The organism is Enterococcus sp. AMC2644 (genome assembly GCF_058216475.1).
In genome coordinates, this window is record NZ_CM177095.1 from 2,221,592 (window position 1) to 2,278,044 (window position 56,453).

The following is a 56,453-nucleotide window of genomic DNA, read 5'->3' on the forward strand; positions in this document are numbered from 1 at the left end:
ATTGTTTTTAATTGTGCTGATTATGCGAATAATCCAGAATTGTTGATGAGTCATTTATTTGGTTATATTAAAGGAGCTTTTACTGGAGCTGATACGGAAAAATTAGGAGTAATTGATCAGGCGGATGGCAGTATGCTCTTTTTAGATGAGATCCATCGGTTACCACCTGAGGGTCAAGAAATGATTTTTTATTTTATGGATCATGGTTCGTATAGTCGTTTAGGTGAAACGGGGAAAAATCATTTTGCTGATGTACGCATTGTAGGTGCAACTACGGAAGACCCCAATTCAGTGTTGTTGGATACGTTTATTCGAAGAATTCCAATTAATATTCAAATGCCTTCTTTTGAAAAACGACCAGCTAATGAAAAACTTGATTTGGTTAAAATTATGGTATCTCATGAAGCAAGTCGAATTCAACGTACGATTTCCTTAACCGAAGATGTGGTGAAAGCATTAATTGGTAGTGTCAGTTTTGGGAATATTGGACAGCTTAAATCAAATGTTCAATTAGTTTGTGCGCGAGGCTTTTTAAATCATATGCATCAATCACAAATTGATATCACATTGGACGATGTTCCAGAAGGGATTCGATCTGGATTGATTATGTTAGCGAATAAACGTGAAGTTTTAATGGAGCTGTCACATAATTTAGAGCCAAAAATTGTCATTCAACCTAATGAAGATATTTTAAATATTCAATCGGATTCCTATGAATTACCTTATAATTTATATGATATTATCGGGGATAAAGCAGCGTTGTTAAAAGCTGACGGTGTTGATCAAGAAGCGATTAATCATTTTATTTCGACTGATATTAATGTGCATTTAAAATCGTTTTATAAAGATCATGGTTTTTCTTTTCATGCAGACAATAAATTGAGTGAATTTGTTGACCAAAAAATTATTGAACTAACCAACCGCATTTATACAATGGTTCGCAATCGTTTGAACTACGAATTTCAACAAAATTTTGTATATGCGATGAGTTTACATATCAGTTCGTTTTTGAAAAAAATTCAATTAGGTGAAAAGCGCCATACGAACGATAACATTCGTGAAATGGTAGCAGATTACCCGGAAGAATTTAAAGTTGCACAGGAAATTCGTCAGTTTATAGGTGAAGCGTTTAATGTCGTGATTCCAGAAAGTGAAGAATATTATTTAGCAGTATTGTTGGTTTCTTTGAAAAATAGTTCTGCTGAAGGAAAAATAGGCGTAGTTGTGGCCGCTCATGGCAACAGTACTGCAACAAGTATGGTTGATGTCGTGCAACAATTGTTGGGGGTTGAACAGGTAGCTTCTGTTGATATGCCATTAGACATGCCTCCAAAAATTGCGTTGGAAAAAATGAAACAAGCAGTATTGTCAGTAAATGAAGGCAGTGGTGTTTTATTGTTAGTGGACATGGGCTCTTTAGTAACCTTTAACGCTGAAATTCAACGAGAAACGGGTGTTTTTGTACGAACAATTGATATGGTTACCACACCGATTGTATTAGAAGCAGTTCGTAAGGCTTCGGTGTTAGGGACGAGCTTAGAAGAATTATACGAGTCATTAGAAAATTTTCGTGGATACAGTCGCTTGGAAGAGTTACCACATTCAGGTGTACAGCCACATTTACCACGAGGGATTTTAGCGATTTGCGCTTCTGGCGAAGGAACTGCCGAGCAAATAAAAACAATCATTCAAAATACGTTAAGCAAAAAACATATCACTGATATTGAAATTTTAACTTTGTCTGTTCTTGATTTAAAAGAAAATGTTCCAGAAATTCAAAAAAAATATGATTTAATTGCAGCAACTGGTGTAATCGATCCTAGACTACCAGTACCATTTATTTCATTAGAAAACTTTTTGACACAAGATACCGATGAATTAATTGATCGATTATTGACAGGAAATCAATTATTGTCTGAGTCTGTAACGTTAAATCAAGAGCAAACGAAACAAGTGTGTATCGAATTTCTTGAAAATAATTATTCGTTCTTAAATCCGAAAAAGATGATTGAACCCCTCTGGAATTTTACAGCAGATGTCATGAATAGTTCTGGTATTGCAAGTGAAGAAAAGGGTTTTCGGATTAATTTCTTGTTGCATGCAGCAGGTTTGCTGGAACGTGTTTTATTAAATCAACCTTTAACTACAAATGATGAAGAAATAAATTGGTTACAAGCAAATGAAGACTACGAACAATTGCACGTTCATGTACTTTCGCTAGGTAGAACATTAAATTTAACGATTCCGCTAGCAGAAGAATACTATTTATTAACAATGATTCAGCGACAAATGAAAGAAAAGAACTGATTTAATACACTAAAATAATACACAAATCGGAGTGTATTGTTTTAGTGTATTATATTTTTTTGATAAAAACTATTATAGCAATAGTGTATTGTTTAGTGTTTTGGCACGCTTCTTGCTTCTATTAGAATGGGTGAGGAGGTGGAAAACAATTAACAGCCACAGACAGGAGGCGAGACAATGGAGATTCGATTAGCAAGAATCGATGATCGATTGATTCATGGGCAAGTAGCTACAGCTTGGACAAAACAAATTAGTATTAATCGGATTATTGTTGTTAGTGATGAAGTAGCAAATGACTCACTACGGAAGTTTCTGTTGCAAGAAGCAGCTCCACCAGGTATTAAATCCAATGTCGTAACTGTTGCGCGTATGTTAGACGTTTACGATAATCAATTATTTCAAGAACAAAAAGTCATGTTATTATTTACTAATCCGCAAGACGTTGAACGTTTAATTCGCGGAGGAATGAGATTGAATTCATTAAATATTGGTGGTATGCGCTTTACAACAGGAAAACGAATGATTACAAATTTTGTTTCAATCGATGAACAAGATGCGAACGCTTTTCGTTACTTGGATGAACAAGGAATTGAGCTAGAAGTTCGTAAGGTCCCAACTGATCGTAAAGTCAATCTAATGGAACTGTTAGATAAAATGTAAAAAAATGTAGAAATTGAGAAAATAGGAGGTAAGAAGATGGTAGGAATTATCCTAGCAAGTCATGGAGATTTCGCTAAAGGAATTTTGCAATCAGGAGCAATGATTTTCGGCGAACAAGAAAACGTAGCTGCTTGTGTATTAGCACCAAGTGAAGGTCCAGATGACATCAAAGCAAAAATGCAAGAAGCAATCAATTCATTTGATGATCAAGAAGAAGTTCTTTTCTTAGTCGATCTTTGGGGAGGAACACCTTTTAACCAAGCTAATAACTTATTAGAAGGTCACAAAGACAAGTGGGCTATTGTTTCAGGAATGAATTTACCAATGGTCATCGAAGCATATGCTTCTCGTTTTTCAATGAATTCGGCACAAGATATTGCCGCAGCAATTTTAAATACTGCTCGTGATGGTGTCAAAATCAAACCAGAAGAATTAGAACCAGAAGTTGTTGCACCGGCGCAAGCAGCAGATGCTGCTACACCAAAAGGGGCACTACCTCCAGGTACTGTTGTGGGCGATGGCAAAATCAAATATGTTTTAGCACGTATTGATTCTCGGCTATTACACGGTCAAGTGGCCACAGCTTGGACAAAGGCAACGCAACCAACACGAATTATTGTTGTTAGCGATGCTGTAGCAAAAGATGATTTGAGAAAACGTCTGATTGAACAAGCAGCCCCACCAGGAGTAAAAGCGAACGTTGTTCCGATTGATAAAATGATTGAAGTAGCAAAAGATCCACGTTTTGGTTCTACTAAAGCGTTGCTATTGTTTGAAAATCCGCAAGATGTTGTTCGTGCAGTTGAAGGTGGCGTAGCACTTGAAGAAGTCAACGTTGGTTCGATGGCACATTCAACCGGTAAAGTTGTAGTAAACAACGTATTATCTATGGGCAAAGACGACGTTCAAGCCTATGAAAAATTAAAAGAATTAGGATTGAAATTTGATGTCCGCAAAGTACCGAATGACTCGAAAGCTAATTTAGATGAATTACTAAATAAAGCAAAATCAGAGTTGAAATAAAAAATAAATTGAACTAGGAGGTTTATCATGTCAGATTTAAATTTTATCCAAGTGATATTGGTTGTCGCTGTTGCCTTTTTAGCTGGTATGGAAGGAATCTTGGATGAATTTCAATTCCATCAACCATTGGTAGCATGTACATTGATCGGATTAGTAACAGGGAATTTAGAAGCAGGGATTATGTTAGGTGGTTCATTACAAATGATTGCTCTTGGATGGGCAAACATTGGAGCAGCCGTAGCACCCGATGCAGCATTAGCTTCAGTTGCAGCAGCAATTATTTTAGTTTTAGGTGGTCAAGGAGCAGCTGGGATTCCATCTGCAATTGCGATTGCTATTCCTTTAGCTGTAGCTGGTTTGTTCCTAACAATGGTTGTTCGTACATTAGCCGTACCAATAGCTCATATGATGGATGCAGCAGCTGAAGAAGGAAATTATAGAAAAATTGAAGTATTACAAATCCTAGCTATTTGTATGCAAGGTGTGCGTATTGCCATTCCAGCAGCTGCGTTGCTATTTATCCCAGCGTCAGTTGTACAATCTGCTTTAGAATCAATGCCTGCATGGTTAACAGAAGGTATGGCTATCGGTGGTGGTATGGTTGTAGCCGTTGGTTATGCACTAGTTATTAACATGATGGCAAATAAAGAAGTTTGGCCTTTCTTCATTCTTGGATTTGTTGTAGCTGCCATTACTGATTTGACACTTATCGGAATTGGGGCAATCGGTGTTGCTTTAGCGCTTATCTACTTGAATCTATCTAAAATGGGTGGTTCATCAACAGGTGGAGGCGGAGGAAACGCAAGTGATCCTCTAGGTGACATTCTAAACGATTATTAATCTTTCAAAGGAGGAATAGGAAAAATGGCAGAAGAAAAAATTCAATTAACGAAAAGAGATCGTTTAGCTGTAGCATGGCGTTCAACATTTATCCAAGGCTCTTGGAACTATGAACGTATGCAAAATGGCGGATTCGCCTTTTCAATGATTCCAGCAATTAAAAAATTATATAAAACAAAAGAAGATCGTGCGGCAGCTTTAAAGCGCCACTTAGAATTCTTTAATACACATCCATATATTGCATCACCGATTTTAGGTGTGACTTTAGCTTTAGAAGAAGAACGTGCCAACGGAGCACCCGTTGACGATGTGGCTATTCAAGGGGTAAAAGTTGGGATGATGGGTCCTTTAGCTGGTATTGGTGATCCAGTATTCTGGTTTACTGTACGTCCGATGTTAGGTGCGTTAGGCGCTTCATTGGCAATGGGAGGGAACATCTTAGGTCCAATTATTTTCTTCCTAGCTTGGAACGTTATTCGTTGGGCATTCATGTGGTATACACAAGAGTTTGGTTATAAAGCTGGTTCAGCTATTACCGACGACTTGTCAGGTGGTCTATTACAAGACGTGACAAAAGGTGCTTCGATTCTAGGGATGTTTGTTTTAGCTTCTTTAGTACAGCGGTGGGTAAATATTAGTTTTGTCCCAACTGTTTCAGAAGTGGAACTTTCACCAGGTGCTTATATCGAGTGGGATAAAGTACAAATGACTGGCGAAGGATTAAAGTCGGTCTTTGGTGATATTGCTGCTGGTAAAGCGTTGTCTAACATCAAAGTCACAAGCTTACAAGATAACTTAGATCAATTAATTCCTGGTTTAGCAGGTCTATTATTGACATTCTTATGTATGTGGTTATTGAAGAAAAAAGTTTCACCAATTGTGATTATTCTTGGTTTATTCATTGTTGGGATTCTTGGTCACGTTGTCGGAATACTATAATTGTTTCAAAAAAACCAGACAAGAAACTTTTCTTCGTCTGGTTTTCTTTACATAATTTTATTTTACAAGTGAGAATGAAAAACGCTATACTAATAGAAAAATACGAGGTGGAAAATATGGTTCAGTCGTTAAATACAAAAGTTGATTTAGTTATCAATGCGACAGCTTTTACAGGCTTAACAGATTATGGAAAAATTATGATTGGCGATAAAGGTTTTGAATTTTACAACGATCGTGATGCGAGAAAGTTCATTCAAATTCCCTGGGAAGAAGTCGATTATGTTGTTGCTTCTGTACTGTTTAAAGGGAAATGGATTCCTCGGTATGCAATTCAAACAAAACGTAATGGTACCTATACTTTTGCTTCAAAGCAGCCAAAAATAGTGTTACGAGCAGTAAGAGAGTATGTCGATCCTAGTCGAATGGTCCACTCGTTGAGTTTTTTTGATGTGGTCAAACGTGGAGTGCTCTCTATCGGTAAGAAAAAATAACTTAAATAGCTATCATTTTTTGCAACGAATCGTGTATGTTAAAATAGTATCATCTTATATGAGGAGGTGCTTTATATGCATTGGTTATGGGTATTGATTGTTGGTGCATTCATCGGTGCAATTGCAGGTTCCATTACTGGAGAAAAACGGGGTTGTTTATTTAACATTATTGCAGGTATTATTGGTTCTTCAATTGGGGAAAGTTTATTCAACAGCTGGGGACCTAGAGTAGCAGGAATGGCAATTATTCCATCTATTTTAGGTGCAGTTATTTTTGTAGCAGTTGTTTCATTTTTCTTTGGAAAAAAGAAATAAAGACGAATCGATGGTGATTAGTTGCCGTCAAGTAGACATGGAAAGATAATAAAATTTTTAGAGAACTGTTTGCTATTTTTGCAAACAGTTCTTTCTTTTTCACTGATTAACTACGACTATGCTTGGTTGATATAGCACTTTGATGAACGAAACCAAAAACGTTTCATCTATCAAACTTCTATAAATATTACGTAGCCAGTCGAAGTTTTTTTGTACATCAATTGGTGTCATAGCTTGCAACCAATTGTCTCAGAGCCACCATTCAAGCTGTCTTCACTAGTTAAATAGCTCTCTAGTAACATGGCTCTCGTTTGTCTGGTGTCAACGACAGCTTCATTTTTGATAGACAAAGCATCCCCTAGATAGAGGAGCAGATTCTTCACGATGGTAGTTGGTCTTTTGTTTTTTCAAGTCTACTCTTTTCTCTTTAAGAAGAAGTTTGTTATAATGAACAATGAACTTAAAGGGAAAGAGGGAATAACATGTTACGAGTACAAAAACTACGTGAAGAAATGAAAAAAGAAGAGATAGATGGATTTTTAGTGACTAGCCCTTACAATCTTCGTTATTTAACAAATTTCACTGGTACAACAGGATTAGCGGTTATTACATTAGATAAAGCTTTTTTTGTCACTGATTTTCGTTATACAGAACAAGCTGCAAAGCAAGCACAAGGCTATACAATTGTTAAAAATTCAGGTCCAATTTTTGAAGAAGTTGCTCGTATTTGCCAAGAAGAAGAAATTAACGTCTTAGCTTTTGAAGAGACACAAGTGAGTTTTGCAGAATACACTGTTTTAGAAGACATCATTGAAGAATCTGCATTAGAACCTATTTCTGGTATGTTAGAAAGTTTGCGTGAAGTAAAAGATGAGACAGAAATTGCTACAATTCAACAAGCTTGTCATATTGCAGATCAAGGTTTTTCACATATCTTAAAAATGATTCGTCCAGGTATGACAGAAATTGAAGTGGCGAACCAACTAGATTTCTTCATGCGTTCTTTAGGCGCAACTGGTGTCTCGTTTGAAACAATTGTAGCGAGTGGTGTTCGTTCTGCGATGCCGCATGGAGTGGCAAGCGACAAAGTCATTGAACAAGGAGATTTAATCACACTTGACTTTGGCTGTTATTACAATGGATATGTTTCAGATATGACTCGTACGTTTGCCATTGGTGATCCGGGTGAACAATTAAAAGAAATTTATCAAATTGTTTTAGAAGCGCAATTGAAAGTTTTAGAGGCTGCTAAACCTGGCATGACAGGGATTGAGTTGGATGCTGTTGCTCGTGAACACATTGCTTCATTTGGCTATGGGGAAGCGTTTGGTCACTCAACAGGTCATGGGATTGGTTTAGAGATTCATGAAGGGCCTAATGTTTCTTTCCGTGCCGAAAAAGCTTTTGTGCCAGGAAATATTATCACAGATGAACCAGGAATCTACCTACCAGGAATTGGTGGCGTTCGTATTGAAGATGACTTGTTGATTACAGAGACTGGAAATAAAGTTTTAACGCATTCGCCAAAAGAATTAATCATCTTGTAATTTCGACTAAATAAAAAGACTTTTTATAGCTTATCTTGTGATTAAATGATAAACTATAATCGAAGTTCAGGCTCATTCTCCACTAGAAAAAACAGTGGTAGGGATTGTTTGATGACTGTCAACATAGGATTTGAACTGTAAGATTTTTTCAGTGGTGTCCGTTTACCTAAAATACCACAGAAGGTTAAATCGTATTCAGAGATGGAGGAATTTAGAATGGTCGATGAAAAAAATTTCGTATTAGATGCTAATCAAGAATTAGGAGAAATTGTCATTGCTCCTGAAGTGATTGAAGTAATTATTGGCATTGCTGCTTCAAAAGTAGATGGTGTATACCGCATGCAAGGGTCGTTTGCAAACAACGTAACAGAACTATTAGGCCGTTCTGCATATGGCAAAGGTGTTCGTTTGGAAATGGACGATACAGGAATTAAAGTAGACATTTACACTTATATGAAATATGGTGTTTCGGTACCAAAAGTAGCAATGGAAATTCAAAAACGTGTGAAAGAACAAGTTTTATTTATGACAGACGTTAAATTATCAGAAGTGAATATTCATGTGATGGCAGTAGTCCCAGAAAAACTAGAACAATTGGATTTAGAAGAACTATTTGGAAATGACGAGGAAGAAAATGAGTAAAGAATTATCAAGACATGAAATCAGACAAATGGCTGTTCAAGCGCTATTCCCGTTAGATTTCAATAAAGATTTAGAAAAAAAAGATGCCATCTTTCATGCAATTGAATTAGAACATGAAGATATGATTGATGAAGAACATGAAAATTTTGTGCCAACGTATCTAGATTTATTAGTAACTGGCGTTTGTGAAAATAAAGAACCGTTGGATAAAATGATTCAAGAACATTTACGTCGTGGTTGGAGTCTGCAACGTCTCTCTAAAATGGATGTAACTATTTTGCGTATAGCATTATTTGAAATGTTGTATGTCGATAATGTTCCCAATAAAGTTGCTTTAAATGAAGCGATTGAATTAGCAAAAACATTTAGTGATGATCAATCACGTAAATTTATCAATGGTGTATTATCAACTATCAATAATAAATTGGAAGCTAGCGAATAAGCTAGCTTCTTTTCTACAGTTAATTGACGAAAATTAAAAATTTAAAGATTCGCTTTTTTCGTTTTTTATAACGAATACACGAACAAAAATGAATGTTTTTTTTGAAATGATAATAAAAATATTTTTTGAAAAATTAATATGTGTTAAAATGTTAAAAAATGCAAGGGGGCTATTTAACAAAATGGGTGTATTAATCAATGGCAAAGAATTAGCAGAAAAAATGCAAGAAGAAATTCGTTTAGAGGTCCAACAATTAGTTAAAAAAAATCTTCAACCGGGGTTAGTGGTTTTATTAGTTGGTGAAAATTCAGCAAGTCAAACCTATGTGAAAAACAAAGAGTTAGCAGCAACACGTATTGGGATTCATTCTAAAGTAGAACGCTATCCAGATACAATTACTGAAGATGAGTTGTTGGAAGAAATTGAAAAATACAACCAAGATCCAGCTTTCCATGGTATTTTAGTTCAACTACCATTACCAAAGCATATTGATGAAGAGAAAATTTTATTAGCAATCGATCCCAAAAAAGATGTTGATGGTTTTCATCCAATGAATCTAGGGCGTCTATTCGCAGGTGCGCCTGAAATGATTCCTTGTACACCATATGGTATTATGAAGATGTTTGAAGCATATAATATTGATTTAGAAGGAAAAAATGCCGTGGTTATCGGACGTAGCAATATCGTTGGTAAACCAATGGGACAATTGTTATTAGCTAAAAATGCGACGGTTACAATGACACATTCACGTACGAAAAATTTACCAGAAGTTGCCAAACAAGCCGATATTTTAGTTGTTGCTATTGGTCGTGGCCATTTTGTAACAAAAGATTTCGTTAAAGAAGGCGCTGTTGTCATTGATGTTGGAATGAATCGTAGCCCAGAAGGTAAATTAATTGGCGACGTGAAATTCGATGAAGTAGAACCAATTGCAAGCTATATCACGCCTGTACCAAAAGGTGTCGGCCCAATGACAATTACCATGTTAATGATGCAAACCGTTGAAGCGGCAAAACGTCAGGAGATAGAAGAATAAAATGACACAGAAGTATTTGTCTGTGACTGCGCTGACGAAATACTTAAAGCGAAAATTTGATGCTGATCCGTATTTAGAACGCGTGTTTTTAACCGGAGAAATTTCAAATTTTCGTCTGCGTCCAAATCATCAGTATTTCAGCTTAAAAGATGATGGTGCTAAAATTTCAGCAGTAATGTTCAAAGGAGCGTTTGACAAACTCACTTTCAAGCCAGAAGAAGGCATGAAAGTGATGGCTGTTGGACGTATTTCTTTGTATGAAGCAAGTGGAAATTATCAAATCTATGTTGAGCATATGGAACCTGATGGAATAGGCGCATTGTATCAAGCGTATGAACAGTTAAAAGCAAAATTAGACAAAGAAGGGTTATTTCAAGCCCCCAAAAAAAGATTACCTAGATATCCGAAACGGATTGCAGTACTTACTAGTCCAAGTGGTGCTGTTATTCGTGATATTATAACAACGACACGTCGAAGATATCCAATCGCTCAAATCGTATTGTTTCCGACTATTGTTCAAGGCGATAAAGCAGCTAATGATGTGGTGAAAAATATTAGTCGCGTTGAAGCTCTAGGAAATTTTGATACAATGATTATTGGTCGCGGTGGTGGATCAATTGAAGATTTATGGCCATTTAACGAAGAAAACGTAGCTCGTGCTATTTTTCAGGCAAGCACACCCGTTATCTCTTCAGTTGGGCACGAGACAGATACGACGATTGCCGATTTGGTTGCAGATGTTCGTGCCGCAACACCGACTGCTGCAGCTGAATTAGCTGTTCCAGTTTTGACAGAAGAGTTGTTGCGGATTGAAGAACGTCAAGCGCGTTTGCTTCAAGCGTACGCCAATCAAATGCAACGTAAAGATGAACGTTTCCAACGGATTCAAAATTCCTATATCTTTCGACAACCTGAACGCTTGTATGAAGCACAGTCATTGAAATTAGATCAGCTACAACAACGATTATCGCAACAAATGCAAACGTTAATTTATGAAAAAGAACGAACAGCCAATCAAACAATTCATCGTTTGGCCCAAGTTGTTCCAACTGCGCGCGTTCGTGAATCAAAACAACAAGTCAATTATCTTTCTGAACGTTTAGATAAAGAAATTCAATTGATTTTTGAGCAAAAACAACGACAATTTCAACAAGCACTTCAATCATTGGATTTATTAAGCCCATTAAAAATTATGGGACGTGGATACAGTTATACTACAAAAGAAGCTGTTGTAAAATCAGTGCAAGAATTAGCTGTCGGAGATGTTCTAGATGTACATTATCAAGATGGCCAAGCGAAAGTTGAAGTTCTTGAAATCAAGGAGGAAAAGTATGTCAAATCCAACATTTGAAGAATCATTACAAGAATTAGAACAAATTGTCACGCGACTAGAGCAAGGAGATGTGCCTCTAGAAGAAGCTTTAACTGCTTTTCAACAGGGCATGATTTTGAGTAAACAATGTAAAGATACTCTATCAAAAGCAGAACAAACGTTAACAAAAATGATGACAGAAGCTGATGAAGAGGTTCCTTTTGAAGAGGCTGAAAAATGAATAAATTAAAAGCATTTCAGGCAAAAGAAATTCAACAAACCGAAACAGAAATGGTTCGGTTTGTTCGTGAGCATACAAATGATCAAACTCTTTGTGAAAGTATGCTATACTCAATTGATGCTGGTGGAAAACGGATTCGACCACTACTATTATTAGCGACAATTGCATCCTTTAAAAAAGAAATTCCTTTGGGTGGTTATCAAGTAGCGGCAGCTTTAGAAATGATTCATACGTATTCGTTAATTCATGACGATTTACCAGCAATGGACAATGATGATTTACGTCGTGGGAAATCTACCAATCATAAAGTCTTTGGTGATGCGATAGCTATTTTAGCTGGAGACGGATTATTAACGTTGGCATTTGAATTGTTAAGCACGGCAGAAATTGAACCAGCTGAAAAAGTATTGCTTTTACAATTATTAGCTAAAGCATCCGGAACACATGGAATGGTTGCAGGGCAAGCAGCAGACATGCAGGCCGAAGGAAGCCAACTTTCATTAGAAGAATTAATGGCTATTCATCAACGAAAAACGGGTGCATTAATCCGCTTTGCAGTTGTTGCTGGAGGTGTTTTGGCTAATCAACCAGCAGATACGCTTGAAAAATTAGATCAATTAGCTAAACACTTAGGTCTAGCTTTTCAAATTAGAGACGACTTATTAGATGTTGTCAGCACAACAGAAGAGCTAGGGAAAGCAACAAAACGAGATGAACTACTTGAAAAAAGTACGTATCCAAGTTTGTTAGGTATAGAAGGTGCTAAAAGGGCGTTACTTGATGAACTAACTGCTGCAGAAATAATTTTAAATGAACTAGCATTACTACCACTATTTGATGCAGAATTGTTAAAAGAAGTCTGCGGTTTATTTTATTTATAAAAGAAAGAGGAACTACATGAAAAAAGAACGAGTCGATGTGTTGGCATTTCAACAAGGGCTTTTTGAAACACGCGAACAAGCTAAACGTGGTGTTATGGCTGGTCTAGTATATATGGAAAAAAACAATGAACGCTTAGACAAACCTGGTGAAAAAATTCCCATTGATACACTGCTGCAAATTAAAGGGCAGAAATTGCCTTATGTTTCTCGTGGTGGATTAAAATTAGAAAAAGCTTTAAAAATTTTTGATTTTACCGTGCAAGATAAAACGGTATTAGACATTGGCGCTTCAACAGGTGGCTTTACCGATGTTGCTTTGCAAAATGGTGCGAAGCAAAGTTATGCATTAGATGTAGGATACAATCAATTAGCATGGAAAATTCGCCAAGATCCACGTGTTACGGTGATGGAAAGAACTAATTTTCGCTATTGTCAGCCAACCGATTTTACAAATGGTTTGCCAGAAGTTGCAACGATTGATGTCTCATTTATTTCTTTACGATTAATGTTACCGCCACTTCATGCAATTTTAGCTGACCAAGGGGACGTTATGGCTTTAATCAAACCACAATTTGAAGCAGGGAGAGCCGCTGTTGGAAAAAATGGAATTGTTCGTGAACCATCAACACATCAAGCAGTGTTAGAAGATATTTTACACTTTGCAAGTAATGAAAGATATGATGTGAAAAATTTAAGTTATTCACCAATTACAGGTGGTGAGGGCAACATTGAATTCATTGTTCATCTGCAAAAAGCCAATACAACAGGTGCGATTGCCGAAACAGTGAACATTGAAGAAATAGTGAACGAAGCTCATCAACAACTAGACAAATAAAAAAAGATTCTTTAGAAAGTAATAGTTTTCTAAAGAGTCTTTTTTTCTCGTGATGGTTCTTTCTTTCTATCATAAAATGAGCTATGATAAATAAGAATTTAACTAGGGGGACAGTTTTATGAGAAAAAAAGAGCGCCATCGTTTGATTACGCGACTTTTAACAGAGTATGACATTCAAAAACAAGAAGAGTTTGTTGAGTATTTAAAACAAAAAGACGTTTACGTAACGCAAGCGACAATTTCTAGAGATATTAAAGAATTGAAATTAATCAAAGTGCCAGCAGCTTCAGGAGGCTATCGTTACAGTTTACCATTGGAGTCAACCGAAGATGTCATGGAAAAATTGGATAAATTGCTAAAGAATGCTTTTGTTTCTGTCGATGAGATGGATAAGTTCGTTATTTTGCGTACTTTACCAGGAAACGCTTCAGCAATTGCTAATTTAATCGATAGACGCTTTAAAGAGGAATTATTTGGTACACTTAATGATGATGATAATATCTTAATGATTGCAAGGACACAAGAAGCACGTAGTCTTCTGTTTAACGAATTAAAAAAATATAACCGCTAGGAGTGAATGGTATGCTACTAGAACTAACGATTGAAAATTTTGCTATTATTTCCAAATTGCATTTAACTTTCCATCGAGGGATGACAGCGTTAACTGGAGAAACGGGCGCTGGAAAATCAATCATTATTGATGCGATGGGTCTGTTAGCTGGCAGTCGTGGTTCCAGTGATTATATCCGCCAAGGGGCAGATAAATGTTTGTTGGAAGGGCTATTTGAATTGCCAAAACAAAAAGGCTTCCGCCAAGTAATGGACGATTTGGGCATTGACTATTCCGATGAACTATTGATTGTCCAGCGAGATATGTCTCTTTCTGGGAAAAACATTTGTCGAGTGAACGGACGGACAGTGACTTTAGCAAATCTGCGTCGGATTGGGGGATATTTAGTAGATATTCAAGGTCAAAACGAGCATCAGGAGTTGCTTCAATCGGATAAACATTTATCTTTAATGGATAGTTTTGGTTCTCAAACGTTTCAACAAGCATTAGCAGATTATCACACACATTATCATGAGTTCCGTCAATTAGAAAAACGAGTTCGTAAAATTCAATCTAATGAGCAATCTCATGTTCAACGGATAGATATGCTACGTTTTCAACAAGAAGAGATTGAGCAAGCTGAGCTACAGCTAAATGAAGAAGAATTATTAGTGGAAGAACGTGACAAATTAAGCAATTTCCAAAAAATCGTTGATGCTTTAGCCAAAGCATATGGCATGCTTTCTTCAGAAACAGGAGATAGTCTGGATGGTATTAGCGTTGCTCTTAATGAAATTCAGGGGATTGCGCATTTAGATACAGAATATGAAGAAATTAGCGAAAATATTCAAAATGCGTATTATTTATTACAAGATGCAGCAAGTGATATTTCACGTCAAATGGATCATTTAGAGCTAGATGAAGAACGTCTGGAAGAAATAGTTCTTCGTCTAGAAATAATTCGTCAGTTAAAACGAAAATATGGTGATTCAGTATCAGCTATTTTAGCTTATTACGAAAAAATTTCTGATGAATTGTCCGCAGTAACCACGACAGAAGGTCAATTAGAAGAGTTAGAAAAACAATTAGAAGTCAAAGAACAATATGTTTGGCAATTAGCAGAAGAATTGCATCAGCAGCGAGAACAAATTGCTCAGCAATTAGAACGTGAAATATTACAAGAGTTGTCTGAGCTTTATATGGAAAATACCCAATTCGATGTGCAGTTTGAGAAAACTAAAGTTTTGCGTGAAACGGGTTTTGATCAAGTTGAATTTTATTTAAGTACAAATCCGGGTGAGCCTTTAAAACCTTTAGTGAAAGTTGCCTCGGGTGGTGAATTATCACGAATTTTATTAGCTTTAAAAACTATCTTCTCGAAGACGCAAGAAATGACAAGTATTGTGTTTGATGAAGTGGATACAGGCGTGAGTGGGCGTGTTGCACAAGCCATTGCTGAAAAAATCGCAAAAGTTGCAATAAATTCCCAAGTCCTGTGTATTACGCATTTGCCACAAGTAGCTGCAGTTGCGGATTATCAATACTTTATTTCCAAAGCTGTAAAGGAAGGTCGAACGCAAACCGATGTCGTTAAACTAACCGATGAAGAGCGTGTGGCAGAGGTTGCGCGTATGCTTGCAGGCGCAGAAATTACCGAATTAACTTTGGAACATGCACGTGAATTATTGCGAATTGCCGGAAAATCTGTGCAAAGATAATGCAAAAAAGAGGTCTGGGTAATTACACTCAGACCTCTTATTTAGAAGTATTTTCTTATGAAAATGCTGATAATGCACCTAAAATAGCAGTGCCAATGGTAATAATTAACATTAACCAAATAACAATTTTTGTGATTTTAGAAAATGTACTGGTTGGTTTTTTATTGTTCATCTTGAGTCATCCTTTTTTTATTGATAGTGACAGTGTACAACCAATAGCCAAATAACTCAAGATTTCTAATCATAAAAATAAAAAGTTTTCAGAAAAAGATAAGAGACAGGTTTCTCTTTTTTGCCGTTTCGATTTTTGGTATAATAATTTGTTTTCAAAGGCTATCTATAAAATAAATCTAAAATAATTGTAAACAGAAAGGATATAAACTAATGACGACATTCTCACCAATTTTATTATTCTGGTATATTTTTCCTTTAATTGTACTTTTGATGGCACAATTAGTTGTAAAATTATTATCTTTAACAAAATTATTTCAAATGAAAGCACCAGATTTGGCGGTCCCTTTTTTAATCTATGGGATTCATAAACTATCTGTAGCAACTTTTACAACTTCTATCTTTCCATATTATTTAATATCAATTCTTTCTTTAGGGATTGGGTTGGCTTTTCTTCATGCGTATTTTTATGCAGAAATTAAATATAGTCGCTTCTTCAAAATGTATTGGCGTTCAGTGTACCTACTGTCCTTATTGTTGCATGCTGTTTTAGTAATAGTGAACATCGTTTCTTTGGTATAGTCCTATTTTCTTAAAGTTTTTTTAAAATCTTTTAAAAGCTTGTCGTTTCTGGAACTTCTTTTTTTGGTGAAGATAAATCAAACAACTTTCCCTCCATTTTTGTATAAATTGTGGTAGAAAGTGGGGGATTGTGGTAGACTGTGTTTATTAGGTAACGACGGGAGGAAACATCGATGTTTATGGGAGAATTTCAGCATTCTATCGATGCAAAAGGCCGGCTTATTGTCCCCTCCAAATTACGAGATAAACTCGGTGAAAAATTTGTGGTGACTCGAGGGCTAGACGGCTGTCTTTTTGGCTACCCTTTACCTGAATGGGAGAAATTAGAAGAGAAATTAAATGAAATGCCTCTTGCAAAAAAAGATGCAAGAACATTTGTACGATTCTTCTACTCCGCAGCAACTGAATGTGAAATTGACAAGCAAGGTCGAATTAATATTCCTGTGACATTACGAAAACATGCAAACTTGGTAAAGAGTTGCGTGATTATCGGTGTCTCTAATCGTATTGAGATTTGGGATGAAGAGCGTTGGGAAGCATTTTCGACAGAAGCTGAAGAAAACTTTGATGAGATTGCCGAAACCATGATTGATTTTGGCTTATAGAAAGAGGCAAATAAATGGTAGAGTTTCAACATTATACCGTCATGAAAAAAGAAACGGTTGATGGTTTGAATATAAAACCCGCTGGAATATATGTTGACTGTACCCTCGGTGGTGCTGGTCATAGTGAATATATTTTAAAGCAATTAAATGAACAAGGGCATTTATATGCATTTGACCAAGACCAAAAAGCGATTGACTTTGCAAATGAACGTTTAGCATCATATGTAGAAAAAGGACAAGTAACATTTATAAAACGTAATTTTCGTTATTTAAAAGAAGAATTAAATCAATTAGGTATTACCAAGGTAGACGGTGTTCTTTATGACCTAGGTGTTTCTTCTCCTCAATTGGATGAAGCTGAGCGTGGTTTTAGTTACCACCAAGATGCACCTTTAGACATGCGAATGGATCAGACTGCACAGTTGTCCGCATACGAGGTAGTAAATAACTATGAATATCATGAATTAGTAAAAATATTTTTCCGTTACGGAGAAGAAAAATTTTCAAAACAAGTGGCACGGGCGATTGAACGTTCACGTGAAGTTTCACCAATTGCAACAACGGGTGAACTAGTTGAAATTATTAAATCAGCGATTCCAGCGCCGGCAAGACGTAAGGGCGGACATCCTGCTAAACGAATTTTCCAAGCAATTCGGATTGCAGTAAATGATGAATTAGGTGTTGTTGAAGATTCTTTGGAACAAGCAATTGAATTATTGAATAAGAATGGACGTATCAGCGTAATCACCTTCCACTCGTTAGAAGATCGTATTGTAAAAAGCATCTTCAAAGAATATAGTACAATGAAAGATTTACCTCCAGGTTTACCGGTCATTCCCGATGAATTCCAACCAGAATTGAAAGTAATTACCCGTAAGCCTCTACTACCATCAGAAGAAGAGCTGGAAGAAAATAATCGCTCCCGTAGTGCCAAACTGCGAATTGCTGAAAAACTAAAGGAAAAGGAGTAGCAGGTATGGCTGAATTAAATGCACATCATGAAGTGCCCTATGAAGAGCATCCAAATCATGAGCCATCGCATACTCCTGAACGTCCTGAAGTGGTTGTTGTCCCTTTATCTCCAGCACGTAAGCTAAGTCGCATCTCTACTATGGAAAAAGTAATTAGCTCAATTTTGTTAGTGACGTTTATTTCATTGGGGTTACTAATGATTAGTTTACGCACAACTATTAGTCAAGTTGAGCACAGCATTTCTATTCTTCAAGATGATGTAACGACTAATGAAGCAGAAATTCTTCAATTAGAGCAAGAAAAAAACGAATTGTCTAAAAGTGAACGAATTCAAAAAATTGCTGAAGAAGAAGGATTATCCATTAATAGTGATAATTTAAGGAAAGTGAAGAAGTAAATGCGAATTATAGAGAAAATCAAGCAGTACTTTAAAAAGAAAAATTTGTCTACAATGAACAATCGCAAAAAAGTAGGAATTATTCTCTTTACTACGAGTATTGGATTGTTCTTTTTATTTGTCACACGATTAAGCTATATTGTTATTGTTGGACAAGTAGCCGGGACTTCTTTAGAGGAAAAAACGCAAAATTTATATAAAGGAAGTCAAGTCATTAAAGCGAAACGTGGCACCATTTACGATCGTAATGGTGTAGCTATCGCAGAAGATGCAACCTCATACTCTTTATATGCTGTTTTAAGTAAAGATTATCGTAGTGGCGATGAAAATTTATATGCTGAAGAAAAACATTTTGAAGATTTAGCAACCATTGTATCGAATGTTTTAAAAGGTCGTGTACGTAAAAGCACTGTTGAAAAAGTCTTAAAAAGTGGTTTAGAAAATAATAAATACCAAGTAACAATTCCTAATGGAAAAAACATTACTTTACAAGAAAAGCAAGCTATTGAAGAAGCAATGGAAAAGCAAGGTATTCAAGGTCTATATTTTGAGGAACATCCTTCTCGTATCTATCCCAATGGTGTTTTCTCTTCGCACTTTATAGGCTATGCAGATATTCAAGTTAATGATAAAACCAATAAAGAAGACTTAGTTGGACGAATGGGATTGGAAGAAGTCTATAATGATGTTCTTGCTGGTAAAGATGGAGAAATGACTTTCCAAAAAGATAATTTCCAAAATCCGTTACCAGGAACAACCGCTGAAATAGAACCTGCCCAAGATGGCCAAGATGTCTATACAACATTGGATGTTCGCTTGCAAAGTTATTTAGAAACATTAATGGATCAAGCTGTAAAAAATATTCAAGCGGAAGATATAACAGCTGTATTAATGGAGGCGAAAACGGGTGAAGTTGTAGCAATGTCACAACGTCCGACCTTTAATCCAGAAACAAAAGCTGAATTTACCGACGAAGACTTTGTCTGGCAAAATCTTTTTGCTCAAGATAACTATGAGCCTGGTTCTACCATTAAAGTCTTGACTGTGGCAGGAGCAATTGATCAAGGAATTTTCAATGCAAATGAAACGTATAGCACAGATGAAATTAAGATCGGTGATACAACGATTCGGGACTGGGATTTAGGAGAAAAAGGGTCGCTTACAATGCGGCAGGCGCTATCTTGGTCAAGTAATATTGGAATGGTCAAGCTTGAACAACGGATGACTGAACGTTGGCAACGTTATTTGAAAGAATTTGGTTTTGGAAGAAGTACGTATTCTGGAATTGCTGAAGAACATACAGGGAATTTACCAGAAGATAATATTGTCAGCCAAGCAATGTCTTCTTTTGGCCAAGCTATTGGTGTCACCCAATTACAAATGCTTCAAGCGTTTACAGCAATTTCCAATGATGGGCAAATGTTAAAACCTCAATTTATTAAAAAAATTGTTAATCCAAAGACTGAAGAAGAGATGGTTACACAAAAAGAAGTTGTGGGACATCCAATCTCAGCTTCAGCAGCACAATCAGTCCGTGAATATATGCGCGATACTGCAGAAGATCCGGATTATGGAACAGCATACGGCCGTTATGATATTCCTGGGTATAATGTATCTGTTAAAACAGGGACGGCACAGATTGCTCGTGATGGGAGTTATTTAACAGGTGAAAGTGATTATTTATATTCCTCAGTAGCTATGATTCCTTCTGAAGATCCAAAATATGTGATGTATGTAACGATGAAACGTCCCGAACAACAAGACGGTTCAATCATCCCAAGCATTGCTACACCATTATTAAAACGTGCGATGGATTTATATGATGTTGATTTAGTTGAAGATCCAAATGAAACAAGCACAGAAATGGTTAGTGTTGAAGATTATCGTAATTTAGACACAACGACAGCAGCAGAAGACGCCCAAAGACGTGGCTTATCAGTTGTCGTCATTGGTAACGGGGATGAAGTTAAAGAACAATCCATCGAGAATGGTAAAAAAGTTATGCCCTCTGAAAAATTATTATTGCTTACAAACGGTAATCAGCGCTACATGCCAGATACTATTGGTTGGTCAAAAGCAGATTTAATTAAGCTGGGTGAACTATTAGATGTGGAAGTAACGTTTGAAGGTGAAGGTTATTGCGTTGAACAAAGTATTGCTCCATTTGAGGCATTAACAGATACTGGACTAACGTTTACATTGAAAGAAAATTAACTTAGGAGAGAAAAAGCATGGAATGGACAAAAATGATTCTGCCACTTGCAAGTAGTTTTGGGATTACAGTGGCAACAATGCCATTATTTATTGGGTATTTTCAAGCCAAAAAATATGGACAAGAGATTCGCGATGAAGGACCAAAATGGCACAACATCAAAGCAGGAACACCAACGATGGGTGGCTTGGTATTCTTAGTCGCTTCGGTGATTACAGCACTTTGGGTAGGGTTATGGCAGCAACAATTAACCCCCTCACTATTCATTCTATTGTTTGTCTTAGTACTGTATGGTTTGTTAGGATTCTTAGATGACTTTATTAAGATCTTCAAAAAACGAAATATGGGATTAAATTCCTTACAAAAATTAATTGGTCAAATCATAGGTGCCGTGGTTTTCTACTTAGTATTTTTATACGAAGGGAATGCCAATGTACTAAACTTATTTGGATTCTCAGTTCCTTTATCTTATTTATATGGAATATTTGTCATTTTCTGGTTAGTTGGTTTTTCAAATGCAGTAAACTTAACAGATGGAATCGATGGCTTAGTATCTGGACTAGGTACTATTTCTTTTGGAACATACGCTATTATCGCGTGGCACCAACAACAAATCGATGTGTTGATTCTATGCCTAAGTGTTATTGGCGGATTAATCGGGTTCTTTTTCTATAATCATAAACCAGCAAAAATTTTCATGGGAGACGTAGGTTCTCTAGCATTGGGTGGGCTCTTAGCAGCAATCTCTATCTTACTACATCAAGAATGGACGCTTCTTTTAATCGGTCTTGTTTATGTGATTGAAACAGCGAGTGTCATGTTACAAGTTGCTTCTTTCAAGTTAACAGGAAAACGTATTTTTAAAATGTCACCAATTCATCATCATTTCGAAATGAGTGGTTGGACAGAATGGAAAATTGATAGTGTATTTTGGCTAGTAGCTTTAGGATGTTCAGCTTTGACACTATTCATTTATTTTCTATAATTAGTTAATAAACGTTTGAAAGACACATTTGTAGGAGATGAGTAAAATGAAAAAAATTACTGAATATAAAAATAAAAAAGTCCTAGTATTAGGACTAGCAAAAAGTGGATTTAGTGCGGCCAAATTGTTACACGATTTGGGCGCACTTGTTACCGTTAATGACGGAAAACCTTTTGAAGATAATCCAGCAGCGCAAGATTTATTAGCATTAGGAATTAAAGTAGTAACTGGAAGTCATCCAATTGAATTACTAGATGAGGAATTTTCATTAATGGTTAAAAATCCTGGGATTCCTTATACACAACCACTAGTTCAAAAAGCATTAGAAAAAAACATTCCAATTTTAACGGAAGTCGAATTAGCATACCAAATTTCAGAAGCACCAATTATTGGTATTACTGGAACAAATGGAAAAACAACAACTACTACAATGATTGAACAGGTATTAAATACAGGCTTAACCAAAGGCACAGCTCGTCTTTCTGGAAACATTGGTTTTCCTGCAAGCTCTGTCGCTCAAGAAGCAACAAGTGATGATTGTCTAGTTATGGAATTATCTAGTTTTCAATTAATGGGGACAAAAACATTTCATCCAAAAATAGCAGTAATAACAAATCTTTATGAAGCACATCTAGATTATCATGGTAGTCGTGAAGAGTATGTGGCTGCGAAATGGAATATTCAAAACAATATGACCAAAGAAGATCATATTGTTTTAAATTGGAATCAAACTGAGATCCAGGAATTAGCCAAAACCACTCAGGCAACAGTTGTTCCTTTTTCTACACAAGAGAAAGTCAACGGAGCTTATTTATTAGAGGGTCAATTATACTTCAAAGATGAAGCGATTTTACCAGTTGCTCAATTAGGTGTTCCTGGAAAACATAATGTAGAAAATGCTTTAGCAGCAATTGCTGTAGGGAAGCTGTGGGGAATTGAAAACCAAGCAATCGCTGATGCACTAAAAGTCTTCTCAGGTGTTCCTCATCGTACACAATATGTGGACAAAATTGAAGATGTAGTTTTCTTTAATGATTCAAAAGCGACTAATATTTTAGCTACTGAAATGGCTTTAGGTGGATTTGAGCATGAACGTTTAATTTTGCTGGCAGGTGGTTTAGATCGCGGAAATGATTTTGATGAATTAATTCCCTCGTTAAAAGGAATTAAAGCGATTATCTTATTTGGCGAAACAAAATATAAGCTAGAAGATGCTGCGAAAAAAGCAGGCATTTCAACAATTAAATTAACTGAAAATGTAGAGACGGCTGTGCCGATTGCTTTTGAATTGAGCAAAAAAGGGGATTCGATTTTATTCTCACCAGCTAACGCTAGTTGGGATCAATATCCGAACTTTGAAGTTCGTGGTGACCGTTACATGGCTGCAGTTGCTGCATTGAAAAAATAATATAGAGTGAGGAAGATACAATGAGAGTACTAGTCACTGGTGGTGGAACTGGAGGACACATTTATCCAGCCTTAGCCTTTGTGAAATATGTAAAAGAGCAAGATCCAACATCGAATTTCCTTTATGTCGGAGCAACAAGAGGATTGGAAAATAAAATTTTACCTCAGACAGATATTCCCTTTAAAACCTTAGAAATCCAAGGGTTTAAACGCAGTTTGTCTTTTGATAATGTTAAAACGATTCAACTATTTTTAAAAAGTATTCGGGAAGCAAAGAAAATTCTGCGTGAATTTAAACCAGATGTGGTTATTGGGACAGGTGGATATGTTTCGGGAGCAGTTGTTTATGCTGCTGCTAAAATGAAAATTCCAACAATTGTTCATGAGCAAAACAGTGTACCGGGTGTGACCAATAAATTCTTAGCTCGTTATGTCGATAAAATTGGAATTGCGTTTGAAGATGCAGCGCAGTATTTCCCTAAACAGAAAACTGTACTAGTCGGGAATCCTCGTGCGCAAGAAGTCGAGGGAGTCGCAAAATCTGATATTTTAAATAATTATGACTTAGATCCTGCAAAGAAAACAGTTTTAATTTTTGGAGGGAGTCAAGGTGCATTAAAAATTAATGAAGCGGTTGTTGCGGCGATTCCTCAATTTTCCAACAAAAATTATCAAGTTTTATATGCATCTGGAGAACGTTATTATCAAGAGATTGAAGAATCAATTGGTATGTCAAAAGACGCATTCGCCAATATCAGCATTCAACCATACATTAATCAAATGATGGAAGTGATGGTTAATTGCGACCTATTGATTGGGAGAGCCGGTGCCACTTCAATTGCTGAGTTTACTGGTCTAGGTTTACCAGCTATTTTAATTCCTAGTCCTTATGTTACAAATGATCATCAAACTAAAAATGCGATGAGTTTAGTGCATGCAGGAGCAGTGAAGATGATTCAAGATAGTGAATTGACAGCAGATAATTTAGTTGTTACAGTAGACAAAATTATGAATGATGAAGCATTGCGCAAACAAATGGCGGAAGCTTCAAAAGAACAAGGAATCACCGACGCTTCTGAACGTTTGTATCAATTAGTCCAATCCTTGATCTAGAAAATGTAAAGGAGGCGATTGTTATTAGTACGAGTGAGGAAGAACCAAAAAAAGTTAAGACAGACAAAGAAGAGAATTTGACTCCTTGGCAGAAAGAGCATTTGCTGTATCTTGAGAAGACTGGTCAAGTTGATCCAACGATGCAACTTGAAGAGGAAGAGTTAGAAGAACTTGAGGAAGAAGAACCATTAGAAGAAACAGAAGAAGAATCTGATGAGCGTGTCTCTTTTGCAGATCGTCTCCCTAAGATTAAAGAATATCGTAGTAAGAAGCTTTATCAACGGTTATTTTTACTCATTCTCTTGTTTTTACTACCGTTATTAGGGACGCTTTATTATATTTCTCCTTTGAGTAAAGTCTCAGATATTACAGTTGTTGGAAATCAAAAAGTACCAACGGAATCAATAGTGAAAGAATCAAATTTAAAAGTTGACGAAAGCTTGTGGTCACAATTTTTTAATCGTAAACAAACAGTAAAAGAAATTAAAGAAAAAGCGCCACGTGTAGAAACAGCCAACATTCAAATTATTCATTGGAATCAATTACAAATCAACGTGACTGAATACCAAGAGGTTGCATGGTTGGTAGAAGGAAAAGAATATTTACCAATCTTAGCAAGTGGCTATGTAATCCAAGAACCCCAAAAAGAAGCCGGCCAAGACAAAGTGATTTTCGAAGGATTTAAAGAGAAAAAAGTCATTTTACAAACGTTACAAGCTTACGATAAATTACCTAAAGAAATTCAAAAAGGAATTTCACAAGTGAAATACGCACCAAGCAAAAGCAATGACCAATTATTGAACCTTTACATGAATGATGGAAACCAAGTAATTGTCGATATTTCGAATATGTCCAATCAAATGAAATACTACCCACAAGTTGCCAAAGAAATGGAAGAAAAAGGTGTGATTGATATGGAAGTTGGTATTTTTGCTTATCCATATCAAGTTTCTGAATCAACAACCGAAACAACAGCAACAGAAAAAGAATAAAATAGTAAAAAACAGAATTTTAACATAATTGTCATATAATTTTTTATTAACTTCTTTCTAAAATGGGCTAAACTATGGTAAAATTGGTAGCAGTGAATAAATGATTCAATATAGCTAAGTACGAACAAACAGGTTCGAGATATATGGAAATTAGTAGGTAGGAGGGAACCCCATCCATGGCAAAAACGGGAATGCATGTTGGTCTAGATATAGGTACAACTTCTGTAAAAGTTGTTGTAGCAGAATATATTGATGGTCAAATGAACATTATTGGTGTAGGAAATGCAAAATCAGAAGGAATTAATCGTGGGATTATTGTTGATATTGATAAAACTGTAAAAGCTATTCAACGCGCAGTGCGCCAAGCGGAAGAAAAAGCAGGAATTCAAATCCACAATGTAAGTGTAGGTGTGCCAGCAAATCTTTTAGAAGTAGAAAATTGTCAAGGGATGATCGCTGTAAGTAGCCAATCTAGAGAGATTTCAAACGAAGACGTACGTAATGTAGCTTCAGCAGCTATGGTACGCTCAATTCCTCCCGAAAGACAAATTATTACAATTATTCCACAAGAGTTTACAGTGGACGGTTTTGAAGGAATTAAAGATCCCCGAGGTATGATTGGTGTCCGCTTAGAAATGCTTGGTATTGTCTTCACTGGACCAAAAACAGTTGTGCATAATATCCGTAAATGTGTCGAAAAAGCGGGATTGATTTTAAGTGAAATGGTTATTACGCCATTGGCATTGACTGAAACAGTTCTTTCTGACGGCGAGAAAGATTTCGGTACGACAGTTATCGATATTGGTGGTGGACAAACTACTGTTGCAGTAATGCATGATAAACAATTGAAATTTACAAGCGTGAACCAAGAAGGTGGAGAGTTTGTAACGAAAGATATTTCAACTGTTTTGAATACATCGTTTAATAATGCAGAAGCATTGAAAATTAACTACGGGGATGCTTATCCAGAACGTACATCTGCAAGTGAAGAATTTCCAGTGGATGTAATTGGTAAGTCAGAACCAGTAAAAATTGATGAGCGATATCTTTCTGAAATTATCGAAGCACGTATGGAACAAATTTTTACCAAAGCAAAAGATGTTTTAGATGAGATTGAAGCTTTAGAACTACCTGGTGGTATCGTATTAACTGGTGGTGCAGCAAGCTTACCTGGTATTGTAGAGTTAGCACAAGAAGTATTTGGAGTAACCGTAAAATTATACGTACCAAATCACATGGGTTTACGCAATCCAGTCTTTACAAACGTTATTAGTATTGTTGATTATTCAGCAAATCTAAGTGAAGTGTACCAAATGGCGAAAAGTGCTGTAACTGGTGAAAAAGTTGTCTTGGATCGTCCAGCAGCGGTTACACAAGAAACAGTTTACGAACAACCACAGTATGAAGAAGAAGTAAGCTATCAAGAGCCAGTCGCAACTGAAAAAGTAGCGAATGAAGGTTTTACAAGTAAAGTGAAGAACTTCTTTTCTAACATTTTCGATTAATAACTCAGGAGGAAATTAAATTATGGAATTCTCAATTGATAATACAATCAATGACGGCGCAGTAATCAAAGTTATTGGTGTCGGCGGCGGTGGCGGAAACGCTGTAAATCGTATGATTGAAGAAAACGTAAAAGGTGTTGAATTTATTACAGTTAACACTGATGTACAAGCTTTAAAAAATTCAAAAGCAGAAACAGTTATTCAATTAGGCCCTAAATATACACGCGGTTTAGGAGCAGGTTCTCAACCAGAAGTTGGCCAAAAAGCAGCAGAAGAGAGCGAAGAATTCATTCGTGAGTCTTTAGAAGGTGCTGATATGGTCTTTATCACTGCTGGAATGGGTGGTGGAACTGGTACAGGTGCTGCACCAATCGTGGCAAGTATTGCCAAAGAATTAGGTGCATTAACTGTAGGTGTTGTAACACGTCCGTTCTCTTTTGAAGGACCAAAACGTGGTCGTTTTGCAGCAGAAGGTATTGCTAAATTAAAAGAAAATGTAGATACATTGCTAATTATTTCTAATAACCGTTTATTAGAAGTAGTGGATAAGAAAACACCAATGCTAGAAGCTTTCCGTGAGGCTGATAATGTATTACGCCAAGGTGTACAAGGTATTTCAGACTTAATTACTGCTCCAGGATACGTAAACTTAGACTTCGCTGATGTGAAGACAGTTATGGAAAACCAAGGAACTGCTTTAATGGGAATCGGTGTTGCTAGCGGTGAAAATCGCGTCATCGAAGCAACAAAAGAAGCGATTTCTTCTCCATTGTTAGAAACGTCAATTGAAGGTGCCGAACAAGTCTTATTAAATATCACTGGTGGTTTAGATATGACATTATTTGAAGCACAAGATGCTTCTGATATTGTTGCAGGTGCATCAGCAGGTGATGTGAATATTATCTTAGGTACTTCAATTAATGAAGAATTGGGTGATGAAATTCGTGTAACTGTTATTGCTACAGGAATTGATCCGTCTAAACGTGAAAATAAACCAACTCGTGCAAGACAAAGTCAAGTACAAGCAACTCCTCAAAAACCTGTTTTTGAAATGGAACAAGCGAAACCAACTGAACAAGAGGAAACTGCAGCAACATTTGGTGATTGGGATATTCGCAAAGAACAAAATGTTCGCCCAAAAATTGATGAAACACAATTTGAATCTATTGAAAAGAAAGATTTTGATACCTTCAACCGTGAAGAAACAAAATCAAATGACGATGAGTTAAATACACCACCATTTTTCCGTCGTAAAAGATAAGAGGAGGCAGAGCACATGATTTCTGACAACTTGCGGGAGGTAGAGCAAGAGCTGCGGGATTCTTGTGCTCTTGTTTCTCGTCAACGAAATGAAGTGACACTTGTTGCGGTGACGAAAACCGTCGATGTTGAAAAAACAATTGAATTAGTAAATTTGGGCGTTCATCATTTAGCGGAGAATCGTGTTGACAAATTCTTAGAAAAAAAAGAACAAATGACTGATTTTTCTAGTGTTTCATGGCATTTCATTGGTAATTTACAGCGTAGAAAGGTAAAATCAGTTATAAATGAAATTGACTTTTTTCATGCTTTAGACAGCTTAAAATTAGCAAATGAAATTCAAAAACGAGCAGAAAAAATCATTCGTTGTTTTATTGAAGTAAATGTTTCTGGTGAAGAAAGTAAGCATGGCATTTCACCTGAAGAAGTTGAACAGTTTATTGATTCAATTGCTACATGTGATCGGATTCAGGTCGTGGGACTTATGACCATGGCACCATTTGATTCGACTGTAGAAGAACAGCATCAATTTTTTAAAGTATTAAAAAACTTACAAGAAAAAATAGAAGCAAAGAAATTACCGTATGCTCCTTGTACTGAAACAAGTATGGGGATGTCAAATGATTTTTCTATTGCTATTCAAGAGGGTGCAACGTTTGTCCGAGTGGGTACTGCACTATTCAAAGAGTAAAGGGGGGATTATTACATGTCATTCTTAGCAAGAGTATCGACTTTTTTTGGACTAGAGGATGAAGAGTACATGGAAGAAGCACAAGTACCTCAACAAAAGCCAGTAGTTCAGCAGGTGGCTTCTAGTTCTGCTAGACAGAAAAATACATTCAACCCTAGAACGCAAACTACAAATACTAAGCCTAAACCAAAGTCAAAACAAAAATTAAAGCCTAAAACAGGCTACTCATCAGAAACGGCTTCTTCACGACAAGCACTCACAAAAACAGCAGAGGCGACGTACAAAGAACCCGTTTATACGCAAAATACGCAACCTGAACCAGAAAAAAAGGTTGTGTCTATGCGCCAATCATCGCCAAAACGACAAGTGAAAACAGAAGTTGCCTCGATTGACGGTTCAAGTAAAATTATGATTATCTCTCCACGTGTATATTCAGAAGCAATGATTATTGCAAAGCATGTGATGAGTGGAGAATCTGTACTTGTTAATTTTCAGTTAATTGAAGAGCATCAAGCACGTAGAATTGTTGATTTCTTAACGGGAACAGTGTACGCTGAAGATGGTGATATTAAACGAGTAGCAGATGAAATCTTTTTATGTACACCAAAAGGTACGGAGATTGATGGGACGGCTCAATCACTAGTTGAAAGTAACTTATTTGAAATGTAACTAGAGGAGGAAAAGCTTATATTTATTTATAGTTTAATCAGTCTTTTGGGGAAAGCAGTATATATCTATACTGTATTACTTGTAATCTATGCACTTTTGTCCTGGTTTCCTGGAGGCTATCAATCATCTTTTGGTCGATTTTTATCAAAAATTTGTGAACCATATTTAAGCTTATTTGATCATTTGAATCTGTCTTTTGGACCAGTAAATTTTAATATTGCATTTGCTATCATTATCCTACAACTAGCATCAGAAGCACTATTTCGAATTATTCTAGCTATTTTATAACGAAAGGGGTGAGAATCGATGAACGCAAATGTCTATCAACATTTTCGAGCCGATGAACACCCTTTTATTGATACTGTAGAACAATGGATTGAGCAAGTAACGATGCAGTATGCACCTGTGTTAACTGAGTTTTTAGATCCAAGGCAAGCCTATATTTTAGAATCACTTGTTCGTCAAACATCAGATTTGAAGTTCCAATTTTTTGGAGGATATGAAGCTGCTGAAAGAACACGCTGTTTAATATTTCCAGACTATTATGAACCTACACAAGAAGAATTTGATATTGTTTTATATGAAATTAGCTACCCAAAAAAATTTACAACATTAAGTCATGGGAAAATTTTAGGTACGCTTATAGGTACAGGTGTTAAGCGTGAATTTTTTGGAGATATTATTTCTGATGGGGATGCTTGGCAAGTTTTTGTTGCTAAAGAGGTCCACTCTTTTGTAGAATTACAAGTTACTAAGATGGGTAACGTTAGTGTAAGGCTAGAAAACCGAGATTATACGCAAATTTTAATACCGAAAGACGGTTGGTCAGAAGAACGAACCACTGTTAGTTCTTTACGACTAGATACGGTTATTTCCAGTGTATTTAATATTTCTCGTCAACGATCAAAGCAATTAATTGAGTCAGGAAAAATAAAAGTCAATTGGACGGAAACCGTGCGACCTGATTTTATACTTGATTTGTTGGATATTGTTTCAATTCGTGGATTTGGTCGATTACAAATTCAAGGATTAGAGGGAGCCACAAAGAAAGAAAAAATTCGTTTATTGCTCGGTGTATTACGTAAATAACTATAAAGAGGTGTATAAATATGGCATTAACTCCATTAGATATTCAAAATAAAAGTTTCGCAGTAAAAATGCGTGGATATGAAAAAAATGAAGTCGACGATTTTTTAGAGATTGTAGTTAAAGATTATGAAGATGTCACACAAAGAAATCGTGAACTAGAAAAATCATTACGTCATGCAGAAGAAAAACTAGAGTACTTTAATGAATTAAAAGATGCTTTAAATCAATCAATCATTGTGGCACAAGATACGGCTGATAAAGTTAAAACAAGTGCAAGTAAAGAATCTGAAGTAATCGTTACATCTGCACAAAATAAAGCAGACGAATTAGTAACGACAGCAGAAAAACGTGCAGCAGCATTAACTGCGGCAGCTGAATTGAAAGCAAAAGATATTTTGACTGATGCGACTGCTCGTGCACGTCAATTAGCAACAGAAACAAATGATTTGAAATCTAAAACTAGAGTCTTCCACAATAACTTATTGGTTATGTTGCAAGCTCAATTAGAACAAGTTAAAAGTCCAGAATGGGACGAAATTTTGGCACCATTTTCAAGTTATGTTCAAGAAGAGCATGAAGTTATTCGTGAAGTCTTATCTAAAGAACTTGACATTGAAAATACTTCTGAAGTAAACTCAGAAGAAGCAGAAAATCATTCAGATGAGGACATTTCGATTGTGGAAGCAAGTGGAAAAGTTGTCAAAGTTTCTGAAGAAAATAAATAAGCGATAGTAAGTAGAACAGAAAAGCCAATTACATTTTTTAAGCGAAACGGAGATAGTGGAAGCCCGTCAAAACCCTGTAATTTGCTAGATCATCTACATATCTTGATTTTGAATTTATAGTAAAAATCAACGGTTAATCTCGTTAACGATTACTAGAGAAAAACAAATTTTGTTTTTAAACTTTGGGTGGTACCACGATACGTTCGTCCCTATGCGATTAGGGATGAACGTTTTTTTGTTGGCATTTATCCAAATTTAATATAAGAAAAGGAGCAACCAATAATGAAAATGAAAGAAACGCTTCATCTTGGAAAAACAGGTTTTCCAATGCGTGGAAATTTGCCAAACCGTGAAGGAGAATGGCAAAAAGACTGGGAAGAAAAAGATATTTATGGGCAACGTCAAAAGTTAAATGAAGGAAAACCAACCTTTGTCTTACATGATGGCCCTCCTTATGCTAATGGAAATATTCATATCGGACATTCATTAAATAAAATTAGTAAAGATATTATTGTTCGCTCAAAATCTATGTCTGGTTTCCGAGCACCTTATGTACCTGGATGGGATACGCATGGTTTACCTATTGAGCAAGTGTTAGCTAAAAAAGGTGTTAAACGTAAAGAAATGGACATGGCAGAATATCGTCAAAAATGTTATGACTATGCGTTAACGCAAGTTGATACACAAAGAAGTGATTTCAAACGTTTAGGTGTAGCAGGTGATTGGGATAATCCATATATCACATTAACCCCTGATTACGAAGCAGCAGAAATTCGTGTGTTTGGTAAAATGGCTGAAAATGGCTATATCTATAAGGGATTAAAACCAATCTATTGGTCACCATCAAGTGAATCTTCATTAGCAGAAGCTGAAATTGAATACCAAGATGTAAAATCGCCTTCAATCTATGTTGCCTTCAAAGTTGCTGATGGTAAAGAGCTATTAGATGAAGATACATCATTTATTATTTGGACAACTACACCATGGACTTTACCAGCAAACTTAGGGATTTCTGTTAATCCAGAGTATATGTATGTTCAAATTAAAGCAGATGGTCGTAAATTTGTTGTAGCAAAAGATTTATTAAAAACGGTTCAAGAAGCAATTGGCTGGGAAACAGTAGAAGTCTTACAAGAAATTTCAGGTGAAAAATTAGAAAATATGACGGGTCAACACCCATTCTACGATCGTACATCATTAGTGATGCTTGGTGATCACGTAACATTAGATGCAGGTTCTGGCTTGGTTCATACAGCTCCTGGACACGGGGAAGATGACTATATTGTAAGTAAAAAATATGGTTTGCCAGTTATTTCACCTGTTGATAACCGCGGTTGTTTTACAGATGAAGCACCAGGTTTTGAAGGGGTTTTTTATGATAAAGCAAATCCAATGATTACCGATTTATTAAAAGAAAAAAATGCCTTATTAAAACTAGATTTCTTCACGCATAGTTATCCTCATGACTGGCGTACGAAAAAACCAGTAATTTATCGTGCAACACCACAATGGTTTGCATCGATTGATAAATTCCGTCAAAATATCTTGGATGAAATTGAAAAAGTAGACTGGATCATTCCTTGGGGGAAAACACGTCTATACAATATGATTCGTGATCGCGGCGATTGGGTAATTTCTCGTCAACGTGCTTGGGGAGTACCGTTACCAATTTTTTATGCTGAAAACGGTGAAGAAATTATCACACCAGAAACAATTGAACATGTAGCAAACCTATTTGAAGAACATGGCTCAAATATTTGGTTCGAACGTGAAGCGAAAGATTTATTACCAGAAGGATTTACACATCCTGGTTCGCCAAATGGTGAATTTACAAAAGAAACAGATATTATGGACGTATGGTTTGACTCAGGTTCTTCCCATGAAGCTGTTTTACGTCAAAGAGAAGACTTAACTTTCCCTGCGGATATGTATCTTGAAGGTTCTGACCAATATCGTGGATGGTTCAATTCAAGTATTACAACTAGTGTAGCGATTAATGGAGTTGCCCCTTACAAATCTGTGTTATCTCAAGGTTTTACTTTAGATGGTGAAGGTCGTAAAATGAGTAAGTCTCTAGGAAACACGATCGCTCCTGAAAAGGTTATTAATCAGATGGGTGCCGATATCTTACGTTTATGGGTAAGTAGTGTAGATTATGAAGCAGATGTTCGAGTATCTATGGATATCTTAAATCAAGTGTCAGAAGTATATCGTAAAATCCGTAATACTATGCGTTTCTTATTAGCCAATACATCTGATTTTGATCCAAAAGACAGTGTGGCTTTTGAAGATTTACGTTCTGTTGATAAATATATGACGGTTCGTTTAAACCAAGTCATTAAAGAAATTCGTCAAAAAGGTTATGAGAAGTATAACTTCTTACACATTTATCGTACAGTAATGAACTTTCTAACAGTTGAATTGTCTTCATTCTATTTAGATTTTGCAAAAGATGTGGTCTATATCGAAGCGGAAGATGATTATCAACGTCGTTGCATGCAAACAGTATTCTATCAAACTGCTGTTGCATTAACAAAATTATTAACACCAATTATTCCACATACAGCGGAAGAAATTTGGTCACACTTAAAAGAAGAAGAAGACTATGTCCAATTAGCAGAATTCCCAGAATATCAAGAATTTCCAAATCAAGAAGAATTATTAGATACTTGGACTGCTTTCATGGACTTCCGTGATGATGTCTTAAAAGCTTTAGAAGTAGCTCGTAATGAAAAACTAATCGGTAAATCATTAGAAGCGAAAGTAACAATCTATCCATCAGAAACAGTCCAAACACTTCTAACAGCAGTGGATACGAATCTAGCACAACTGTTAATCGTTTCTCCTGATTTCTTTGAAGTGAAAGCAGCAGGTTCAGAAGTTCCTGAGCAAGCGCAACACTTTGAAAATGTTGCGATTTTAGTGGAAAAAGCAGAGGGTGAAGTTTGCGAACGTTGTCGTCAAGTAAAAAATAGCATTGGTTCTCATGAAGAGTTACCAACATTATGTTCACATTGTGCAGAAGTTGTGGCAAAAGAATTTCCAGAAGCTGTAACAGAAGGATTTGAAACAAAATAATTATAAATGTAACGGTGTAACATAGATAAAAATATCCAGTTACTGATGTTTAAGTTAATCGGATAGAAAGTTAAAAAAAGACATGATGATTATTTACCATCATGTCTTTTTTGCTTAGTCTAATAAGTTACGTTCACGATACCATTCATCAGGTGTCCAAATCCATTCGAAACCATCTTTTTCTAATAAATCATAAGCTTCTTTAGGACCCATGGTACGTGCTGAGTATTGAGGTAGGACAGAATGATCTTGGTCCCACGTTTGACGAATCACGTCTACTACACGCCATGATTGTGCGACTTCATCCCAATGAGTAAAGTTTGTTCCATCACCATTCAGTGCATCAAGCATTAATTTTTCGTAAGCTTCAGGAGTATTTGACATTACTTCTGAACTGTTTCGATGTTCTAAATGAATTGGCAACATATTGAAACCAGGTCCAACTTCTTTACCATTTAAAGATAAAGAGAAACCTTCTGTTGGTTGGATGTAGATAGTTAATACATTAGGTGCTAGTTCTTGTTCACTTTTTGTTCCAATTGCTGACTTGAAGACATTGACTGGTACTTGTTTGAAGACGATATTGATACGTGTGCCTTTTTCTGTTAGGCGTTTTCCTGTACGTACATAGAATGGAACTCCCGACCAACGGAAGTTATCAATCACGAATTTACCAGCAACAAAAGTCTCTGTTTCAGAATTTGGATCAACATTTAATTCATTTTTATAACCAACAAATTCCTCGTCTTTGAACCTACCGGCACTGTATTGAGCACGAACAAAGTTTTTTGTAACTTCTTCAGGTGTATACACTCGAACTGCTTCTAATGCTTTAATTTTTTCTGAACGAATATCTTTCTCAGAAAAGGCTACAGGTGGTTCCATCGCTAAAAGTGCTAACACTTGTAAAATATGATTTTGTACCATGTCTTTTAAAGCACCACTTTTTTCATAATAGCCACCACGTTCTTCGACACCTAAATCTTCGGCAATGTTAATTTGGATATTATCAATAAAACGATTATTCCACATTGACTCGAAAAAGTTATTTGCAAAACGAATAGCTGAAATGTTTTGTACCATTTCTTTTCCTAAGTAATGATCAATACGATAAATATCTTCTTCATTAAATACGGTTGCAATTTCTTCATTTAATTGTCGTGCTGTTTCATAGTCTGTTCCAAATGGTTTTTCGATAATGACACGATGATAGCCAGCTACATCCAGCATGCCTTGTGATTTTAAATGGGCAACAATCGTACCAAAAAAGTTAGGTGACATCGCTAAGTAAAATAAACGATTACCATTTAATTGATATTTTTCGTCTAATTCATCGGATAATTTTTTTAAAGTATCATAATGTTCAGTATCTTGTACATCATGTGACTGATAATAAAAATGAGAAGAGAATGCTTCGGATTCCTCTGGTGTTGGATTTAAACCAGCAATTGTTTCTTTTACGATATCACGGTAAACTTCATTACTCCAAGGGCGACGCGCGGTACCAATAACTGCAAATGATTCAACCAAATCACCTTTGCGGTACAAGCGGAATAAAGAAGGGTATAGCTTTCTTTGGGCTAAGTCACCTGTCGCACCAAAAATTGTAAACAAAACCTTTTTTTCGTTCATTTAGATCACTCCTTATAGTTTATCAACGAATATTGTGCTAGCTGCCTTGTAGCTGACGGCTAAAGTCTTTTCTTCATTTTGAATCGTAATTGGCCCTTCATAAGCAGCAACATCAATGATCTCATATTCTTCGTGTAACTTCAAATCAATAGAAACAAGATAATCCAGTAACTCACGTTCATCAAGAACACGGGCTATTTTTACACGAGTGCCTTTTGAGTAGGTGCTAAGTGTTTCTCTTTTTTTCTCATGGATTGTTTGTGTTTCTTTCGGGATCATGCCACCATGGGGACAATATTCTGGATGGTTCAAGTAAGTTTCAAGGCGATGAGCAAGTGTGTCTGAAGTGACATGTTCAAGAACCTCGGCATCATCATGAACTTCATTCCAAGAATAATTGAGGTGTTCCACGAGAAATACTTCCCATAATCGGTGTCTGCGAATTAGCGAGCTCGCTTTTTCTAAACCAGCAGTGGTTAATTGTACACCTTGATAAGGAGTATGTTTGACTAACCCTTCTTTAACAAGTTTAGAAATCATCTCACTGACAGAAGCAGCAGAAATGGCTAAGCCAGATACAATTTTTTTATTGCTGATTTGTTGTTGGTCGCCACCAAGTTCTAAAATCAGTTTTAGATAATCTTCACGATTAGGTGTCATTATGAATCATCCCTTCTATATGAAGTAAATTCTATCAAAATTTCTCCCTTTTTACTATGCAAAATGATTGAGAACATAAAGAAAATATTCAAAAAAAAATAAAAGCAAAAATGAAGCAATCATTTTTGCTTTTATTTTTTGGTTTTTATGCCCAATCCCCATTTCTGAAAATTGGCATTGTACTTCCATCTTTACGAATACCATCAATGTTCATTTCTGCTGAACCAACCATAAAATCAACGTGTGTCTGACTACGATTTAACCCAGCTTCAATCAATTGCTCTTCGGTCATTTCTGTACCACCCTGTAAATTGAATGCATATGCTGAACCAAATGCTAAATGATTTGAGGCATTTTCATCAAATAATGTGTTGAAGAAAATAATCCCTGATTGAGAAATAGGGGAGGGATCTGGAACTAAAGCAACTTCACCTAAGCGTCGTGCGCCTTCATCAGTATCTAGTAATTTAGCTAAGACCTCTTCGCCATGTTCGGCAGAAAAATCAACAACTTTCCCATCTTTGAATGTAAATTTCATTCCTGAAATAATTGTACCAGCATAACTTAATGGTTTTGTACTTGATACAACTCCGTCTACACGATGACTATCAGGAGCAGTAAAGACTTCTTCTGTAGGCATATTTGCCATGAATTTTTCGTTACGTGCATTGAAACTACCAGCACCTTCCCACAGGTGATTTTTTGGTAAACCAATCTTTAAATCAGTTCCTGGAGCTGTATAATGTAATGAATCAAATTGTTCTGCATTTAATTCATTGGCTTTTTCTTGTAGTGTTTCGTCATGTTTTTTCCATGCAGCAACAGGATCTTCTGTATAAATACGTGTTGTTTTGAAAATTTGATCCCATAAAGCATCTTGTGCTTCTTCAGCTGATAAATCAGGGAAAACTTTTTTTGCCCATTCGCTACCAGCTGCTGCAACGACTGTCCAACTTACTTTATTTGATTGAGTAGCTATGCGCAATTTGTGCATTGCTTTGCCAGCAGCTAATTGATAAGTAGCAACGCGTTCAGAATCAACGCCTGCTAATGATCCAGGATCAGAAGAAACGACACTAATTCGACTGGCGCCTTTTTCAATCCAATCTTCTGTTTGATCAATTTTATGTTGTGGAATGGTAGAGAGACGATCTTCTGCCGCATGAGTTAAAAATTCTTTTTGAATCGTATCGTCTGACCATTGAACAATAACTTCTGCTGCACCTAATTCGTAAGCATTTTTAGTAATTAAACGAGCTAAAGGGGCTTGTTCAACACTAATTTGTAAAACCACTGTATGCGATTCTTGTACATTGACACCCACTTCAGCAATTAATCGGGCATATTTTTCAAGATTTTCATTAAAATTTACTAGAACCATTGTTTTTCCTCCTAAAAGTTATCTGTTTTAATAATAACACTAACTAAAAATCAACACAATTTAGAAAGTGATGAGACTAAAAAAAATAGAAGTTATTAAAAAAGAATAAAATTTGTTTTTTTATTGTAAAGAAAATAGACTGAATTTTGAATTATTTAGAAAACATGTTAAAATGAACAAAACATAATTGTGAAAGCGGTATATATTAATGTAAGGAGACCGGAGACTATGGCAAGAAAAAAAACTATCACAAGAGATCAAATACTGAATGCTGCTTATGAAGTTGTTGCAAAAGAAGGTTTTTCCCGTTTTACTGCTCGAAATATTGCAGCTAAAATGAAATGTTCAACTCAACCTATTTATTTAGAATTTAAAAATATGGATGAATTGAAAAAAGTATTAGTCAAAGAAATCATTACAAAACTTTCGACGAAATTATTGAATAAAGAGGTAACCGGGAATAAATTAGTTGATTTGGGAATTAACTACATTGAATTTGCGAGTGAAGAGAAACAATTATATAAAGCTCTTTATTTAGAAGGTGAAACAGAAATTGCTGAATTAGAGGAATATTCGTACGATTATTTTTATAATACCGTTATTAAGGGAACTGAATATGAAGAACTGACCAAGGAAAAATTATTTTCACTTTATACAGGTTTTTGGATTGTTGTTTCTGGTGTAGCAGCGTTGACTTCTTCAAATATTATTACACCATCCAAAGAAGAAATTATTGAATTGTTGGAAGACTCATTTGATATGATGCGAACTCAAAACCGCCCATTAGATCTTTCATTCAAAACGTTACGTCCATAAAAAAAGAACGTCGTAAGTGAAGCGACCTTCAAAAGTTAGATTTTTTTGGTCTAACTTTTGGGGTCATTACAGCACACGACGTTCTTTTTTAAATTTTTTCAACTAAAGATTTAGCAAATGCTTCAAGATTTTGAATATCTTCTTCTTCAGCAGCTAAATCAACTTTAACATTCTCAGCACCTTTGACAGCACCTGTTTTTATGAAAGCTTCTTCAAAGTCGTCTACTGCTTTACAGAAGAAATCATAAAAGGTATCACCAGATCCACAAACACCAAAGATTTTTCCTGATAAATCTATTTCTAATAAATCATCATAAAAATCCATGATTTCATCAGGTAAGTGTCCATCATCATATGTGTATGTAGCAACAACACAGATATCAGCAGCTTCAAAATCAGACGCATCAACTTGTGTACATTCATCTATTTCAACTTCAATGCCCATATCTTCCATTGTTTCAGCAACGATATCAGCAATTTCTTCGGTGTTTCCAGTCATGCTTGCATAAATAATTTTTGCTAAGGTCATAATATCCTCCATTATATTTTAAAACTTATCTGTTAGGTTGATTATAGCAAAATAAATGCCTTATGGAAACTATCGGTTAAACTGGATAGAAGGAATTTGGAAAAAAGTTCCTTCCTATGGTAAAATAGATAAGATTTCAACAAAGGGGATAAGAAGAATGATTACATTAAAATCACAAAGAGAAATAGATCGTATGGCAGAATCAGGTGCTTTATTAGCAGATGTTCATAAACAATTGCGCACATTTATTAAACCAGGAATTACAAGCTGGGACATTGAAGTTTTTGTTCGTGACTATATTGAAAGTCATGGTGGTATTGCCGCTCAAATTGGCTTTGAAGGTTACAAATATGCTACATGTTGTAGTATCAATAATGAAATTTGTCATGGTTTTCCAAGAAAAAAAGTCTTGAAACAAGGCGATTTGATTAAAGTAGATATGTGTATTGACCTAAAGGGTGCTATTTCGGACTCTTGTTGGTCTTATGCAGTCGGGGAACCAACACCAGAAGTAAAAAAACTAATGGAAGTAACTAAAAAAGCTTTATACTTAGGGATTGAACAAGCACAAGTTGGTAATCGAATTGGGGATATCGGACATGCGATTCAAACGTATGCAGAAGGTGAAGGTTATGGTGTAGTCCGTGATTTTATCGGACATGGAATTGGTCCTACTATTCATGAAAGTCCAGCAGTTCCTCATTATGGTGAAGCTGGAAAAGGCTTACGCTTAAAAGAAGGTATGGTTATCACAATCGAACCAATGATTAATACAGGAACATGGAAAATGAAAATGGATCCAAACGGTTGGACAGCCTATACTTTAGATGGTGGTTTAAGTTGTCAGTATGAACATAGTTTGGCAATTACTAAAGAAGGTCCACGTATTTTGACTTCTCAAGGTGAAGAAAATACCTACTAAAAAGGAGCAGGCGATGAATGGACTAAAAAAATTCCGAACGAATAAAGAGGTGACACGCTTTATTCAAACCGTACAAACAAGAGTGACTGATTCAGAATTAAGTACCAGCTCGATTGTTGTTGCGTATTATTTATTGCTTTCATTGTTTCCATTGCTGATTGCTGTGGGGAACTTGTTGCCATTTTTACAAATTAATCCCAATACAGTATTGCCTTATATTCAAGAGGTGATTCCAGAGCCAGTCTATGATTTTTTAGGTCCTGCAATTAAAGATCTTTTAACACAAGCTTCAGGTAGCCTGTTGTCTATTTCGGCAATTGCTACATTATGGTCAGCAAGTCAAAGTATCAATGCTTTGCAAAAAGCAATGAATAAAGCATATGGTGTGGAAGAAAGAGGCAATTTTATTATTGTTCGTATTGTATCGATTTTTGTCATCATATTGTTATTAATTGCTATTGTTGGAGTGACAATAGTCGTTGGTTCAGGTAAACTAATTTTGGATCAGTTACAACCAATTTTTCTATTTTCAGACGATATCATTCATATTTTCCAAACGGTTAAATGGCCGTTAACAATTGTAACGATGATGGCACTGATGAGTGTTATTTATTGGATTACGCCAAATGTGAAAGTTCAGCTACGATCAGTTCTTCCAGGTGCTGTTTTTGCTACAATTGGTTGGATGTTGTTGTCACAAGTTTTCGGTTTGTATGCAAAATTTTTTGCTGCGAGAGTTAGCGGCTATCAAATTATCGGAAGTTTTGTTGTCCTCATGCTCTGGTTGAACTTTGCTGCTACAGTCATTGTGCTAGGCGGAATCCTCAATGCAGTGGTTGAAGAATTTGTTGGCGGTGAAGTTGTCGAGCGTACTGGACCGGTCGACAAAGTAAAAAAAGGCTTCAAAAAACATTGGTCCAAAAAGAATGATGAAAGTGAGAAAAGCTAATGGGATTTACATTTCAATTTATTGTAAGACTATTTTTGACAATGCTTCTTTCAGTCATTTTGACACCATTAATCAAGCTTCTTGCCTTTAAAATCGGTGCAGTGGATAAACCAGGTGAACGGCGTATTAATAAAAAAACGATGCCTACTGCGGGAGGACTGAGTATTTTCCTTTCTTTTTCCATTGCCGTCTTATGGGAGTTTAGTGATACGTTAGATGTTCATCGAATTTGGCCGATGCTTTTAGGAGCTACGATTGTTGTCATAACTGGATTAATGGATGATGTGTTTGAATTAACGCCTATGCAAAAAACGCTAGGTCTAACGTTAGCAGCGTCAGAAATTTATTTTATTGCTGGAATTCGAATCAGTACAGTCTCCATTCCATTTGTTGGTTACTTTAACTTAGGTTGGCTAAGTTTCCCAGTTACCTTATTATGGATCTTAGCAATTACCAATGCGGTGAATTTAATTGATGGATTAGATGGTTTGGCTTCGGGTGTTTCGATTATTGCTTTGGTGACTATGGGATTAGTTAGTTATTTCTTTTTACCTAGTAATGGGGTTATCTTAGCTATTTTAATCTTTACCTTGGTTGCGGCCATTGTTGGGTTTTTTCCATATAATTTTTATCCGGCAACCATTTTTCTAGGGGATACAGGTGCCTTATTTTTAGGGTTTATGATTTCAGTTTTTTCACTTCAAGGGCTAAAAAATGCCACATTTATCTCAGTTTTAACACCAATGTTTATTTTAGGGGTACCAATTACGGATACCATTTATGCGATGATTCGTCGTCGGTTTAATAAGCAGCCTATTTCTTCCGCAGATAAAATGCATTTACATCATCGATTGTTGTCATTAGGATTTACGCATCGTGGAGCTGTGTTGACAATTTACGCAATGGCAATGGTTTTTTCATTTATTGCTTTATTGATGAACTACGCAAGTAATTGGGCGATTATTTTATTAATCATTAGTACAACATTTGGTTTAGAATTGTTTATTGAATTAATTGGTTTAGTTGGTGAAAATCGTCAACCGTTAATGAAAACCTTAAAATTTTTAGGGAATCGTAGTTACCGACAAGAAGTAATGAGAAAGTCTAAAAAGAAGTAAAACATTTATCTGTAGAGGTAAATGTTTTTTCTTTTTTTCCAGTAAATAGTGGTAAAATAAGTAGTTGAGAATAACAGAAAGGAATTGTTAGCATGAAAAGAATACTTGTAAGTTTTAGCTTAATGACTTTATTTTTAGTGGGGTGTGGAAAATCTGGAGAAAACAAAACAGATGCCTCTGAGGAAACCGTATCAACTGTTAAAGTTGGTGTCATGCCGTCAACCGATAATATGCCATTTATTGTGGCACATGAACAAGGTTTTGATAAAAAGCATGGAGTTACGATAGAATTAGAAACCTTTAAGTCCGGTAAAGATCGTGATGCAGCTTTTCAAGCAGGCACAGTTGATGGAATTAATGCTGATTTAGTAGGTGTTGCAGCTTATTTGCAAGGGGGCATGGATGTCAAAATTACTAGTTCAACCTTTGGACAATTTGACTTGATTGCTGCACCTGAAACTAAAACAGTTGATGATTTAAAAGGACAAGAAGTGATTGTTTTGAAAAATCAAGGTCCGGAATATGCTGTCGATCAAATTTTAGCTCAATCGAAAATGACGGGGGCAGATGTCAAAATCGTGGATGTTCCTCAAGTACCTAGTCGTGTAGAATTATTGCAAAATAATCAAGCTGCAGCAGCAATTTTACCAGAACCTTTTGTGACGATGACAACGACTAAAGGTATGACTAATTTAGGATCAACACGTAGCGTGGGGATTAATCCATTTGTTTTGTGTTTTACAACTGAGGCAATTGATGAAAAATCAGAAGCTTTGCAAGGAATGTATGAGGCGTATAATGAAGCAGTCGATTGGATGAAAGAACATGACAAATCAGAATACATTCAACTATTTATTGATGAGATTGGCTTCCCAGAAGAATTAAAAGAAAATATCCAAGTTCCTGAATATCCACACGCAAGTCAAGCAACCGAAGAAGATATTGCTAAAGCTTTTGATTGGGCAAAAGAAAAAGGAATTTTGAAAGAGTCGATTGAACCAAAGGATGTATTGAGTGATGTCTATTTTAAATAAAAATTTCCAAATAAAAAATGTTTCTTTTGAGATTGAAGATAAAACAATTTTGCAAGATGTTTCTTTAACATTGGAAGATCAGAAAATTTATGCGTTAATTGGAGCTTCTGGAGCCGGGAAAACAACATTGTTACAACTATTAGCAGGTTTAAAGCAACCAACTGAAGGGACTTTAACGTATGCAGAAAAAAATCCGAAAGATATCGTCATTTCTCTTGTTCCACAAGAGTATGGGTTACTTCCTTGGCAAACTGCTAAACAAGCGGTTTTGGCAGGCAGAAAAATTAGTCAAAGTCGAGCACTTACACAGGAAGATAAACAGTTTGTTCAGCAATTGTTTGAGCAAATGCACTTAACAGCTGTTGCTGATAAGTATCCCAATCAATTAAGTGGTGGACAAAAGCAACGAGTAGCAATTACGCGTGGATTAGCCAGTCATAGTGAGTTATTGCTAATGGATGAACCTTTTTCTGCCTTAGATGCTTTTACAAGGGAAAAAGCGCAACAATTATTTTTAGACAGTTGGTATCAAGCACCGCGCTTAACAGTTTTTGTAACGCATGACATTGAAGAAGCTTTATTATTGGCACATGAAGTGATTGTTTTAGCATCTAATCCTGGCCGAATCAAGAAAATTATGACATCACCTTTCCAAGAAAAGCAACAACTGGCAGACGAACGACAATCTGAACGTCTCTTTCAAACGACAAAATTGTTGCGAAAGGAGATTGCAGGATGAAAAAAAGTATTCGTCAATTAATTGGAGCAATTGCAGCTGTTGGGTTGATTTTAGGTCTTTGGTGGTTGGGAAGTCTGATATTACAAAAACCATTACTACCATCGCCAGGAATAGTTCTGGCACGAATACCAGTATTATTTGTCGAAGGAATGTTTCAACATTTACAGGCAAGCTTTTATCGAGTAATTGTCGGTATATTTTTCTCTATTTTAGGAGGTTTTGGTTTAGGATTAATCATGGGGAGCTTTCCAAAATGGAATCAATTTTTCGATCCGCTAATTTACTTAACCTATCCAATTCCTAAAATGGCATTATTACCAATTGTCATGTTACTTGGTGGTTTGGGAGACGGTTCGAAAATTACGATGATTATTTTAATTGTCCTGCCACAAGTAACTATTTCGGTTCGTGATGCAGTTAGAGAAATTCCAAAGCATTATTATGATGTTTACTATGGATTAAAAGCAACGCGGTGGCAACGGTTTTCTGCGATTACTTTTCCAGCCACGCTGCCAGCTATGTTTAGTTCCACGCGTATTTCATTAGGGACTGCGATTTCTATTTTATTTTTCACTGAAAATTATGGCACGGAATTTGGGATGGGCTATTTCATTATGGATGCCTGGACTCGTATGGATTATCCAGCAATGTATGGCGGTATTTTAATTTTAAGTAGTTTTGGCTTCTGTTTATTTCTGCTGATGGATTTTCTTTCATGGTATTTCTTCAAATGGCAACGACCATAAATGGGTTTCAGAAGTTACTCTTCTGAAATCTTTTTCTTTTAAAAAGTGAGAGTTTATTTTTGACAAAAAAAGATTACAGTTGTAAATTATATAAGAAGGAGGGATGTTGATGTCCACAATCAATGAACCCGTAAAAATTAGTGATTCTGAATGGGAAGTGATGCGTGTCATTTGGAACAATGAACAAATCGATGCGACGACCATTAACGAACTTCTAAGTGAGTCAAAAGGGTGGAAAATCGCAACAATTAAAACTTTATTAGGGCGATTAGTAAAAAAAGACGTTTTACAGACAGAACGAGAAGGTAAAAAATTTCTTTATTCTGCAAAAGTTAGTGAAACAGAAACCGTTCGTAGTGCAACAGAAAATCTTTTTTCACATATTTGTGCACGTAAAATTGGTCAAACAATTGCCGATTTAATTACCGAAGTTGAACTAACTTCAGCAGATATTCAAGCCATTCAAGAGGTTTTAACAACAAAACAACCTGTAAAAAAAATTACTTGTAATTGTATTCCTGGACAGTGTGAATGCAAGAAGGAGGAGCATCAATGAAACAAAAATTTGTGATTAAAGGGATGAGCTGTGACCATTGTGCAAATCGCGTTGAAACAGCAATCAATGAATTACCTGGGGTTCAAAAAATAAAAATTCATTTGAAAAAAGGCCAGGGCGTTGTAAAATTTGACGAAACACAAACGAGTGCCACTGCAATTGCAGAAAAAGTCAGTGCAATTGGTTATGAAACGACGATTGATTAATAGAAAAGACAGGGATTTTATGTCTCTGTCTTTTTTTGCTAGACATACGAACGTATGTTTGTTAAAATAAGAAGGAATAGTTTGTGGAATTCGCCATGTTTTTTCGATTCTAATGAAATCTACAGGAAAAGTTATGATATAATGTGAAAGTTAAGACAAGGAGGGGAAAAAATGGAACTGAAAAAGCTTGAAGTTCCCACAACTTCAATAACCGAAGTGAAGAAGTCTCCCATGGACGTATTTAGCCAAGCACGTGAAGCAGGTACTGCCGTGTATGTATTTAATCGTGAAAAAATCGCAGGCGTGATGCTTACGCAAGAGCAGTACGAAACATTACTGCAAGAACTACATGAATTGCGAGCACGTCCAACGCAACAATCGATACGTGAACCGGAGTCAGAACAAGTATCGGTCAATGGTATGGAAGATTTTTCTAATACTTTACGTAAAGCGTTGATTACAGGATCAACAATGTCTGCTAAGAATGTAGATGAACGAATGGTCGCTTTAGGTTTTATTACGAAAAAGACAGGTTTTGGTGGTGTAGTAGATATGATTCATGAATTAAATGAGACGGGTAAACTTGTCTACCAATTAAGAAAAAAAACAGAAAATAAAACAGTCACTGCCGAGATTATTGCCGAGCATGATAATAATTCGCATTTATTTGATAAATTAATTATTAGAAAAATCTATTTAAAAACAATTTAGCATAGATACCGAAGTAGCTAGTGCTTCGGTTTTTTTGCTAGTTGACTTTCAAATAGAGTATGAGTATAATTCAGGGAAATAAAAAAGACACATCGCCGGATGATCGCAAGAAACTAACTTTTAGGCCTCGTAAGTTAGTTTGTTGCCTTTTTTGTGTTTAAGGAGGAAAATATGGCATTTATAAAATTATTAATTGCTGGATTGCTTGAAATTCTTTGGGCATTCACTTTAGAAAAGAGTGCTGGATTCACTCAGCTTGGTTGGGGAGTTACGACAGTTATCTTATTACTTATTAGTTTGTATCTCTTGGAATCTGTCGTACAAACATTTGGCATAGGCGTTACGTATGCTGTTTTTACAGGGATTGGGACAGCGGGTACGGCAGTTTTAGATTTAGTTGTTTTTCAGGAACCGACGAATTTATTTAAGCTGGTTAGTTTAATTGTACTATTAATCGGGATTGCTGGTTTGAAATTAACAGATCAGGAGGTAAGTAAATGAGTTGGTTATTATTAGGAACAGCTGGTTTAATGGAGCTTATTTTTGTTATTTGTTTAGAAAAAGCAAATCATGGGAATAAAAGCTGGTTGCTATTTTCTATATTCGCAATTTTAATTTCTATTTATTTATTAGGCCAAGCCATAGAATATGTTTCATTAGGAGTGGCTTATGCAGTATGGACAGGGATTGGTTCTGTTTTGACGGTTGGGTACGGCATTTTATTTTTAGGAGAAAGTCGTAGTAAATTAAAATTGTTTTTTGTCGCATTAATTATTGTCGGTATTATCGGATTAAAAGTATTTAGTTAGCGGTTGAAAATTGTGAACCAATCTAAATAAGCGAGAAATAAGAGCGAGTCAATTTAGAAGAGCAATCAAAAATGAGCTCGCTCATTCAAACCGTCTACTATCAGATTGTTTGATAGTACCGCTTTTTTGACTGTACAATTGTTAGAAAATTTCGAAAAAAATAATTAAAAAAATGACAAAAGTATGAGGATTTATGGTAGGATATCAACAATGAGGAGTGAGAAATGATGACGGATTTAACAAAAAGATTCAATAAACAAGTTGATAAAATTGCAGTATCTTTAATTCGCCAATTCGATGAGCGCGTTTCAGATATTCCCAACATTTTAAAATTAACGCTAGGGGAACCAGATTTTAATACCCCAGAACACGTCAAACAAGCTGGTTCAAAAGCGATTGAGGACAATTTTAGCCATTATACTGGGATGGCAGGCTTGCCAGATATTCGTCAAGCAGCGAGCCGATTTTTAGAAGAAAAATACAATGTATCTTATGATTGGCAATCAGAAGTGTTAGTTACTGTGGGGGCAACAGAAGCTATTTCAGCGAGCTTGCTAGGTATTTTAGAAGCGGGAGATAAAATTTTATTGCCTGCGCCAATTTATCCAGGATATGAACCAATTATTACACTAGCAGGTGCAGAACCTGTCTATATTGATACAAGCGACAATGGATTTGTTTTAGCACCTGACGTATTAGAAGCTGCATTAAATGAACATGGTGAAGCAGTTAAAGCAGTTATTTTAAATTACCCAAGTAATCCAACAGGAGTTACCTATTCTCGTGAAGAAGTCCAAGCATTAGCAGAAGTTTTAAAGAAATATCCTGTTTTTGTTATCAGTGATGAAATTTATAGCGAGCTAACGTATGATGAAGAGCATGTATCAATTGCGGAATATTTACGTGAACAAACAATTTTAATTAATGGTTTGTCAAAATCACATGCGATGACTGGCTGGCGAATTGGTTTTATCTATGCACCAAAAGAGTTAACCAAAGAAATTATTAAAGTACATCAATATTTAGTAACTGCCGCGGCAACGGTCTCACAAAAAGCAGCGGTTCGTGCATTAGTTGAAGGTATCAATGATGCACAAGTGATGAAAAAAGAATACCAAAAACGCCGTGATTTTGTGTATGAGAAAATGACTAGCTTTGGTTTTGATGTGGCCAAACCATCAGGGGCTTTTTATATTTTTGCTAAAATTCCAGCACATTGTCTTCAAGATTCAATGGAGTTTTGTGTGGAATTAGCACAAAAAGAAGCGTTGGCAGTGATTCCAGGGATTGCTTTTGGCGATGCAGGAGAAGGTTATATCCGTATCAGTTATGCTGCAAGTTTAGAAAGTTTAACAGAAGCAATGGCTCGCATGGAGCGTTATGTAACAGCGAAATAAGAAGAAAACAAGGTGATGACATCAGCTTTTATGGATGTTATCATCTTTTTTTATAGGTTGATTTTTTTGAGAAGCATTCAACTTTATGTCGATTGCCACATATTTTCATTGAGCACCACTTTCTTTTCCACGTTTTATTGATAAAAACCAAAATACAATCGGGATTGGTGCAATGCCACAATTTTTCAATGTCATTTGTCTCGATTCTTTCTTTTAACATCTCTTTTGACATGACGCTATTCATAAACGCAGCTAATTTTTCGGATAGCTCTGTTCGGTAATCGGTTCTTTCATTTAGCGGGTTTAAGGAATCCATCCAAGACTGTACATAAGAAAATTGGATAGTGACAGCATCATTTAACTGTGCCTCGTTAGTCATCCATGTTTTGAATTCTTCTGATGTACAAAGTAAGTCAATTTTTTTATTTTTTCGAACAATAGTTGTATTTAAAAAATTTAAAGCAAAATTGTCTATGTGGAAAGGTGCATTATGAAGTATTAAAATTGAAAGGACCATTGATTCATTGCCATTATAATTATTGTAGAAAAACACATACTGCTACGCTTTCATCTAATTTAACTGCTGATTTTACGCTTAAAGACGAAGAGAACTATATCACGTTCTATGGATCTTTTCCCAGAAAGAAATGTTTTTTTGTCCAATTGTAGTAGTTCTCTATAGCATGAAAAAAAGAAGCCAATCAATTGATGACAATTAAAATGGGGTCTATTGAAGAGTTTACAGAATTTGAACAACAAGAATTCACTAGTTTTCATATTCAATGTGAATCAGGAAAACCATGGTTAACGTATGAAAATTGAGAAAAAAATCAACAATTGCCGAAGTAACCAATAATATAGCACCCTATTTCTATAAAAAGAGATAGGGTGCTATATTATTGGTTAGATCAGAATAGTTATACTGGTTTCTTTGGAAAAATGTCTTTAGTAAAGAAAGCAATGGTCATGTTTTCTTGAATTTCTTGTGTGTCTTTTTGTTGATGATAGCCTGCTTTTTGATAAAAGTGTACTAATTTTTTTTCTTGTAAAATCGTACTTAGTTGCCAAGTCATCACAGTTGGAAAGGTTATCTCGATTAATTGTAAAACATGACTACCATATCCTTGATTTTCTTTATCAGGTAAAATCGCAATGGGCGCAATTCGTGCACGAGTCTGGGAATCATAGGTAACCACACGAATAAAACCAATTGTTTCAGTAGTTGCAATCAAGAAAAAATAATTGTTTGGTAGCCGGTATTTTTCTTGTAATCTGGCTAGTGTTTGTGTATAAGGCGATGTTTGGTGGTCTTGATATTTTTCATACAGCTTTTGAAAGGCGGCTTTTTGAATCATGATGATGTCAGATAAGTTATTTTCTGTGATAGGAATCAAATGCATCGTATCTCCCCCCTAGGTAGGTAATAACAAAAGCATAACACGTTTACACAATTTTTACATAGGTTGATGAATTCTTTACATAAAGTCCATCAGGGATTTACATTCGCTTGTTAGACTATGGGTGTGAGAAAGAGAGAGGAGAATTTCATCAATGAAAAAAATCACAGGATTACTAGTATTAGCAGGAGTATTATTAGCAGGTTGCGGCGGAGGGAATGGTTCTACTGATAGTTCAGGATCATCTTCATCAGCTGCTAGTGGCTCAAATGAAAAAGTAGAAATCGTAGCTGTTGGTTCAACGGCATTACAACCATTAGTCGATGCGGCTAAAGATAGCTTCAGTACTGAGAATCCCAATTACACCATTTCGGTTCAAGGAGGCGGTAGCGGAACAGGCTTAAGTCAAGTTGCAGCAGGAGCGGTTACTATTGGGAATTCAGATGTCTTTGCTGAAGAAAAAGACGGTGTTCCAGCCGATGAATTAGTTGACCATAAAGTTGCTGTAGTAGGGATGGCGCCAGTTGTTAATAAAGAAGTGGGCGTAACGGACATTACGAAACAACAATTGATTGATATCTTTACAGGTAAAATTAAAAACTGGAAAGAAGTGGGCGGTGTAGATCAAGAGATTGCTGTAGTCAACCGTGCTTCAGGAAGTGGTACACGAGCAACATTTGAAAAGTGGGGCTTAGATGGAGCAGAAACGATTCAATCTCAAGAACAAGATTCTTCCGGAACAGTTCGTAAAATTGTTGCAGAAACACCCGGAACAATCAGTTATTTAGCATTATCTTATATTGACGATTCTATGCAGGAACTATCGATTGATAGTGTGAAGCCAACTCCTGAAACAATTCAAACAAATGAATGGCAAATTTGGTCTTACGAGCATATGTATACAAAAGGTGAACCAGATGCAAACGTTCAAAAATTCTTAGATTACATGTTAACAGATGAAATTCAAAGTGGCGTAGTAAAAGAGCTAGGTTATCTACCTATTACAGACATGAAAGTTGAACGTACAGTTGATGGTGAAGTAAAAGATTTATAAAATAAAAACAAGCAACTATCATTCCCCCTATGAGGTAGTTGCTTGTTTTTTTTATGCACTTGTTTTAATTTTAAAAATAAAATACAACATTAAGCAACACCAAATTCCAAACAGCATTAGTTGTAATAATGGACGTTGGTGAACCATTAAAAAGCTAAAACCCATTGTAAGGGTAACGGTTATCATTGCACGACGTTTAGTTTGTTTACTCATTCCTTGACCATTAACAAAAGCAGCAAGATGTTTTTCATAAAGATTCGTCTGAAGAAACCATTGGTGTATTCGTTTTGATCCTTTGGCAAATGAATATGTGGCTAATAACAGAAAAGGAACAGTTGGTAATACGGGAAGAACAGTGCCAGCTGCTCCAAGGCCAAGGCTGGCACATCCCAATGTCAGATAAAATACTTTTTTCATTTTTCCTCCTAGTTAATTGGTAAGAACACATGGAATGTCGAACCAACACCTAAATGGCTATCCACGTGAATACTTCCCCCTAAAATTTCTACGTAATCTTTGACAATTGCTAATCCCAATCCTGTACCGCCAGAATTACGAGCACGCGCTTTGTCTACCCGATAAAAGCGCTCAAAAATTCTTCCTTGTTCTGCCTTTTCAATTCCGATTCCAAAATCTTGGACATAAAAGACTAAGCCATTTTTTTCTGCAAAGTGAATCTTAATTTGTCCTTGAGGCAGGGAGTAATTAACAGCATTTTCAACCAAATTTTTACAAATAGGATAGAATACTTCCACTTTAGTTGTAAAAAATAGCTGTGCATCTCCTTCAAGGGTAACAGTAAGTTGTTTTTCTTCAATTACTGGAGCGTAATCTGCTAAAATTTGTTGGAAAACTTGTTCCACATTAATCGTTTGAATATGGTAGTCAATGTCGGCACTTTTTGAAAGCTGGATGATTTCTTGGATTAAATTTTCTAAACGATAAGCATCTTTTTGCATAATTTTTAAAAAGGCAGTTAATGTTTCTGGGTCATCTTTTGCCCCATCCAGCAATGTTTCTGTGAAGCCGATTAAGGAAGTAACTGGTGTCTTTAGCTCATGAGAAACATTTCCCACAAAATCTTTCTGTAGCTTTTCTAGCTGTCGAATTCGAGTTAAATCATAAGAAATCCCAAGAATTTGTTTAGCTTCTTCAAAATAGCGCAAAGTCACATCTAAGACTCGTTCATGGGAAGTTTGAATCTCTTCTTGAATAAAAGGATGTCCTTCATTGATTTGGTAAATCATTTGAATCAGCTGTGTATCTGTGATTGTTTCAGTAAAAGAACGTTGTAAGGGAGCCGCAAAATTACCAAGCTGCTCTTGCATTGTGGCGTTCATTAACAATAAACTACCTGCTTCATCAATAATAAAAACACCAATCATCAATTCATTTAAAAGTGTGTACAATCGTTTCTCACTGGCGCTATACGCTTGATACGTATGGCTCATTTGTTCACTCAATAAGTTAACGCTTTGATACAATTCTTCCCATTGTGGCGAAGATTGCATAATAATTTCTGGATTATCGGGCTGTTCTAACATTTTTTTTATAACTGGTACAATTGTTTCAACGGGGCGATTACGGCGTCGTAAAATTTGTAAAATAATTCCGCTTAGTATCACCCAAAATAAACTGTAGACCAGAAAAATTGCTTGCTTCATTTTTTGAGCACTTGGCAAGAAATTTGCAGTCGGTTCAGCGATGCGAATAATCGCTTTTAATTGTCCATCTTCTTTAATTGGAATTGCTACATAGAGCAATTCTTTATGTAACGTTGGACTTATTCGAATGGCACGCCCTAAGGAACTACCTTTTAATACAGCATTTACCTCTGGTCGTTTGGAACGTGTACCAGACAATGTTGAATCATACGTATCAAACACAATATTGCCTTTTTTATCGAGGGAAGTAATTCGTTCATCAGAGTCGATAACGTATTGTTTCGCAATTTTTTCTAATGATTGATCACTTGCAGAGAGTCGGATAAATAAATTTGCTTTTTGTTCTAAATATGTTTCGTGCTGCATTAATACCTGCTGATCATAAAAATTACGGATAAATTGCCAACTACCAATAAAGATAGCAAAAAGTAAAAGTAACCATCCAAGGTAATTTTGTTTTTTCATCCTTCATTTGGCTCCAAAAATTTATAACCAAAGCCACGAACGGTTTGTAGATATTGAGGATGTTTTGGGTCTTGCTCAATTTTTTCACGTAAATGACTAACATGAACGTCAACAATCCGACTTTGTCCATCAAAATCAAAATGCCAAATTCTTTCTAATAATGTATCACGGTCAATGACTCGACCTTTCCGTTTCATAAAATAGACAAGTAATTCAAATTCTTTCGGTGTTAAAACAATGGATTTATCTCTAACTGTTACATGGTAATTTGTTACATCGGCGACAATATCACCAACGATTAGTTCTTCTTGGCTTTCTTCTTGATTGGCTTGCTTACGGGGCTCCATCCGGCGGAAAATAGCTTTCATGCGAGCTAATACTTCTCGTGGACTAAATGGTTTTGTCAAATAATCATCTGCCCCAATTTCCAAGCCCAAAATTCGGTCAATTGGATCATCTTTAGCAGTTAAAACTAAAATGGGGGTTTCAATTTTCTCTTGACGTAATTTTCGTGTGATTTCAATCCCATCTAAATTAGGTAACATCACATCTAAGATTAAAAAGTCAAATGAATGTGTTAAGGCAAGTTCGTAGCCTTCTAATCCATCACTAGCACTAGTCACTTGATAACCTTCTTTTTCTAAATTAAATGTTAATAAAGTAACGATGGATGGCTCATCATCAACGATTAAAACTTTTTTCATGAGGAAACTCCTTGTAAAGCATATTTTTGAAACTAGGTATATTTTACCATGAATACACGCTTGGGACTATTGTCTGACCTAAATAAATGTTATAATATAAAACGACTTTAGTAGAAGTGAGGCGTGACAAAATGATTGGTATTAGTGCGTGTCTAGGTGGTATTTGTTGCCGGTATGACGGCAAGCATCAAGAAGTTATCGGTTTGAGACAACTAATTGAAAAAAAACAAGCCATTCGTGTTTGTCCAGAAGTCCTGGGTGGGTTACCTATTCCGCGTGATCCTGCTGAAATTGTAGGAGGGAATGGCTTTGATGTCTGGGAAGGAACTGCCCATGTATTAACCAATCAAGGCGAAGATGTGACTGAAATGTTTAAAGCGGGAGCCAAATGTGCGTATGGTAAATTACAAGCACAAGGAATTACCCAACTTATTTTAAAAGATAAGAGTCCATCTTGTGGCAGCCAAGTAATCTATGACGGAACATTTTCAGGAACTAAAGTTCAAGGAGTAGGCGTTGCTACAGCATATTTTATTTTGCAAGGAATGACCGTTCAATCGGAAGTTCAATGGTTAGCACAGCAAGGAGGGGAATAGATGGAAATCGAAAAAACAAATCGGATGAATGCTCTCTTTGAATTTTATTCAACATTGCTGACTGAAAAACAAATGAATTATATGGAATTGTATTATGCAAATGACTTCTCTTTGGGTGAAATTGCAGAAGAATTTAATGTCAGTCGTCAAGCAGTTTATGATAATATAAAGAGAACCGAAAAAATTTTAGAAGACTATGAACGAAAACTACATATGTTTTCTGATTATATCGTTCGTGGTGAATTATTGGATCAATTAAATGACTACTTAGCCAAGCATTACCCGCAAGACGAAAAGCTGGCTGGTTTTGTGCGAGATATACAAGAAATCGAAGAATAAAGGAATGAATAAAAGATGGCATTTGAAAGTTTGACAGAACGTCTGCAACAGGCGATGAGCAAGCTTCGTAAAAAAGGCAAAGTCTCTGAAGCAGATGTAAAAGAAATGATGCGTGAGATTCGTTTGGCATTGCTAGAAGCCGACGTTAACTTACAAGTGGTAAAAGAATTTACAAAAAATGTACGTGAACGTGCTGTTGGAGTAGAAGTTTTAGAAAGTTTATCTCCTGCGCAACAAATTGTAAAAATTGTAGATGAGGAATTAACCAAAACATTAGGGTCTGAAGCAGTAGGTATTGAAAAAAATCCTAAAATTCCAACTGTAATTATGATGGTCGGTTTACAAGGTGCTGGTAAAACAACATTTGCTGGTAAATTAGCTAACCATTTAATCAAGACAGAAAAAGCTCGTCCGTTAATGATTGCTGGTGACGTGTATCGTCCAGCGGCGATTGATCAGTTGAAAGTTCTAGGTCAACAATTAGATGTTCCTGTTTTTGATATGGGAACGGATGTTAGTCCAGTGGAAATTGTTCGTCAAGGGATGGAGCTAGCACGTGAAAAGAAAAATGATTATGTATTAATTGATACAGCGGGTCGTTTGCATATTGATGAAGCTTTAATGGATGAGTTAAAACAAATCAAAGAAATCGCTCAACCTAATGAAATTCTGTTAGTTGTCGATGCAATGACTGGTCAAGATGCGGTGAATGTTGCAGATAGTTTTAACCAACAATTAGGTATTACAGGGGTTGTCATCACTAAATTAGATGGTGATACTCGTGGTGGGGCAGCGCTATCTATTCGTTCAGTCACTGGTGCACCAATTAAGTTTACTGGTACAGGTGAAAAATTAACTGATTTAGAAGTCTTCCATCCAGACCGTATGTCTAGTCGTATTCTAGGTATGGGAGATATGTTGACGTTAATTGAAAAAGCGCAACAAGATTACGATGAGCAAAAAGCAGAAGAATTAGCGCAAAAAATGCGTGAAAACAGCTTTGACTTCAATGATTTTATTGAGCAATTTGAACAGCTAGAAAATATGGGTCCCTTAGAAGATTTAATGAAGATGATTCCTGGAATGAGTCAAATGCCAGGGTTAGAGAACTTCAAATTAGATCCTAAAGATGTTGCTCGCAAGAAAGCAATGATTTATTCAATGACGCCAGCTGAGCGTGAAGATCCCGATTTATTAAATCCAAGTCGTCGTCGCCGAATTGCTGCTGGTTCTGGTAATAGTGTTGTTGAAGTCAATCGCATGATTAAACAATTTAAAGAATCACGTAAAATGATGCAACAAGTTTCAAAAGGAAACTTAAACAATATTCCAGGCATGGACCAAATGTTTGGTGGCGGTGTTAAAGGTAAGCTTGGTAAAATGGCAATGAACCGTATGGTGAAGAAAAACAAGAAGAAAAAGAAAAAACGTAAATAAAAAATAGCAGAGTCAACAGAGATGTTGGCTCTCTTTTGGTAGAGGAGAAATAAGATGCAGTTAAAAACAGGTGATACAATTGCGCTGGTTGGTAATTCCAACCCTCAAACAAATCCGCAAGAAGTCAAGCAGTTACGTACATTGCTTCAAGAAATGGGTCTTACGGTTATCGAAAGTCCACTATTATTTGATGATGTAATAACCAATACTAAGGACAAGGCATCTGTGCTACAAAATTATTTTGAAGATTCTACCATTAAAGCTATTTTTGACATTTCGGGTGGAAATCGTGCAAATAGTGTCTTGCCTTATCTAGATTATGAAAAATTGGCAAAACATCCAACTCCTTTTTTTGGTTAC

At 36.0% G+C, this 56,453-nt stretch carries 63 protein-coding genes and 1 other annotated feature (2 of these 64 running past the window's edge); of the genes, 53 read left to right on the plus strand and 10 right to left on the minus strand.

Annotated elements, in window-relative coordinates; all coding sequences use genetic code 11:
* The 17 genes from AC4BC5_RS10780 to recN all read left to right on the plus strand — a co-directional run.
* Positions 1 to 2,307 carry the 3' portion of a sigma-54-dependent transcriptional regulator gene (locus AC4BC5_RS10780; protein ID WP_490495390.1) on the plus strand. Its footprint begins 513 nt before the window's first position, so 2,307 of the gene's 2,820 nt are visible here — the last part of the coding sequence; its start codon lies off the left edge, out of view; the stop codon is at positions 2,305 to 2,307.
* A gap of 177 nt (positions 2,308 to 2,484) precedes the next feature.
* Entirely contained in the window at positions 2,485 to 2,967 is a 483-nt protein-coding gene (locus AC4BC5_RS10785; protein ID WP_490495391.1) for a mannose/fructose/sorbose PTS transporter subunit IIB, read from the plus strand.
* Between the two features lie 36 nt (positions 2,968 to 3,003).
* Positions 3,004 to 3,990, plus strand: a complete 987-nt coding sequence (locus AC4BC5_RS10790; protein ID WP_490495392.1) for a mannose/fructose/sorbose PTS transporter subunit IIA — start codon at positions 3,004 to 3,006, stop codon at positions 3,988 to 3,990.
* Between the two features lie 27 nt (positions 3,991 to 4,017).
* Entirely contained in the window at positions 4,018 to 4,830 is an 813-nt protein-coding gene (locus AC4BC5_RS10795; protein WP_490495393.1) for a PTS mannose/fructose/sorbose transporter subunit IIC, read from the plus strand.
* 24 nt (positions 4,831 to 4,854) lie between these two features.
* A complete protein-coding gene (locus AC4BC5_RS10800) occupies positions 4,855 to 5,769 on the plus strand; it encodes a PTS system mannose/fructose/sorbose family transporter subunit IID (RefSeq protein WP_490495394.1) in 915 nt (304 codons plus the stop codon).
* 116 nt (positions 5,770 to 5,885) lie between these two features.
* Positions 5,886 to 6,260 (plus strand): DUF956 family protein, encoded by a 375-nt coding sequence (locus AC4BC5_RS10805; RefSeq protein WP_490495395.1) that lies wholly within the window; start codon positions 5,886 to 5,888, stop codon positions 6,258 to 6,260.
* 75 nt (positions 6,261 to 6,335) lie between these two features.
* Positions 6,336 to 6,575 (plus strand): GlsB/YeaQ/YmgE family stress response membrane protein, encoded by a 240-nt coding sequence (locus AC4BC5_RS10810; protein ID WP_490495396.1) that lies wholly within the window; start codon positions 6,336 to 6,338, stop codon positions 6,573 to 6,575.
* 482 nt (positions 6,576 to 7,057) lie between these two features.
* Entirely contained in the window at positions 7,058 to 8,122 is a 1,065-nt protein-coding gene (locus AC4BC5_RS10815; RefSeq protein WP_490495397.1) for a M24 family metallopeptidase, read from the plus strand.
* A gap of 216 nt (positions 8,123 to 8,338) precedes the next feature.
* Positions 8,339 to 8,764 carry an Asp23/Gls24 family envelope stress response protein gene (locus tag AC4BC5_RS10820; protein ID WP_490495398.1) on the plus strand — a complete coding sequence of 142 codons (426 nt, stop codon included), beginning with the start codon at positions 8,339 to 8,341 and terminating at the stop codon, positions 8,762 to 8,764.
* Positions 8,757 to 9,206: a transcription antitermination factor NusB gene (gene nusB / locus AC4BC5_RS10825; RefSeq protein ID WP_490495399.1), complete on the plus strand. Its 450-nt coding sequence runs from the start codon at positions 8,757 to 8,759 to the stop codon at positions 9,204 to 9,206. Before AC4BC5_RS10820 ends, nusB begins: the two co-directional genes overlap by 8 nt.
* A gap of 181 nt (positions 9,207 to 9,387) precedes the next feature.
* Positions 9,388 to 10,242 carry a bifunctional methylenetetrahydrofolate dehydrogenase/methenyltetrahydrofolate cyclohydrolase gene (locus AC4BC5_RS10830; RefSeq protein WP_490495400.1) on the plus strand — a complete coding sequence of 285 codons (855 nt, stop codon included), beginning with the start codon at positions 9,388 to 9,390 and terminating at the stop codon, positions 10,240 to 10,242.
* Position 10,243: 1 nt separating this feature from the next.
* Positions 10,244 to 11,593, plus strand: a complete 1,350-nt coding sequence (gene xseA / locus AC4BC5_RS10835; RefSeq protein WP_490495401.1) for an exodeoxyribonuclease VII large subunit — start codon at positions 10,244 to 10,246, stop codon at positions 11,591 to 11,593.
* Positions 11,574 to 11,795, plus strand: a complete 222-nt coding sequence (locus AC4BC5_RS10840) for an exodeoxyribonuclease VII small subunit (RefSeq protein WP_490495402.1) — start codon at positions 11,574 to 11,576, stop codon at positions 11,793 to 11,795. The genes xseA and AC4BC5_RS10840 overlap by 20 nt, the downstream gene beginning before the upstream one ends.
* Complete coding sequence (locus AC4BC5_RS10845; RefSeq protein WP_490495403.1) at positions 11,792 to 12,676, plus strand: polyprenyl synthetase family protein; 885 nt, start codon at positions 11,792 to 11,794, stop codon at positions 12,674 to 12,676. The genes AC4BC5_RS10840 and AC4BC5_RS10845 overlap by 4 nt, the downstream gene beginning before the upstream one ends.
* A gap of 16 nt (positions 12,677 to 12,692) precedes the next feature.
* Complete coding sequence (locus AC4BC5_RS10850; protein ID WP_490495404.1) at positions 12,693 to 13,511, plus strand: TlyA family RNA methyltransferase; 819 nt, start codon at positions 12,693 to 12,695, stop codon at positions 13,509 to 13,511.
* Between the two features lie 118 nt (positions 13,512 to 13,629).
* Positions 13,630 to 14,082: an arginine repressor gene (argR, locus tag AC4BC5_RS10855; RefSeq protein ID WP_490495405.1), complete on the plus strand. Its 453-nt coding sequence runs from the start codon at positions 13,630 to 13,632 to the stop codon at positions 14,080 to 14,082.
* A gap of 11 nt (positions 14,083 to 14,093) precedes the next feature.
* A complete protein-coding gene (recN, locus tag AC4BC5_RS10860; RefSeq protein WP_490495406.1) occupies positions 14,094 to 15,779 on the plus strand; it encodes a DNA repair protein RecN in 1,686 nt (561 codons plus the stop codon).
* A gap of 55 nt (positions 15,780 to 15,834) precedes the next feature.
* On the opposite strand, the gene AC4BC5_RS10865 is transcribed toward recN, so the two are convergent.
* Positions 15,835 to 15,951: a DUF4044 domain-containing protein gene (locus AC4BC5_RS10865; RefSeq protein WP_490495407.1), complete on the minus strand. Its 117-nt coding sequence runs from the start codon at positions 15,949 to 15,951 to the stop codon at positions 15,835 to 15,837.
* A 212-nt stretch (positions 15,952 to 16,163) separates the two neighbouring features.
* Here AC4BC5_RS10865 and AC4BC5_RS10870 point away from each other — a divergent pair, with 212 nt between their 5' ends.
* From AC4BC5_RS10870 to ileS, 17 genes are all read left to right on the plus strand, one after another.
* A complete protein-coding gene (locus AC4BC5_RS10870; protein WP_490495408.1) occupies positions 16,164 to 16,532 on the plus strand; it encodes a DUF3397 domain-containing protein in 369 nt (122 codons plus the stop codon).
* A gap of 173 nt (positions 16,533 to 16,705) precedes the next feature.
* Positions 16,706 to 17,137, plus strand: coding sequence for a division/cell wall cluster transcriptional repressor MraZ (gene mraZ, locus AC4BC5_RS10875; protein WP_490495409.1), 432 nt, complete (start codon positions 16,706 to 16,708; stop codon positions 17,135 to 17,137).
* A 14-nt stretch (positions 17,138 to 17,151) separates the two neighbouring features.
* Positions 17,152 to 18,108: a 16S rRNA (cytosine(1402)-N(4))-methyltransferase RsmH gene (gene rsmH, locus AC4BC5_RS10880; RefSeq protein ID WP_490495410.1), complete on the plus strand. Its 957-nt coding sequence runs from the start codon at positions 17,152 to 17,154 to the stop codon at positions 18,106 to 18,108.
* Positions 18,109 to 18,113: 5 nt separating this feature from the next.
* Positions 18,114 to 18,506: a cell division protein FtsL gene (gene ftsL / locus AC4BC5_RS10885; RefSeq protein ID WP_490495411.1), complete on the plus strand. Its 393-nt coding sequence runs from the start codon at positions 18,114 to 18,116 to the stop codon at positions 18,504 to 18,506.
* Positions 18,507 to 20,720 (plus strand): penicillin-binding transpeptidase domain-containing protein, encoded by a 2,214-nt coding sequence (locus AC4BC5_RS10890; protein ID WP_490495412.1) that lies wholly within the window; start codon positions 18,507 to 18,509, stop codon positions 20,718 to 20,720. It begins immediately after the preceding gene.
* Between the two features lie 17 nt (positions 20,721 to 20,737).
* Entirely contained in the window at positions 20,738 to 21,703 is a 966-nt protein-coding gene (gene mraY / locus AC4BC5_RS10895) for a phospho-N-acetylmuramoyl-pentapeptide-transferase (RefSeq protein ID WP_490495413.1), read from the plus strand.
* A 46-nt stretch (positions 21,704 to 21,749) separates the two neighbouring features.
* Positions 21,750 to 23,111 carry a UDP-N-acetylmuramoyl-L-alanine--D-glutamate ligase gene (murD, locus tag AC4BC5_RS10900; protein ID WP_490495414.1) on the plus strand — a complete coding sequence of 454 codons (1,362 nt, stop codon included), beginning with the start codon at positions 21,750 to 21,752 and terminating at the stop codon, positions 23,109 to 23,111.
* A gap of 20 nt (positions 23,112 to 23,131) precedes the next feature.
* Positions 23,132 to 24,223 carry an undecaprenyldiphospho-muramoylpentapeptide beta-N-acetylglucosaminyltransferase gene (murG, locus tag AC4BC5_RS10905; RefSeq protein WP_490495415.1) on the plus strand — a complete coding sequence of 364 codons (1,092 nt, stop codon included), beginning with the start codon at positions 23,132 to 23,134 and terminating at the stop codon, positions 24,221 to 24,223.
* A 77-nt stretch (positions 24,224 to 24,300) separates the two neighbouring features.
* Positions 24,301 to 25,215, plus strand: coding sequence for a cell division protein FtsQ/DivIB (locus tag AC4BC5_RS10910; RefSeq protein ID WP_490495416.1), 915 nt, complete (start codon positions 24,301 to 24,303; stop codon positions 25,213 to 25,215).
* Between the two features lie 176 nt (positions 25,216 to 25,391).
* Positions 25,392 to 26,720, plus strand: coding sequence for a cell division protein FtsA (gene ftsA / locus AC4BC5_RS10915; protein WP_490495417.1), 1,329 nt, complete (start codon positions 25,392 to 25,394; stop codon positions 26,718 to 26,720).
* A 22-nt stretch (positions 26,721 to 26,742) separates the two neighbouring features.
* Positions 26,743 to 27,981 (plus strand): cell division protein FtsZ, encoded by a 1,239-nt coding sequence (gene ftsZ, locus AC4BC5_RS10920; protein ID WP_490495418.1) that lies wholly within the window; start codon positions 26,743 to 26,745, stop codon positions 27,979 to 27,981.
* Positions 27,982 to 27,996: 15 nt separating this feature from the next.
* The gene (locus tag AC4BC5_RS10925; protein WP_490495419.1) at positions 27,997 to 28,671 is read left to right on the plus strand and encodes a YggS family pyridoxal phosphate-dependent enzyme; all 675 of its coding nucleotides are present in this window, start codon (positions 27,997 to 27,999) and stop codon (positions 28,669 to 28,671) included.
* Positions 28,672 to 28,686: 15 nt separating this feature from the next.
* Positions 28,687 to 29,340, plus strand: a complete 654-nt coding sequence (locus AC4BC5_RS10930) for a cell division protein SepF (protein ID WP_490495420.1) — start codon at positions 28,687 to 28,689, stop codon at positions 29,338 to 29,340.
* Positions 29,341 to 29,376: 36 nt separating this feature from the next.
* Positions 29,377 to 29,628: a YggT family protein gene (locus AC4BC5_RS10935; protein ID WP_490497542.1), complete on the plus strand. Its 252-nt coding sequence runs from the start codon at positions 29,377 to 29,379 to the stop codon at positions 29,626 to 29,628.
* An 18-nt stretch (positions 29,629 to 29,646) separates the two neighbouring features.
* Positions 29,647 to 30,429, plus strand: a complete 783-nt coding sequence (locus AC4BC5_RS10940; protein WP_490495421.1) for a YlmH family RNA-binding protein — start codon at positions 29,647 to 29,649, stop codon at positions 30,427 to 30,429.
* A gap of 20 nt (positions 30,430 to 30,449) precedes the next feature.
* Complete coding sequence (locus AC4BC5_RS10945) at positions 30,450 to 31,154, plus strand: DivIVA domain-containing protein (RefSeq protein ID WP_490495422.1); 705 nt, start codon at positions 30,450 to 30,452, stop codon at positions 31,152 to 31,154.
* Positions 31,151 to 31,368 (plus strand) — a binding site (T-box leader). (Overlaps the previous gene by 4 nt.)
* Before the next feature lie 68 nt (positions 31,369 to 31,436).
* A complete protein-coding gene (ileS, locus tag AC4BC5_RS10950) occupies positions 31,437 to 34,232 on the plus strand; it encodes an isoleucine--tRNA ligase (RefSeq protein ID WP_490495423.1) in 2,796 nt (931 codons plus the stop codon).
* A gap of 114 nt (positions 34,233 to 34,346) precedes the next feature.
* Here the strand turns inward: ileS and zwf are convergent, their stop codons facing one another.
* From zwf to AC4BC5_RS10965, 3 genes are all read right to left on the minus strand, one after another.
* The gene (gene zwf, locus AC4BC5_RS10955; RefSeq protein WP_490495424.1) at positions 34,347 to 35,864 is read right to left on the minus strand and encodes a glucose-6-phosphate dehydrogenase; all 1,518 of its coding nucleotides are present in this window, start codon (positions 35,862 to 35,864) and stop codon (positions 34,347 to 34,349) included.
* A 12-nt stretch (positions 35,865 to 35,876) separates the two neighbouring features.
* Complete coding sequence (efaR, locus tag AC4BC5_RS10960) at positions 35,877 to 36,524, minus strand: transcriptional regulator EfaR (RefSeq protein WP_490495425.1); 648 nt, start codon at positions 36,522 to 36,524, stop codon at positions 35,877 to 35,879.
* A 145-nt stretch (positions 36,525 to 36,669) separates the two neighbouring features.
* Entirely contained in the window at positions 36,670 to 37,905 is a 1,236-nt protein-coding gene (locus AC4BC5_RS10965; protein WP_490495426.1) for an aminopeptidase, read from the minus strand.
* A gap of 228 nt (positions 37,906 to 38,133) precedes the next feature.
* Here AC4BC5_RS10965 and AC4BC5_RS10970 point away from each other — a divergent pair, with 228 nt between their 5' ends.
* Positions 38,134 to 38,721, plus strand: a complete 588-nt coding sequence (locus AC4BC5_RS10970) for a TetR/AcrR family transcriptional regulator (RefSeq protein ID WP_490495427.1) — start codon at positions 38,134 to 38,136, stop codon at positions 38,719 to 38,721.
* Between the two features lie 88 nt (positions 38,722 to 38,809).
* On the opposite strand, the gene AC4BC5_RS10975 is transcribed toward AC4BC5_RS10970, so the two are convergent.
* On the minus strand, positions 38,810 to 39,250 hold the full coding sequence (locus tag AC4BC5_RS10975) for a flavodoxin (RefSeq protein ID WP_490495428.1): 441 nt from the start codon (positions 39,248 to 39,250) through the stop codon (positions 38,810 to 38,812).
* 157 nt (positions 39,251 to 39,407) lie between these two features.
* Here AC4BC5_RS10975 and map point away from each other — a divergent pair, with 157 nt between their 5' ends.
* The 12 genes from map to AC4BC5_RS11035 all read left to right on the plus strand — a co-directional run bounded on the left by map (position 39,408) and on the right by AC4BC5_RS11035 (position 48,437).
* Positions 39,408 to 40,172, plus strand: a complete 765-nt coding sequence (map, locus tag AC4BC5_RS10980; RefSeq protein ID WP_490495429.1) for a type I methionyl aminopeptidase — start codon at positions 39,408 to 39,410, stop codon at positions 40,170 to 40,172.
* 13 nt (positions 40,173 to 40,185) lie between these two features.
* Positions 40,186 to 41,121 (plus strand): YihY/virulence factor BrkB family protein, encoded by a 936-nt coding sequence (locus AC4BC5_RS10985; protein ID WP_490495430.1) that lies wholly within the window; start codon positions 40,186 to 40,188, stop codon positions 41,119 to 41,121.
* Complete coding sequence (locus tag AC4BC5_RS10990; RefSeq protein WP_490495431.1) at positions 41,121 to 42,239, plus strand: glycosyltransferase family 4 protein; 1,119 nt, start codon at positions 41,121 to 41,123, stop codon at positions 42,237 to 42,239. Before AC4BC5_RS10985 ends, AC4BC5_RS10990 begins: the two co-directional genes overlap by 1 nt.
* Positions 42,240 to 42,331: 92 nt before the next feature.
* On the plus strand, positions 42,332 to 43,273 hold the full coding sequence (locus AC4BC5_RS10995) for an ABC transporter substrate-binding protein (RefSeq protein ID WP_490495432.1): 942 nt from the start codon (positions 42,332 to 42,334) through the stop codon (positions 43,271 to 43,273).
* Entirely contained in the window at positions 43,257 to 44,012 is a 756-nt protein-coding gene (locus AC4BC5_RS11000) for an ABC transporter ATP-binding protein (RefSeq protein WP_490495433.1), read from the plus strand. Before AC4BC5_RS10995 ends, AC4BC5_RS11000 begins: the two co-directional genes overlap by 17 nt.
* Entirely contained in the window at positions 44,009 to 44,758 is a 750-nt protein-coding gene (locus AC4BC5_RS11005) for an ABC transporter permease (RefSeq protein WP_490495434.1), read from the plus strand. Before AC4BC5_RS11000 ends, AC4BC5_RS11005 begins: the two co-directional genes overlap by 4 nt.
* A 109-nt stretch (positions 44,759 to 44,867) precedes the next feature.
* Positions 44,868 to 45,314: a CopY/TcrY family copper transport repressor gene (locus AC4BC5_RS11010; RefSeq protein WP_490495435.1), complete on the plus strand. Its 447-nt coding sequence runs from the start codon at positions 44,868 to 44,870 to the stop codon at positions 45,312 to 45,314.
* The gene (gene copZ, locus AC4BC5_RS11015) at positions 45,311 to 45,520 is read left to right on the plus strand and encodes a copper chaperone CopZ (protein WP_490495436.1); all 210 of its coding nucleotides are present in this window, start codon (positions 45,311 to 45,313) and stop codon (positions 45,518 to 45,520) included. The genes AC4BC5_RS11010 and copZ overlap by 4 nt, the downstream gene beginning before the upstream one ends.
* Positions 45,521 to 45,691: 171 nt before the next feature.
* A complete protein-coding gene (locus tag AC4BC5_RS11020; RefSeq protein WP_490495437.1) occupies positions 45,692 to 46,231 on the plus strand; it encodes a type II toxin-antitoxin system Phd/YefM family antitoxin in 540 nt (179 codons plus the stop codon).
* 171 nt (positions 46,232 to 46,402) lie between these two features.
* On the plus strand, positions 46,403 to 46,732 hold the full coding sequence (locus AC4BC5_RS11025; protein WP_490495438.1) for a DMT family transporter: 330 nt from the start codon (positions 46,403 to 46,405) through the stop codon (positions 46,730 to 46,732).
* Positions 46,729 to 47,040 (plus strand): DMT family transporter, encoded by a 312-nt coding sequence (locus tag AC4BC5_RS11030; RefSeq protein ID WP_490495439.1) that lies wholly within the window; start codon positions 46,729 to 46,731, stop codon positions 47,038 to 47,040. The genes AC4BC5_RS11025 and AC4BC5_RS11030 overlap by 4 nt, the downstream gene beginning before the upstream one ends.
* 227 nt (positions 47,041 to 47,267) lie before the next feature.
* Positions 47,268 to 48,437, plus strand: a complete 1,170-nt coding sequence (locus AC4BC5_RS11035; RefSeq protein WP_490497543.1) for a pyridoxal phosphate-dependent aminotransferase — start codon at positions 47,268 to 47,270, stop codon at positions 48,435 to 48,437.
* A 40-nt stretch (positions 48,438 to 48,477) separates the two neighbouring features.
* On the opposite strand, the gene AC4BC5_RS11040 is transcribed toward AC4BC5_RS11035, so the two are convergent.
* Entirely contained in the window at positions 48,478 to 48,954 is a 477-nt protein-coding gene (locus AC4BC5_RS11040; protein WP_490495440.1) for a CGNR zinc finger domain-containing protein, read from the minus strand.
* Here AC4BC5_RS11040 and AC4BC5_RS11045 point away from each other — a divergent pair.
* Entirely contained in the window at positions 48,921 to 49,106 is a 186-nt protein-coding gene (locus AC4BC5_RS11045) for a hypothetical protein (protein WP_490495441.1), read from the plus strand. The genes AC4BC5_RS11040 and AC4BC5_RS11045 overlap by 34 nt on opposite strands.
* 248 nt (positions 49,107 to 49,354) lie before the next feature.
* On the opposite strand, the gene AC4BC5_RS11050 is transcribed toward AC4BC5_RS11045, so the two are convergent.
* On the minus strand, positions 49,355 to 49,837 hold the full coding sequence (locus tag AC4BC5_RS11050) for a GNAT family N-acetyltransferase (protein WP_490495442.1): 483 nt from the start codon (positions 49,835 to 49,837) through the stop codon (positions 49,355 to 49,357).
* A 151-nt stretch (positions 49,838 to 49,988) separates the two neighbouring features.
* Between AC4BC5_RS11050 and AC4BC5_RS11055 the strand changes: the two genes are divergently transcribed.
* A complete protein-coding gene (locus AC4BC5_RS11055) occupies positions 49,989 to 50,888 on the plus strand; it encodes a phosphate ABC transporter substrate-binding protein PstS family protein (protein ID WP_490495443.1) in 900 nt (299 codons plus the stop codon).
* A gap of 51 nt (positions 50,889 to 50,939) precedes the next feature.
* On the opposite strand, the gene AC4BC5_RS11060 is transcribed toward AC4BC5_RS11055, so the two are convergent.
* Genes AC4BC5_RS11060 through AC4BC5_RS11070 form a run of 3 tightly spaced genes read right to left on the minus strand, consistent with a single transcriptional unit; the run spans position 50,940 to position 53,721 of the window.
* Complete coding sequence (locus AC4BC5_RS11060) at positions 50,940 to 51,305, minus strand: YbaN family protein (RefSeq protein WP_490495444.1); 366 nt, start codon at positions 51,303 to 51,305, stop codon at positions 50,940 to 50,942.
* Positions 51,306 to 51,313: 8 nt separating this feature from the next.
* Positions 51,314 to 53,017: a sensor histidine kinase gene (locus tag AC4BC5_RS11065; RefSeq protein ID WP_490495445.1), complete on the minus strand. Its 1,704-nt coding sequence runs from the start codon at positions 53,015 to 53,017 to the stop codon at positions 51,314 to 51,316.
* Positions 53,014 to 53,721 (minus strand): response regulator transcription factor, encoded by a 708-nt coding sequence (locus AC4BC5_RS11070; protein ID WP_490495446.1) that lies wholly within the window; start codon positions 53,719 to 53,721, stop codon positions 53,014 to 53,016. The genes AC4BC5_RS11065 and AC4BC5_RS11070 overlap by 4 nt, the downstream gene beginning before the upstream one ends.
* A 131-nt stretch (positions 53,722 to 53,852) precedes the next feature.
* Between AC4BC5_RS11070 and AC4BC5_RS11075 the strand changes: the two genes are divergently transcribed.
* The 4 genes in view from AC4BC5_RS11075 to AC4BC5_RS11090 are tightly spaced (at most 54 nt apart) and all read left to right on the plus strand, a layout consistent with a single transcriptional unit that may run on beyond the window.
* Positions 53,853 to 54,317, plus strand: a complete 465-nt coding sequence (locus AC4BC5_RS11075; RefSeq protein ID WP_490495447.1) for a 2-thiouracil desulfurase family protein — start codon at positions 53,853 to 53,855, stop codon at positions 54,315 to 54,317.
* Positions 54,318 to 54,656 carry a putative DNA-binding protein gene (locus AC4BC5_RS11080; protein WP_490495448.1) on the plus strand — a complete coding sequence of 113 codons (339 nt, stop codon included), beginning with the start codon at positions 54,318 to 54,320 and terminating at the stop codon, positions 54,654 to 54,656.
* A gap of 15 nt (positions 54,657 to 54,671) precedes the next feature.
* Positions 54,672 to 56,093 (plus strand): signal recognition particle protein, encoded by a 1,422-nt coding sequence (gene ffh / locus AC4BC5_RS11085; protein ID WP_490495449.1) that lies wholly within the window; start codon positions 54,672 to 54,674, stop codon positions 56,091 to 56,093.
* A gap of 54 nt (positions 56,094 to 56,147) precedes the next feature.
* Positions 56,148 to 56,453 carry the 5' portion of a S66 peptidase family protein gene (locus AC4BC5_RS11090; RefSeq protein WP_490495450.1) on the plus strand. It continues 528 nt past the right edge of the window, so only the first 306 of its 834 coding nucleotides appear in the window; its start codon is at positions 56,148 to 56,150; the stop codon falls past the right edge of the window.

What these genes read in the sequence shown, in the direction of transcription:
- argR (WP_490495405.1), top strand. Translation starts at nt 13,630, where the DNA reads ATGAGAAAAAAAGAGCGCCATCGTTTGATTACGCGACTTTTAACAGAG.
- recN (WP_490495406.1), top strand. Translation starts at nt 14,094, where the DNA reads ATGCTACTAGAACTAACGATTGAAAATTTTGCTATTATTTCCAAATTG.
- murG (WP_490495415.1), top strand. Translation starts at nt 23,132, where the DNA reads ATGAGAGTACTAGTCACTGGTGGTGGAACTGGAGGACACATTTATCCA.
- AC4BC5_RS10965 (WP_490495426.1), bottom strand. Translation starts at nt 37,905, where the DNA reads ATGGTTCTAGTAAATTTTAATGAAAATCTTGAAAAATATGCCCGATTA.
- mraZ (WP_490495409.1), top strand. Translation starts at nt 16,706, where the DNA reads ATGTTTATGGGAGAATTTCAGCATTCTATCGATGCAAAAGGCCGGCTT.
- map (WP_490495429.1), top strand. Translation starts at nt 39,408, where the DNA reads ATGATTACATTAAAATCACAAAGAGAAATAGATCGTATGGCAGAATCA.
- AC4BC5_RS10805 (WP_490495395.1), top strand. Translation starts at nt 5,886, where the DNA reads ATGGTTCAGTCGTTAAATACAAAAGTTGATTTAGTTATCAATGCGACA.
- AC4BC5_RS11065 (WP_490495445.1), bottom strand. Translation starts at nt 53,017, where the DNA reads ATGAAAAAACAAAATTACCTTGGATGGTTACTTTTACTTTTTGCTATC.
- AC4BC5_RS10990 (WP_490495431.1), top strand. Translation starts at nt 41,121, where the DNA reads ATGGGATTTACATTTCAATTTATTGTAAGACTATTTTTGACAATGCTT.
- ileS (WP_490495423.1), top strand. Translation starts at nt 31,437, where the DNA reads ATGAAAATGAAAGAAACGCTTCATCTTGGAAAAACAGGTTTTCCAATG.
- AC4BC5_RS10845 (WP_490495403.1), top strand. Translation starts at nt 11,792, where the DNA reads ATGAATAAATTAAAAGCATTTCAGGCAAAAGAAATTCAACAAACCGAA.
- ftsL (WP_490495411.1), top strand. Translation starts at nt 18,114, where the DNA reads ATGGCTGAATTAAATGCACATCATGAAGTGCCCTATGAAGAGCATCCA.
- ftsA (WP_490495417.1), top strand. Translation starts at nt 25,392, where the DNA reads ATGGCAAAAACGGGAATGCATGTTGGTCTAGATATAGGTACAACTTCT.
- AC4BC5_RS10790 (WP_490495392.1), top strand. Translation starts at nt 3,004, where the DNA reads ATGGTAGGAATTATCCTAGCAAGTCATGGAGATTTCGCTAAAGGAATT.
- AC4BC5_RS11050 (WP_490495442.1), bottom strand. Translation starts at nt 49,837, where the DNA reads ATGCATTTGATTCCTATCACAGAAAATAACTTATCTGACATCATCATG.
- AC4BC5_RS11030 (WP_490495439.1), top strand. Translation starts at nt 46,729, where the DNA reads ATGAGTTGGTTATTATTAGGAACAGCTGGTTTAATGGAGCTTATTTTT.
- AC4BC5_RS11080 (WP_490495448.1), top strand. Translation starts at nt 54,318, where the DNA reads ATGGAAATCGAAAAAACAAATCGGATGAATGCTCTCTTTGAATTTTAT.
- murD (WP_490495414.1), top strand. Translation starts at nt 21,750, where the DNA reads ATGAAAAAAATTACTGAATATAAAAATAAAAAAGTCCTAGTATTAGGA.
- AC4BC5_RS11010 (WP_490495435.1), top strand. Translation starts at nt 44,868, where the DNA reads ATGTCCACAATCAATGAACCCGTAAAAATTAGTGATTCTGAATGGGAA.
- AC4BC5_RS11025 (WP_490495438.1), top strand. Translation starts at nt 46,403, where the DNA reads ATGGCATTTATAAAATTATTAATTGCTGGATTGCTTGAAATTCTTTGG.
- AC4BC5_RS10945 (WP_490495422.1), top strand. Translation starts at nt 30,450, where the DNA reads ATGGCATTAACTCCATTAGATATTCAAAATAAAAGTTTCGCAGTAAAA.
- AC4BC5_RS11075 (WP_490495447.1), top strand. Translation starts at nt 53,853, where the DNA reads ATGATTGGTATTAGTGCGTGTCTAGGTGGTATTTGTTGCCGGTATGAC.
- AC4BC5_RS11020 (WP_490495437.1), top strand. Translation starts at nt 45,692, where the DNA reads ATGGAACTGAAAAAGCTTGAAGTTCCCACAACTTCAATAACCGAAGTG.
- nusB (WP_490495399.1), top strand. Translation starts at nt 8,757, where the DNA reads ATGAGTAAAGAATTATCAAGACATGAAATCAGACAAATGGCTGTTCAA.
- ffh (WP_490495449.1), top strand. Translation starts at nt 54,672, where the DNA reads ATGGCATTTGAAAGTTTGACAGAACGTCTGCAACAGGCGATGAGCAAG.
- AC4BC5_RS10800 (WP_490495394.1), top strand. Translation starts at nt 4,855, where the DNA reads ATGGCAGAAGAAAAAATTCAATTAACGAAAAGAGATCGTTTAGCTGTA.
- AC4BC5_RS10840 (WP_490495402.1), top strand. Translation starts at nt 11,574, where the DNA reads ATGTCAAATCCAACATTTGAAGAATCATTACAAGAATTAGAACAAATT.
- AC4BC5_RS10975 (WP_490495428.1), bottom strand. Translation starts at nt 39,250, where the DNA reads ATGACCTTAGCAAAAATTATTTATGCAAGCATGACTGGAAACACCGAA.
- AC4BC5_RS10865 (WP_490495407.1), bottom strand. Translation starts at nt 15,951, where the DNA reads ATGAACAATAAAAAACCAACCAGTACATTTTCTAAAATCACAAAAATT.
- zwf (WP_490495424.1), bottom strand. Translation starts at nt 35,864, where the DNA reads ATGAACGAAAAAAAGGTTTTGTTTACAATTTTTGGTGCGACAGGTGAC.
- AC4BC5_RS11040 (WP_490495440.1), bottom strand. Translation starts at nt 48,954, where the DNA reads ATGGTCCTTTCAATTTTAATACTTCATAATGCACCTTTCCACATAGAC.
- AC4BC5_RS10925 (WP_490495419.1), top strand. Translation starts at nt 27,997, where the DNA reads ATGATTTCTGACAACTTGCGGGAGGTAGAGCAAGAGCTGCGGGATTCT.
- AC4BC5_RS10815 (WP_490495397.1), top strand. Translation starts at nt 7,058, where the DNA reads ATGTTACGAGTACAAAAACTACGTGAAGAAATGAAAAAAGAAGAGATA.
- copZ (WP_490495436.1), top strand. Translation starts at nt 45,311, where the DNA reads ATGAAACAAAAATTTGTGATTAAAGGGATGAGCTGTGACCATTGTGCA.
- AC4BC5_RS11035 (WP_490497543.1), top strand. Translation starts at nt 47,268, where the DNA reads ATGACGGATTTAACAAAAAGATTCAATAAACAAGTTGATAAAATTGCA.
- AC4BC5_RS10995 (WP_490495432.1), top strand. Translation starts at nt 42,332, where the DNA reads ATGAAAAGAATACTTGTAAGTTTTAGCTTAATGACTTTATTTTTAGTG.
- AC4BC5_RS10810 (WP_490495396.1), top strand. Translation starts at nt 6,336, where the DNA reads ATGCATTGGTTATGGGTATTGATTGTTGGTGCATTCATCGGTGCAATT.
- AC4BC5_RS10830 (WP_490495400.1), top strand. Translation starts at nt 9,388, where the DNA reads ATGGGTGTATTAATCAATGGCAAAGAATTAGCAGAAAAAATGCAAGAA.
- AC4BC5_RS10930 (WP_490495420.1), top strand. Translation starts at nt 28,687, where the DNA reads ATGTCATTCTTAGCAAGAGTATCGACTTTTTTTGGACTAGAGGATGAA.
- AC4BC5_RS10940 (WP_490495421.1), top strand. Translation starts at nt 29,647, where the DNA reads ATGAACGCAAATGTCTATCAACATTTTCGAGCCGATGAACACCCTTTT.
- efaR (WP_490495425.1), bottom strand. Translation starts at nt 36,524, where the DNA reads ATGACACCTAATCGTGAAGATTATCTAAAACTGATTTTAGAACTTGGT.
- AC4BC5_RS11070 (WP_490495446.1), bottom strand. Translation starts at nt 53,721, where the DNA reads ATGAAAAAAGTTTTAATCGTTGATGATGAGCCATCCATCGTTACTTTA.
- AC4BC5_RS10890 (WP_490495412.1), top strand. Translation starts at nt 18,507, where the DNA reads ATGCGAATTATAGAGAAAATCAAGCAGTACTTTAAAAAGAAAAATTTG.
- AC4BC5_RS11055 (WP_490495443.1), top strand. Translation starts at nt 49,989, where the DNA reads ATGAAAAAAATCACAGGATTACTAGTATTAGCAGGAGTATTATTAGCA.
- rsmH (WP_490495410.1), top strand. Translation starts at nt 17,152, where the DNA reads ATGGTAGAGTTTCAACATTATACCGTCATGAAAAAAGAAACGGTTGAT.
- AC4BC5_RS11000 (WP_490495433.1), top strand. Translation starts at nt 43,257, where the DNA reads ATGTCTATTTTAAATAAAAATTTCCAAATAAAAAATGTTTCTTTTGAG.
- AC4BC5_RS10795 (WP_490495393.1), top strand. Translation starts at nt 4,018, where the DNA reads ATGTCAGATTTAAATTTTATCCAAGTGATATTGGTTGTCGCTGTTGCC.
- AC4BC5_RS10970 (WP_490495427.1), top strand. Translation starts at nt 38,134, where the DNA reads ATGGCAAGAAAAAAAACTATCACAAGAGATCAAATACTGAATGCTGCT.
- ftsZ (WP_490495418.1), top strand. Translation starts at nt 26,743, where the DNA reads ATGGAATTCTCAATTGATAATACAATCAATGACGGCGCAGTAATCAAA.
- AC4BC5_RS11005 (WP_490495434.1), top strand. Translation starts at nt 44,009, where the DNA reads ATGAAAAAAAGTATTCGTCAATTAATTGGAGCAATTGCAGCTGTTGGG.
- AC4BC5_RS10785 (WP_490495391.1), top strand. Translation starts at nt 2,485, where the DNA reads ATGGAGATTCGATTAGCAAGAATCGATGATCGATTGATTCATGGGCAA.
- AC4BC5_RS11060 (WP_490495444.1), bottom strand. Translation starts at nt 51,305, where the DNA reads ATGAAAAAAGTATTTTATCTGACATTGGGATGTGCCAGCCTTGGCCTT.
- AC4BC5_RS10870 (WP_490495408.1), top strand. Translation starts at nt 16,164, where the DNA reads ATGACGACATTCTCACCAATTTTATTATTCTGGTATATTTTTCCTTTA.
- AC4BC5_RS10985 (WP_490495430.1), top strand. Translation starts at nt 40,186, where the DNA reads ATGAATGGACTAAAAAAATTCCGAACGAATAAAGAGGTGACACGCTTT.
- AC4BC5_RS10850 (WP_490495404.1), top strand. Translation starts at nt 12,693, where the DNA reads ATGAAAAAAGAACGAGTCGATGTGTTGGCATTTCAACAAGGGCTTTTT.
- AC4BC5_RS10820 (WP_490495398.1), top strand. Translation starts at nt 8,339, where the DNA reads ATGGTCGATGAAAAAAATTTCGTATTAGATGCTAATCAAGAATTAGGA.
- xseA (WP_490495401.1), top strand. Translation starts at nt 10,244, where the DNA reads ATGACACAGAAGTATTTGTCTGTGACTGCGCTGACGAAATACTTAAAG.
- mraY (WP_490495413.1), top strand. Translation starts at nt 20,738, where the DNA reads ATGGAATGGACAAAAATGATTCTGCCACTTGCAAGTAGTTTTGGGATT.